General features: G+C 41.9%; 45 protein-coding genes, 1 tRNA gene and 3 pseudogenes. 40 read left to right on the forward strand and 9 right to left on the reverse strand.

Annotation, left to right across the window (positions count from 1 at the left end; all coding sequences use genetic code 11):
• The 3 genes and pseudogenes from ACFIJJ_RS06770 to ACFIJJ_RS06780 all read right to left on the reverse strand — a co-directional run.
• Positions 1-134: pseudogene (locus ACFIJJ_RS06770) on the reverse strand (DUF3792 domain-containing protein); the annotation flags it as partial.
• 874 nt (positions 135-1,008) lie between these two features.
• Positions 1,009-1,194 (reverse strand): hypothetical protein, encoded by a 186-nt coding sequence (locus tag ACFIJJ_RS06775; RefSeq protein WP_375646405.1) that lies wholly within the window; start codon positions 1,192-1,194, stop codon positions 1,009-1,011.
• Between the two features lie 18 nt (positions 1,195-1,212).
• Positions 1,213-1,464: a phage tail assembly protein gene (locus ACFIJJ_RS06780; RefSeq protein ID WP_375646406.1), complete on the reverse strand. Its 252-nt coding sequence runs from the start codon at positions 1,462-1,464 to the stop codon at positions 1,213-1,215.
• 827 nt (positions 1,465-2,291) lie between these two features.
• Here ACFIJJ_RS06780 and ACFIJJ_RS06785 point away from each other — a divergent pair.
• From ACFIJJ_RS06785 to ACFIJJ_RS06800, 4 genes are all read left to right on the forward strand, one after another.
• Positions 2,292-3,488, forward strand: a complete 1,197-nt coding sequence (locus tag ACFIJJ_RS06785; RefSeq protein ID WP_273791533.1) for a multidrug effflux MFS transporter — start codon at positions 2,292-2,294, stop codon at positions 3,486-3,488.
• Positions 3,489-3,750: 262 nt separating this feature from the next.
• A complete protein-coding gene (locus tag ACFIJJ_RS06790) occupies positions 3,751-4,482 on the forward strand; it encodes an alpha/beta fold hydrolase (RefSeq protein WP_375646407.1) in 732 nt (243 codons plus the stop codon).
• Complete coding sequence (locus ACFIJJ_RS06795) at positions 4,479-6,653, forward strand: isocitrate/isopropylmalate family dehydrogenase (RefSeq protein WP_375646408.1); 2,175 nt, start codon at positions 4,479-4,481, stop codon at positions 6,651-6,653. Before ACFIJJ_RS06790 ends, ACFIJJ_RS06795 begins: the two co-directional genes overlap by 4 nt.
• 869 nt (positions 6,654-7,522) lie before the next feature.
• A complete protein-coding gene (locus ACFIJJ_RS06800; RefSeq protein WP_375646409.1) occupies positions 7,523-8,329 on the forward strand; it encodes an N-acetylmuramoyl-L-alanine amidase in 807 nt (268 codons plus the stop codon).
• Between the two features lie 1,249 nt (positions 8,330-9,578).
• Here ACFIJJ_RS06800 and ACFIJJ_RS06805 read toward each other — a convergent pair.
• On the reverse strand, positions 9,579-10,775 hold the full coding sequence (locus tag ACFIJJ_RS06805) for a porin (RefSeq protein ID WP_375646411.1): 1,197 nt from the start codon (positions 10,773-10,775) through the stop codon (positions 9,579-9,581).
• A 313-nt stretch (positions 10,776-11,088) separates the two neighbouring features.
• On the opposite strand from ACFIJJ_RS06805, the gene ACFIJJ_RS06810 reads away from it, so the two are divergent.
• A tRNA-Ser gene (locus ACFIJJ_RS06810) sits at positions 11,089-11,179 on the forward strand.
• 84 nt (positions 11,180-11,263) lie between these two features.
• Here ACFIJJ_RS06810 and ACFIJJ_RS06815 read toward each other — a convergent pair.
• The 3 genes and pseudogenes from ACFIJJ_RS06815 to ACFIJJ_RS06825 all read right to left on the reverse strand — a co-directional run.
• Positions 11,264-11,472: pseudogene (locus ACFIJJ_RS06815) on the reverse strand (integrase); the annotation flags it as partial.
• Positions 11,473-12,729: 1,257 nt separating this feature from the next.
• The gene (locus ACFIJJ_RS06820; protein ID WP_375646412.1) at positions 12,730-13,950 is read right to left on the reverse strand and encodes an MFS transporter; all 1,221 of its coding nucleotides are present in this window, start codon (positions 13,948-13,950) and stop codon (positions 12,730-12,732) included.
• Positions 13,947-14,420: a hypothetical protein gene (locus tag ACFIJJ_RS06825; protein WP_375646414.1), complete on the reverse strand. Its 474-nt coding sequence runs from the start codon at positions 14,418-14,420 to the stop codon at positions 13,947-13,949. The genes ACFIJJ_RS06820 and ACFIJJ_RS06825 overlap by 4 nt, the downstream gene beginning before the upstream one ends.
• A gap of 2,233 nt (positions 14,421-16,653) precedes the next feature.
• On the opposite strand from ACFIJJ_RS06825, the pseudogene ACFIJJ_RS06830 reads away from it, so the two are divergent.
• Positions 16,654-17,553, forward strand: a pseudogene (locus ACFIJJ_RS06830) (phage late control D family protein); the annotation flags it as partial.
• A gap of 1,004 nt (positions 17,554-18,557) precedes the next feature.
• Here the strand turns inward: ACFIJJ_RS06830 and ACFIJJ_RS06835 are convergent.
• Positions 18,558-19,076 carry a helix-turn-helix domain-containing protein gene (locus tag ACFIJJ_RS06835; protein WP_375646415.1) on the reverse strand — a complete coding sequence of 173 codons (519 nt, stop codon included), beginning with the start codon at positions 19,074-19,076 and terminating at the stop codon, positions 18,558-18,560.
• Between the two features lie 81 nt (positions 19,077-19,157).
• Entirely contained in the window at positions 19,158-19,688 is a 531-nt protein-coding gene (locus ACFIJJ_RS06840) for a helix-turn-helix transcriptional regulator (RefSeq protein WP_375631535.1), read from the reverse strand.
• A gap of 151 nt (positions 19,689-19,839) precedes the next feature.
• Between ACFIJJ_RS06840 and ACFIJJ_RS06845 the strand changes: the two genes are divergently transcribed.
• The 34 genes from ACFIJJ_RS06845 to ACFIJJ_RS07010 form a co-directional block, all read left to right on the forward strand.
• Positions 19,840-20,145: a helix-turn-helix transcriptional regulator gene (locus ACFIJJ_RS06845; protein WP_005864619.1), complete on the forward strand. Its 306-nt coding sequence runs from the start codon at positions 19,840-19,842 to the stop codon at positions 20,143-20,145.
• Positions 20,146-20,218: 73 nt separating this feature from the next.
• Positions 20,219-20,359 (forward strand): hypothetical protein, encoded by a 141-nt coding sequence (locus ACFIJJ_RS06850; protein ID WP_273755279.1) that lies wholly within the window; start codon positions 20,219-20,221, stop codon positions 20,357-20,359.
• Positions 20,343-20,741, forward strand: a complete 399-nt coding sequence (locus ACFIJJ_RS06855) for a hypothetical protein (RefSeq protein WP_375612308.1) — start codon at positions 20,343-20,345, stop codon at positions 20,739-20,741. Before ACFIJJ_RS06850 ends, ACFIJJ_RS06855 begins: the two co-directional genes overlap by 17 nt.
• Complete coding sequence (locus ACFIJJ_RS06860; RefSeq protein ID WP_375646417.1) at positions 20,741-21,748, forward strand: ParB/RepB/Spo0J family partition protein; 1,008 nt, start codon at positions 20,741-20,743, stop codon at positions 21,746-21,748. The genes ACFIJJ_RS06855 and ACFIJJ_RS06860 overlap by 1 nt, the downstream gene beginning before the upstream one ends.
• A complete protein-coding gene (locus ACFIJJ_RS06865; protein WP_012232200.1) occupies positions 21,745-22,203 on the forward strand; it encodes a hypothetical protein in 459 nt (152 codons plus the stop codon). Before ACFIJJ_RS06860 ends, ACFIJJ_RS06865 begins: the two co-directional genes overlap by 4 nt.
• On the forward strand, positions 22,200-24,179 hold the full coding sequence (locus ACFIJJ_RS06870) for a transposase domain-containing protein (protein ID WP_375646419.1): 1,980 nt from the start codon (positions 22,200-22,202) through the stop codon (positions 24,177-24,179). Before ACFIJJ_RS06865 ends, ACFIJJ_RS06870 begins: the two co-directional genes overlap by 4 nt.
• Before the next feature lie 337 nt (positions 24,180-24,516).
• Positions 24,517-25,548, forward strand: a complete 1,032-nt coding sequence (locus ACFIJJ_RS06875) for an AAA family ATPase (RefSeq protein WP_375624046.1) — start codon at positions 24,517-24,519, stop codon at positions 25,546-25,548.
• Positions 25,545-25,808 carry a hypothetical protein gene (locus ACFIJJ_RS06880; RefSeq protein ID WP_375621662.1) on the forward strand — a complete coding sequence of 88 codons (264 nt, stop codon included), beginning with the start codon at positions 25,545-25,547 and terminating at the stop codon, positions 25,806-25,808. Before ACFIJJ_RS06875 ends, ACFIJJ_RS06880 begins: the two co-directional genes overlap by 4 nt.
• Positions 25,805-26,056, forward strand: coding sequence for a hypothetical protein (locus ACFIJJ_RS06885; protein WP_375627417.1), 252 nt, complete (start codon positions 25,805-25,807; stop codon positions 26,054-26,056). The genes ACFIJJ_RS06880 and ACFIJJ_RS06885 overlap by 4 nt, the downstream gene beginning before the upstream one ends.
• A 14-nt stretch (positions 26,057-26,070) precedes the next feature.
• Positions 26,071-26,694, forward strand: a complete 624-nt coding sequence (locus tag ACFIJJ_RS06890) for a DUF3164 family protein (RefSeq protein WP_375646421.1) — start codon at positions 26,071-26,073, stop codon at positions 26,692-26,694.
• A 10-nt stretch (positions 26,695-26,704) separates the two neighbouring features.
• Positions 26,705-27,322: a regulatory protein GemA gene (locus ACFIJJ_RS06895; protein ID WP_375646423.1), complete on the forward strand. Its 618-nt coding sequence runs from the start codon at positions 26,705-26,707 to the stop codon at positions 27,320-27,322.
• Between the two features lie 6 nt (positions 27,323-27,328).
• Entirely contained in the window at positions 27,329-27,736 is a 408-nt protein-coding gene (locus tag ACFIJJ_RS06900; protein WP_375612315.1) for a helix-turn-helix domain-containing protein, read from the forward strand.
• Positions 27,737-27,823: 87 nt separating this feature from the next.
• Positions 27,824-28,405 (forward strand): glycoside hydrolase family 19 protein, encoded by a 582-nt coding sequence (locus tag ACFIJJ_RS06905; RefSeq protein ID WP_375646424.1) that lies wholly within the window; start codon positions 27,824-27,826, stop codon positions 28,403-28,405.
• Positions 28,402-28,689 (forward strand): hypothetical protein, encoded by a 288-nt coding sequence (locus ACFIJJ_RS06910; RefSeq protein ID WP_375612317.1) that lies wholly within the window; start codon positions 28,402-28,404, stop codon positions 28,687-28,689. Before ACFIJJ_RS06905 ends, ACFIJJ_RS06910 begins: the two co-directional genes overlap by 4 nt.
• Positions 28,682-29,020, forward strand: coding sequence for a hypothetical protein (locus ACFIJJ_RS06915; RefSeq protein ID WP_375646425.1), 339 nt, complete (start codon positions 28,682-28,684; stop codon positions 29,018-29,020). Before ACFIJJ_RS06910 ends, ACFIJJ_RS06915 begins: the two co-directional genes overlap by 8 nt.
• Positions 28,986-29,228: a hypothetical protein gene (locus ACFIJJ_RS06920; protein ID WP_375646427.1), complete on the forward strand. Its 243-nt coding sequence runs from the start codon at positions 28,986-28,988 to the stop codon at positions 29,226-29,228. The genes ACFIJJ_RS06915 and ACFIJJ_RS06920 overlap by 35 nt, the downstream gene beginning before the upstream one ends.
• Positions 29,225-29,539: a DUF2730 family protein gene (locus ACFIJJ_RS06925; protein WP_375646428.1), complete on the forward strand. Its 315-nt coding sequence runs from the start codon at positions 29,225-29,227 to the stop codon at positions 29,537-29,539. Before ACFIJJ_RS06920 ends, ACFIJJ_RS06925 begins: the two co-directional genes overlap by 4 nt.
• Positions 29,536-29,892, forward strand: coding sequence for a hypothetical protein (locus ACFIJJ_RS06930; RefSeq protein WP_375612320.1), 357 nt, complete (start codon positions 29,536-29,538; stop codon positions 29,890-29,892). The genes ACFIJJ_RS06925 and ACFIJJ_RS06930 overlap by 4 nt, the downstream gene beginning before the upstream one ends.
• Positions 29,855-30,436: a phage protein Gp27 family protein gene (locus ACFIJJ_RS06935; RefSeq protein WP_375646429.1), complete on the forward strand. Its 582-nt coding sequence runs from the start codon at positions 29,855-29,857 to the stop codon at positions 30,434-30,436. Before ACFIJJ_RS06930 ends, ACFIJJ_RS06935 begins: the two co-directional genes overlap by 38 nt.
• A complete protein-coding gene (locus ACFIJJ_RS06940; protein ID WP_375646431.1) occupies positions 30,429-32,051 on the forward strand; it encodes a hypothetical protein in 1,623 nt (540 codons plus the stop codon). Before ACFIJJ_RS06935 ends, ACFIJJ_RS06940 begins: the two co-directional genes overlap by 8 nt.
• Before the next feature lie 12 nt (positions 32,052-32,063).
• Positions 32,064-33,644 (forward strand): DUF935 domain-containing protein, encoded by a 1,581-nt coding sequence (locus ACFIJJ_RS06945; protein ID WP_375646433.1) that lies wholly within the window; start codon positions 32,064-32,066, stop codon positions 33,642-33,644.
• Entirely contained in the window at positions 33,637-34,842 is a 1,206-nt protein-coding gene (locus tag ACFIJJ_RS06950) for a phage minor head protein (RefSeq protein WP_375646434.1), read from the forward strand. Before ACFIJJ_RS06945 ends, ACFIJJ_RS06950 begins: the two co-directional genes overlap by 8 nt.
• A 416-nt stretch (positions 34,843-35,258) precedes the next feature.
• Positions 35,259-36,272 carry a phage protease gene (locus ACFIJJ_RS06955; RefSeq protein ID WP_375646436.1) on the forward strand — a complete coding sequence of 338 codons (1,014 nt, stop codon included), beginning with the start codon at positions 35,259-35,261 and terminating at the stop codon, positions 36,270-36,272.
• On the forward strand, positions 36,269-36,610 hold the full coding sequence (locus ACFIJJ_RS06960; RefSeq protein WP_375613753.1) for a hypothetical protein: 342 nt from the start codon (positions 36,269-36,271) through the stop codon (positions 36,608-36,610). Before ACFIJJ_RS06955 ends, ACFIJJ_RS06960 begins: the two co-directional genes overlap by 4 nt.
• Positions 36,611-36,622: 12 nt before the next feature.
• Positions 36,623-37,588, forward strand: coding sequence for a capsid protein (locus ACFIJJ_RS06965; protein WP_375646437.1), 966 nt, complete (start codon positions 36,623-36,625; stop codon positions 37,586-37,588).
• A gap of 15 nt (positions 37,589-37,603) precedes the next feature.
• The gene (locus ACFIJJ_RS06970) at positions 37,604-38,026 is read left to right on the forward strand and encodes a gp436 family protein (RefSeq protein ID WP_375612327.1); all 423 of its coding nucleotides are present in this window, start codon (positions 37,604-37,606) and stop codon (positions 38,024-38,026) included.
• A gap of 1 nt (position 38,027) precedes the next feature.
• The gene (locus ACFIJJ_RS06975; protein ID WP_375646438.1) at positions 38,028-38,522 is read left to right on the forward strand and encodes a phage virion morphogenesis protein; all 495 of its coding nucleotides are present in this window, start codon (positions 38,028-38,030) and stop codon (positions 38,520-38,522) included.
• Positions 38,519-39,040, forward strand: coding sequence for a hypothetical protein (locus ACFIJJ_RS06980; RefSeq protein WP_375646440.1), 522 nt, complete (start codon positions 38,519-38,521; stop codon positions 39,038-39,040). Before ACFIJJ_RS06975 ends, ACFIJJ_RS06980 begins: the two co-directional genes overlap by 4 nt.
• Positions 39,037-39,630, forward strand: coding sequence for a baseplate assembly protein (locus ACFIJJ_RS06985; protein ID WP_375646441.1), 594 nt, complete (start codon positions 39,037-39,039; stop codon positions 39,628-39,630). The genes ACFIJJ_RS06980 and ACFIJJ_RS06985 overlap by 4 nt, the downstream gene beginning before the upstream one ends.
• Positions 39,631-39,642: 12 nt before the next feature.
• Positions 39,643-39,843, forward strand: coding sequence for a hypothetical protein (locus ACFIJJ_RS06990; protein WP_375646446.1), 201 nt, complete (start codon positions 39,643-39,645; stop codon positions 39,841-39,843).
• A gap of 3 nt (positions 39,844-39,846) precedes the next feature.
• A complete protein-coding gene (locus tag ACFIJJ_RS06995) occupies positions 39,847-40,227 on the forward strand; it encodes a GPW/gp25 family protein (RefSeq protein WP_375613760.1) in 381 nt (126 codons plus the stop codon).
• The gene (locus tag ACFIJJ_RS07000) at positions 40,220-41,086 is read left to right on the forward strand and encodes a baseplate J/gp47 family protein (protein ID WP_375646442.1); all 867 of its coding nucleotides are present in this window, start codon (positions 40,220-40,222) and stop codon (positions 41,084-41,086) included. Before ACFIJJ_RS06995 ends, ACFIJJ_RS07000 begins: the two co-directional genes overlap by 8 nt.
• The gene (locus tag ACFIJJ_RS07005) at positions 41,086-42,192 is read left to right on the forward strand and encodes a phage tail protein (RefSeq protein ID WP_375646444.1); all 1,107 of its coding nucleotides are present in this window, start codon (positions 41,086-41,088) and stop codon (positions 42,190-42,192) included. The genes ACFIJJ_RS07000 and ACFIJJ_RS07005 overlap by 1 nt, the downstream gene beginning before the upstream one ends.
• Position 42,193: 1 nt before the next feature.
• Positions 42,194-44,148, forward strand: a 1,955-nt coding sequence (locus ACFIJJ_RS07010) for a DUF4815 domain-containing protein (protein WP_375646445.1), incomplete at its 3' end; no start/stop codon positions are given.

Consider the following 44,148-nt stretch of genomic DNA (forward strand, 5'->3'; position numbering starts at 1 on the left):
AGAGCTGTCACCAGTCCCGCAAAGATTGCGGACCATGAAATGGGTGTGTGAAAGAGTGAATATTTTTCTTCTAGAGACGTTTCTCCTAGAAAATTCGTCTCGAATGGTGTGTTTTCAGGAATGCGAGTTTCCATGTTTTATCTCCTTGAATATGCTGGAGATACAATGCCTTTTTGTAAATTATGTTCCAAAAGTGAATAGATATGCGCCAAAAAGGACAGAAAACATCGAAAACAAGACGGTGATCATTACTTAAAATTCTTCTTATATGACTCCAGTCTAGAACTGATAATACCAGTTTATCGAGAATTTTAGTTGATGGGGGGGATAAACGGTCTATGGGGGTATGGCTCTCTTTTCCCGTTCTGTACTGCAATGTTTAAAAGATTGAATGTCGTTGTGAAGTTTAATCTTTCCCCCTTAGCTTAAAAGTAAGCTCTCTTAATGCTTTTCTTTCAAGTAATGTCCCAGATACTGCTTGAGGAAAACTTTGTAAACGCTTTTCCATCATTGATTATGTTTGAAGGTAAAAAGTAAAATTCTGGAGTCTTTATTTTATTATTCATTTTTTTGTAAAAACAGCGCGTCTTCTAAAATTTTAGTTTTTTATATTGTACTTATAATTAAAAGAATGCTTCAATTATTCAAAATAAATATCAAAAGTATTCAATTCAAAAAGCTATGAGAGATAAAAGAGAAGGAAGAAACATTAGTGTTCTAAGCTGTTTTTCCTTCTCTTTTAGCTCTATATCAGAACAATGCTAGAAAAATTTTCTAAGTTCTTTGAGTAAAAACTCCCAAAACCAGAGAGGAAAGTTGAAAAGTTTTGAGACAATGTCCAAAAGTTTCGAGATTCTCTCCAAAGGTTGTTTTTTAGTTTCGCACGCAGTTTTTTTATACGATGTAAGAGCACTTTGATTTGAGAGATAAATTTGGTTCGATGAACCATCTTGTACTAAGAAAGTGCATTTTGTAAAGGTCATGTGTTCCACCTTTATGACGTAGGGATTATGGATTATGAACTGTAATCGGTTCATAGGTGCTACAGGTTTTCACTTTTGCATTTGCAGTTGTCATGGGTTCTGTTTCAAATGTATGTGTGTAAAGGTTACTTGTGCATTTTTCGGGTTTACTGTCGATTAAAATACATTCATCCATTATGCTTTTTATGGCTGCATTTACTTTGTTTAGCATTTTATCAAACTCTTTTAGTCATTCTTTTATTAAAGTCCCGTAAATGTCTTTAATGTTTAAAAAATCACGAACACCAAGTTTACTGATGGCATTATAGGACCACCCTGAAAGACATGCGATCATTTCAATTGATTGCTCGTCACCTTCTTTGCTCTGTATTGCTTTTAAGTCTTTAAATTTCGGGCGGCGTAAGGTGATTTCTGTGTATGTCTTTCCTTCCACTTTAATAGGTCCAAGTAATTGGTACGTGGCTCGTTCTGTTATATTCATTAATAGCTTCTCCTTGCTTTCTACATTAGATGCAGAATGATTCGTCAAATTTTTATTATATCATGTTTGTCAATAGCTTAGGCAATAAACTTTGTGATGGTTATGTAGAATGAAATTCTAACAAAATGGACAAGATGAATTTAGATTTTAAGGGGAGATAGAAGCGCAATTTGCTTTATGATATTAGTGGATGATATTAGTGGGCTATTAAGTTTATTTGCTCAATTATTTGTATTGATAAAGTCTTCTCCATGAGCCATTATTATATGCTGTATTGTTACAATAATATTTGCGTGGGGAGTTTTGAGGAAAGGGAGTTTGTGGCTTCTTTTTTCTTTGAGCGTTGTAAACCACTTCTGATAAAAGATGTTGTCGGGAAAGTGATGTTGTTATCATGGAGAGGGATAGAGTTTGGGAGCGTTTTTGTTGATGATATCAATGAAAAAAGCTGATGAAGATAGGGCAACATGAATACAACAAAATGCGCTATTTCGGATTGGGAAATATATCTCTGAAGGAGAGGTTTGATCTTTTAGCTTCTTTTGCGTATAGTTTTAAAATTGCGATTTGCTATGCTTTAAAATTAATTATAAAGTGAAGCACTAAGTGTTTATTTACGTGTTGAGTGTGTGCGTGCGGATCATACACTGGATTTATGTATCAACAAGATGAATTATTCTCGAATAAAGTAAAAGAATAAAGAAAATTGATTATTTTATTCCCTGTGGATAAAGTTAAAATAGCTTTATATTTATAAATATAAATTATTATTTTTCTATAAACGTAAAATTTAAATATTTTTAAATTTAAGAAATGTGACTTTCCTGATGAAACATAAATATACATTACCATTCATTATACTTATCGTATGTTTATCAACAGGAGGTTTGATTTCTACCGATATTTTTTTACCAGCACTGGGCGATATGCGTCAATATTATCAAGTGACACAATCTCAAATTCAAAGTGCAGTGGCGGTTTTTTTGTTGGCATTGGCACTTGGACAGCTCATTTATGGGCCGCTGAGTGATAATTTTGGGCGTAAAAAAACACTTCTATTGGGCTTATTCTTGTGGTTATTTACGACACTTGGTGTGATTTATACGGTTCATATTCACGCTTTTCTTGTGTTACGTTTTTTGCAAGGTCTTGGTGCTTGTGCGGGACTTGTCTTAAGTCGTGCAATTATCAATGATTTGTTGGATAAAAAAGCGGCTGGAAAACTTTATTTGATTGTTTTCCCTTTTATTGGAATGTCACCAGCACTTGCACCTTTCATTGGTGGACTTTTGATACAGGCTTTTCATTGGCAGGCAACTTTTATCTTTTTAAGCTTTTTTATATTTTTGACCATTTTGCTATGTTGTTTTGTGCTAAGCGAAACTCTACCCCCTCAAAAACGGCAGCATTTTTCTCCGGTAGGATTGATGAAGGCATATTTAGGTGTTTTCAGAAATAAACAATTTATTTTTTATGCACTTATTCCGTGTTTTTCTTACGCTGCCTATTTTGCTTATATTGTGGAGTCGCCTTTTTTACTCACGACTTTGGGGTTATCACCGATACACATTAGTTATAGCTATATTGGTGTTTCGTTTCCCTATATTTTGGGAAATCTTTTGGCGCGATGGTTTTTTGAACGTGAGTCTATGGAAAAAACTGTGGGCAGAGGGTACATTATTTTTGTGATAGGTGGTGTGCTGTTTGCTTTGCAAATGTATCTAAGCCCATGGCCCCTTGTGACAAGTTTTATGGCTATTGCTGTTCTTACTTTTGGCAATGGTTTTTTATTGCCGTTAGGAACAGCGTTGGCTATTTCATCGCATCCGAAAGCTGCTGGAGCGGCTTCTGGTGTTATGGGATCTTTGCAATTAGGAAGTGCGGCACTCAGTGCAGCGGTTATCGGAAAAATCTCTGGTCATAGCCCACGGGCTATGGCAACTTTGTTAGCTGTGTGTTGTATGATTGGTTTTATCATTTATATTCAAAAAGCGCGTCATTTTATGACTTCAGAAATAAGCTGAGTGAAATGATAAAAAGAAAGCATTATGCGGAAATGCTTTTGATGTTTTACACAAATGGGGCACCTGTACATTAGATGAATTTTTTTTATTAAGTTGCTGGATTGAGTGGGTTTAAAATTTGTTGCAAGCTTAGTTTGAGTTTAACAAATCGATTATTATGAGGGGAGAATATGAGCATAGAATTTCAACATATTTTCATTATATTGGGTAGGAAAAGTTCTGGCTCTAATGCATGTTTAAAAATAAGGGGAGGAATTGATCAATGAGCCTTCCTATTATTATTCTTTCTCCTGTAATGCCAATTTGGGATGGTGGTGTTTTTTGTTCTCCATTGACAAAGCTATGTTCAACAAAAGGATTCCCTGTCACTCTGCTGGATACGCTTTCTCTTTTTCCTAAGAGTTCTCATGTTCTCAATTATTCTGCTGTAGACATTTTATCTTTTATGGCAGAAAAACTTAAAAGCTATTTTAAAGAGCCCGCAGTGCTTGTGGGATTTTCTATGGCTGGAACATTGGTACAAATATTGGCAGCCCAGCTTCCCAATGTTCAAGCTGTGCTTGCTGTGAATGCACCTGGCTATCCAGATAAGGTTTTGCAACGGCGCCTTGGAGATATTCTTGCCTCCTTAGAAAATAATGATTTATCGGGGGCTTTGGAAATACTCAATGGTTTTATGCATCCTTCTGGCATTATGAAAAAAAGAGTTTTATTGGAGATTCCCGATAAACAAAAAAGCTTGGCAATTGAACGCATGACAAGAGGGTTTAAACTCTTATTGATGATGGATGCTAGAGATGAGATAGTTAAGTATAAGGGGAAGTTTTTAGCTTTAGTGGGAGAAAAGTCGCAACTTGCAACGGTAAATAATCAGACGAAAAGTCATAATCTGAATCATGAATATAAGATTATCTCTAGTGCTGGTACGCGTTTGTGGGAGGATAATCCTACTATGACGGATGCAGTCATTGATGAGTGGATGGAGGGACTATGAAAAAGAAAGTTCTTGTATTACCTGGTGATGGGATAGGACCAGAGGTTTGTGATGCTGCGCTGATGGTTTTAGAGCAATTCCAATTGCCGATTGAATTAACTTATGGTGATATTGGTGTTGAATGTTGGAAACGGGAAGAAGATCCTATCCCTCAAGCGACTTGGCAAAAAATTACTCAGAGTGATGCTATTTTACTTGGTGCTGTGACCCGTAAAGGAAAAGAGGCGGCTTTAAAAGAACTTGCTCCGCATTTAAAAGAGAAAAACCTTGCCTATGTTGCTCCCGCACTTCAACTTCGCCAAAAGTTAGGTTTGTTTGCAAATATACGTCCTGTAAGATACATCTCTGGTCCGAGAAAACCTTTTCATTTTTGTGTTATCAGAGAAAATAGTGAAGGCTTTTATGCTGGATTGGATTTTCGGGGTATTTCTCCTGAAACAGCCGTTTGGCTAAAACATCCAAATTTGACAAAATATGGGCTTGAGGAAGCTGCGTGGACAGTCCGTTTGCAGACACGCTTTGGTTTAGAGCGGTTATTTGAATATGCTTTTTCTTATGCGAGGAAATATGGCTTTAAGCGCGTTACTTTTGCTGATAAGCCCAATGTTATGCCGGAAAGTAGTCAGTTTGCTCAGGAAATTTTTGAGAAAATTGCGCAAAACTATCCGGAAATTGAAGCAGATATTCATAATGTTGATGCGGTTGCTTTGTGGATTGCAACCAAGCCAGAGCGGTTTGGTGTGATTGTTGCTGAAAATATGTTTGGCAATATTCTCTCTGATCTTGGCTCTGGGATAATGGGGGGATTGGGGCTTGCTCCTCATGCAAATGTGGGGAGCGAGATTGCTTGTTTTGAACCTGTTCATGGAAGCGCACCACGTATTGCTGGACAAAATAAAGCCAATCCTTCTGCGATGCTTTATACCACGGCTTTACTCTTAGAGCATTTAGGTTTTAAAGATGCAGCAAAACAATTATCTGAGAGTGTTGATCAGGTTATTCGTGCTGGAAAAACCGTTACCTATGATCTTGGAGGTGTCGCCTCTACCCGTCAAATGGCTGAAGCTGTTCGCAATTCTCTTGTGAAGCCTGTCTTTGTTTGTCGTGCGGCGATTATCACTGTTGGTGATGAACTCCTTTCAGGACAATATTTGAATACGAATTTACAAGATTTAAGTCAAAGCTTAAACAAGAGAAATATTCAAGTCACACGTCATTTTGTTTGTGCTGATCAATTACAGCAAATCAGTGAGACTGTTGTTGCTTGTCTTGGACAAGAAGATCTTATCATTATCAGTGGGGGATTGGGACCAACATCAGATGACATAACACGTGATGCGGTTTCTCAAGCTGTAAAGCAGCCTTTACTACATCATGAAGATGTTTGGCAAACAATACAAGGTCAATTACAACGATTAGGGATTTTGGTGGATAAGAGTAATGCACGTCAAGCATTGTTTCCTGAGACAGCAACCGTGCTTGATAATCCTACAGGCACAGCACCAGGCTTTTATCTCTCTTGCGATGGAAGTACGCTTGTTGTTTTGCCTGGTCCACCATCACAGGCTCTTGCGCTTTTAGAGAATTATTTAGAACACAATGAGAAGAAATATTCTTCTGTATCGCGTGCGGGGTATGCATGGACTTTGATTGGAATTGATGAAAGTAGCATTGCACAGTGGGTGGATGATCATTTTGAAAATGAACCCTTTGAACGGCATTTTTTATGGAAAAGCCCTTATGTTTTGGTGCAACTGGTTGCTCAATCAGAAGCGCCCTTGGAACAACAGTTCGTGGAAGAATTTGAAAGTCATTTTCACCCCTATTTGGTTGGTGCAGAAGTTACTACTGCTTGTAAACAATTAGCAATGCACGTTGAGGTTCATTGGTCTGCCAATGATCCGCGGCTTTTAGAATATTTTCAGCCCATAGAAAAAGGTAAACAAGATATTCCACTGCTTGAGGTTGAAGTGAGCCTAGAACCTTCTTTGGAGACATTAGAAAATCAAGAAGAAAGCCTTGGACATGCTACCATGACTATACGGATGAAAGGTTATGGTGATGATCGTGTAACTTTTCCCTATACGCGACCGCTTTTAGGTGTCGTCTTGCAAGAATATGCCGCTTGGGCTGTCTTAAAAAGAGTTTTGCAAACTGAGAAAAGAAAATGAAACTCTATGGAGATGTAACAATATTTCTCAAATTATTGAACGTTCTATTATAAGAAGTATTTTGATCATTTTCTTAAGTGGTTTTTATCTATAGGGTATTTTTTCTTTTAATGTGTCATTAAATGACTTTGACTTGATTCAAGATTAAGAAAAACTTTACGATATTAGGTTCGCTATATTCAATATTTATAATGATTAATTATGATTATAAATCAACATGTTATCTTCAATGGAGCCTATGACAAGGTCTCCAGAGACGTCATGTGCCTCAAGCATTGTAAATAATTAAGATTCTTCTGAAAATCAAACAGCGATGGTGTGAAAAGACAAGAAGTCGTGTCATTTACAGGAAAGCTTTGCAAATTTTATTGAACAATATGTCCGTGAAGAGTTTTATTGTGAACATGTGCCGTTCCGTTATCTGATAATAAATTGCTGTAAAGAGCTCATAAAATTTTTCCTTTAAGTTTTTGTGTGATTGCATGATCATTGGGTATTCGCTTCCGAGGGGCGATATTTTTCAATGTGATAACAGGAAGAACTATTTTTTCTGTAAGACGTGAAGATTTAATGAGTGATCATTTTACGCTTTTGTTTTCTTTTCGATTGGTAATTTGTAGGAATTTGTTTGGGGAAAAGATTTAATGCGGTGTGTTTGTGAATGTGGTTAAAAACATTTTACGCGTGTGTGGGAGAGAAATAAAAATGTGTCTTAATTGTTGATAAGAGTGTCAATGTTTTTGATGAACAAATTTTAGGCGTAATTCTTAGTATCTAGATGGGAAGTTCATTGCGAAATTTTTTAACAGTTCGTGTCCTATCTGTTGTGATGCGCAGTGGTCTTTTTAAGCAACAAAGAAAGGGCTTTTATGTATCAGATTGATTACAACAGTTATCGTTCTGTCAAGAGTTTTAATCGTCGCGTTCGTTTTCTCGTTATGCATTATACGTCTCTTGATTTTAAAGCCTCGATTATGGCGCTTACAGGAGAAAAGGTTAGTGCACACTATCTTGTTCCTGATCCTTCAGAGCAGACATATCGTGAGGCAGGCTTTAAGGACATGCGTATTTTTAATCTGGTCGATGAAAATGAGCGTGCATGGCATGCGGGTGTGAGTTCATGGGCTGGGCATAGTCATCTCAATGATGCATCTATCGGGATTGAAATCGTTAATTTAGCCACGGGTCATTCTGAGTCTCCAGAAGAGACAGTTGATTTTATGGCTTATCATGATGAGGGAGGGATATTTCCTCCTTATAATCCAATACAAATTGATGCCGTTAAGGAACTTGCCTTAAATATTCTTCAACGGTATCCCGATATTATGCCAACTGATGTGGTGGGACATAGTGATATTGCCATTGGAAGAAAAAGTGATCCAGGAGCAGCTTTTCCATGGAAAGAACTTTATAAGGCAGGTATAGGAGCATGGTATGATGATGAACTAAAAAGTCATTATCAAGAGCAATTCTCTAAGAATTTTCCACCCAAAGAAGATGTTTTGGCGAAGCTAAAATGTTATGGATATGACATTTCTGCTGCGTGTCCCCAAACAGGATACAAAGATTTGATCCGAGCATTTCAACTTCATTTTCGTCAAGAAAATTATGATGGGATTCTAGATGTTGAAACAGCAGCAATTCTTTATGCATTGGTTGATAAGTATTTTCCGTGAATTCAATGCGTTTTAATTGAAAATATGGCTTATGATTACGTGTAAGCCTTTTTATTATCAAGAGAGGCTGCTTTTTGCCAATTGGCTTTATGTAAAAAAGGCATTAATCGTGTAAAAAATCCCCTGTACGGTATAAGGCGTTTTATGGAAACATAACTCTGAAAGCTCTATGATTTGCAGAGATTAAATTTACTGTTTCTTTGTCTTATATTTTTCGTCCTTTAAAAACGCGTAAAGTCAAGATGTTGCGTATATGATGGCATGCTCCTTACGCAGGATAAAACGCTTCAAATAAAATGGACTTGTGTTGTATATTTCCATGCTTGTTTTAAAGCAATGTCTTTTAATGCGTATTACAACACATATTTTACAGCGACGTTTATAGAGAATATAATCTAAAATCCTCTATGAAGTGTATCCTCATTTTTATGCTTAATAAAAGTGCCTAGCACTATCGTACATTTTGTCAGATCTCAATGTTACTATAGCCCTTGGAGTTTAAAACGATTCATAAAAGGGTTTTCTTTACTCATTTTTATTCACACGGCTCTCTCCGCTTGTTGTACAAGTGAAAGGTTTTGGTTGATTGAAACATGAAAAATAATAAATTATGATTATAAATCAATGTGATGTAGGTTCAGGAAAAATAGGGGTATTTACAGATTGCTCCTGATAGGAGGCTCTATTCTTTAGAAGGGGAAGAGGTCAATTCATTTTTTGAAGATATATCGCTTTTCTCTTTTATTGCTTTAGGGAATATTTGCATCGTTTTGACAGCATGTTTCTTGATGATTAAGTTTTTTAATGAAGCCGTGTTATAAAACATTGTGTTTTAGAGTGTTGATAGAAGACACATTCAGGCATATCAAAAACACAATGATGTCTTGTTTTTTTCAATATTTTATCTGTTCAGTACAGAATTGACCAGAGAAGTTCATGACCTAAATTAACAAAGGTTAGAAGTAAATTGCTAAGAAAGACCAATTTGGTCATAAAGCAAAAGGGTTTGCTCATGCTTTAAAGGGCAAGGAAGAGATTATGTTTGAAGTGATGTATAAACGCCCGTGTAAAGTGCTCTTATCAAGCATATCAGGGTTAATCTTCTGAGAGTAGTTTTGTGAAACTAAGTCGTTTTTTTCCGAGAGACAAGACAATACGTATCAGGAAAAGATATTCATGATATTTGATTCCAAAAATAAAAACTGGCAAACCATGTTGCCAGTTTTTAAAAGCTGTAGCTTAAATAGGATTAGAATGAACGCTGTAAACGGATCATACCTTGAAAAGCACTTTTCTTATTGAATAAATGTTTTTCATTATTATTTTGATCCTTCACAATGCGATCATCATTCCAATTAACATAGGTCAATTCAGGTGTAATCACAAATCCTGGAACCAGCGTGTATGCAATATTTACAGAAGTTGCAAAGGTTTTTACAGCACTATAAGAAACTTGTGCATTCAAATTTGCTTTTGGCGTAAGCTTGTAAGTGGCACCCGCCCAAGCTGCCCATTTACCACCCCAGTTTGCATAAATCGTTGTGCTTTTTCGTGATAATTCATCATTTCCATTTACTGTGTAGTAATCAAGGCCATTTTTATAGCCAGCCATTACCCATAGATTGAAACGATCGTTGACATTGAAATCTGCACGTACTTTTCCAGCCCACTTTTTGTAGTAAGCATCATATGCTGCAACTGCTGAAAAACCACCCCATTTTTGCATGAACTTTATACCCAAAACCACATTCGGGGTGTAATTTTTAATTGCTTTACTTGGAAGAGTACCCTCAGTGATAGAAACAAGCTTATCATCTTTATCAATGTAGTATCCTGTTATTCCTGGAAGAGAATCTGCATTATTGCCTAATTCAGCGCCGATAATAGCAGAAAAGCCGGAATCACCACTAAAGGTGTAGGAAATAAAATTGGTGCGTGTTGTGCCGGCGGGCGCTATGCTGTCATCATTGAGAACATTTCCATAATCACCAGTCCAGCTGTTGAAAATTGTGTCATCAAGACCTACGCGAAAACCACCCAGTTCAATGTAAGCCGCGGCAAGCTTTGCAGCAGCGTTGTCTCTACCATCACCCCAGTTTGAATAAATTCTTGCATATGAACGAAGTGTTCCCATTTCTGTTTCAGAAGCTGCTTGAAAAACAAGGGTGAGCCGTGATGCTGCGCCATAGGTTTTTCTTTTGTCTCTTAGTTCAGTTTCGGTTGTTGCATCGATATTATCACCGCCTATAAAATCAGTACGAACATTTCCTGATAAACGCATGCAGGTTTCTGTTCCAGGGATATAAAAATATCCTTTTCCGTAGGCATCACAAACGCGAACATATTCTACAGGTTCGGGTTCGGCGATAACTGTTGAAGCAGCATGTGCTCCAGAAATTGCTAAAAAAGCTGCTGTAGAGCTTAAAAAGAGGGATTTAATATTCATATAGGATCTCCGCGGTCCGGTTAAATTTCTTCTAAAGAGTACCATTTGCCTAACGCATTAAGGACAAAGACATAAGCAAAATACGCAGCACTTATTATCTTAGCTATACTAATCTTTTTAGAGTTTCAAATATGAAATTACCTTTTTGTAATGTATACATATACTATTCGAGATAATGTGGTAAAAAAGACACAATTTTTGTTTTATTAACTTTTGGTCCTATGGGATCAATAGGAGAAAAATTTTCAGATATTTGGGAAAAAAATCGAAAAAGTCTTGAACTTTCTGTTGATACCATTTATGCCTCTCTGTTGGAGAGGTGGCCGAGTGGTCGAAGGCGCTCCCCTGCTAAGGGAGTAGGGCTCAAAAGGCTCTCGAGAGTTCGAATCTCTTCCTCTCCGCCATCTATTATTATAAAAGCAGTCGATTGTGTGTAGAAATTTTGTTTTCAGTAATTTGTGCCCATTTGCTTTTCTACCAATCTCAATTTTGTGAAGTTTTTTGATTGCTTTTCTTGCTAAACATTTTCTATCGGCTGTTTTGGTATAGAGTGGTGTTATTTTATCCTCCTTCCATCTAAATTTATGTGCGAAATTGTAATACCTGCGTTAGCTGCACGTGTGGTTGCTCATTTTCTTAATTCCTGTGTTGATTTTTTATTTTATGTTTCATGAAACAAGTTACAAAAACTTTTTTTCTAATGGCGTAAACTAAAGCAAAACCAATGGGGGATATTTTAAGCGCAATACGTTTTATGTAAATCGCTATGCTAATTTATATTAAAGAAAATATGATCAGTTGTGAAAAAAATTATCACGAGAAAGATGAGTTTGTTTCAAAATTTCTCATGCTTTTGTTGATAAAGGAAAGCGAAGCTCTGTTGTCGCATTACATTGACGTTGCATATTTTTTAGCTAAGGATTGCTTATTTATTTTTATGGATATAGGGAGCAGCATGAACGTTTGTAAGAATAAGCGGCCGTAAAGCTAGATATGTTACGGATTTGGTTCTACAAAGTGTTTTTGACCTCCCTATGTCGTTTCAATCGTTTGGTGGCATATTTATTATTTTATGACGTTGTTTTGCTAAGCTTTTGCTTTTGCATGTCAATCAACACCTATTCCTTATACAACGGCATATTTGAGATCAATATTTAAGATGCTTTACTGCTTTATCGGTTATGTCAACTTTTATATATCAAATAGGGGAGAAAATATTGTATATATTTGCTAGCGCGTTATTTCTAAAAACGGAAGGATCTTTTAATGTTGAAAAAAAGATGAAAGCGGAAAAGGTGGAAATAAGCTCCCATTTTTATCATCATCTTATTAATTCAGTTTTACAACTTTCATGAATCTCTATGGTCGTGTCTTTTAAATAATGAAGATTACGTATCTTGCGCTTTTGTTTATCCCGTTGGGATTATGCCTCTCATATAAAAAGCATGTTCTAAACACAAATATACTTGTGTTGCCAATTTATGCACTTGTTTTAAAGAGATATCTTTGCAATGTGTATAAGCCCATTTTGCGACGCCACCTCGCAAATGGTATAAAACACAAAAGTTTCTGTGAGACATATAAAGCCTTATAAAGCCACACCATTTGTATACTTATGAAGATGCAAAGAGGTATATTATATATCTGCCTTCCAGTTGTGATAGATTTTGACTATGAGAGTTCATCAGAGGCATTTTTCTTTTCTAAATCGTTTTTATTTATACGGCTTTCTCCACTTATTGATGTGCAAGCAAATGATTTTGGTTGTTTCAACCATAAAAATAGATTTGAAAAGAAAGAATCTTACAATATTCAAGTTTGGTATATTATTATAAATCAATGTGTTGCTTTATATTTGCATTGTATATTGAAAGTTGGATGTGGCAATGCTCTCAAAAAAGTATCGATTTCTTTTAGAAGAAAACATTGTGGGTGAAATGTTATGGTTTTCCTCTCATAGAGACTTTTGAGAGTGTTTCATCCATCTCATGACAACCAAACCACACATGAAAAAAGTAATGGTCGGTAATATTAGGTAGTAAGATGGAGAAACTTTTGCAGGAAGAAAAGAAATAATACTTAATACTGTAATTGAAAATACTCTTCCGCTAAAAGAGACAGCACCAACAATACCAGAAATATGTTGCGTTTGTTTTTGGTTAAGTTCTGAGAAAAATAAGCTTTTTGCCCCGATCGGTACAGTGCAAATAAATCCATGGATTAAAGAGAAGGCGATGACTGATGCAGCGGTTTGATGGCTATGAACTAAAAAATAGAGCGCTATGCACATCAGAGCAGAAAAGAAGGAAAAATATTTTATAGAATTCTTATATTTTTTATCAAGAACATGATACTTAGACATCAGTAAATTTGAAAAATATTGTGCTGAAAAGGCTCCAATATGGCAGCACATCAAGACGAGCATTTGCGAACCGTTGAGGTGATGAATTTTTCCCCCTGAAAGTATTATCGGTTGCCAGAAATGATAAATAATCTGAATACCAGCGCTAAAAAGGCACATGAGGAAAATAAACCATGCTCCTCCTACTGTGTTTTGAAATATCCAGAGCGTTTCCTTGGCATTGTGCAAGATTGTTTTTGTTTTGGACGTTTCAATTGTTGTTTTCTTTTCTTCAGGAACAATAAGGAATATCAAAAAAATAAATCCCATCATGAGGCATGAGATGATATATCCCATAAAATATTGTCCAGAGTAATAGATCGTTCCAATGCCTATAATCCCACTGAAAATACTTCCGAAAGAGTTAACCTGGTGGTAGAGATGAGCATAATGCGAAAAGTGATCCTGTTTATCGCCTAGAGAATGGTAAATCCATCCGTCAATGGCGCTGACAATGATGCAAATGCCCGCTGCATAGAGAATTTGCGCAATAATAAGTGCCGTCATATTGGGAGCTTGAAGGCATAAAAGATAAAATACTCCTGTCATAAAGACCCCAGCCATAACGGAATATTTACGCCGATATCTGTCAGATAAAACAGCGCAGGGAAAATCAAGCAGCAGAATAGTGGTGGAAAAGACAACCTGAAGCAGAGCTAATTGCGCCAGACTCACTCCCATGGACATTAAAAAAATAGCATGGTAAACGCCGATCAGCATGCGGACAGCATTATAGGATCCATAGGTGAGAGCAAGGGTGCGTGATCTGTTCATTGTGTTGTTCCATAGATCGTACAATAAGAATTTCCACTGAACAGAATATTTTTCTGGGAAAAGGGAGCGGTTTCATATCCCCATTCAGGGATCAGTGGAAAGCTGTTTTCCATAACCACCCCAAAATTAAAAAGGTCCCTTAGTCTATATGAGACTTCAAAGCGTATTAATGAGAGCAAATGATGCAACTTTAAAGTGATTATGAGAAACAACATAAGCCTCATAAATGAGATTGTCATCTTTTGAGGGGAGCTGCTTGTGGGGCTGTTGCTTTCATAGCAATCATTTTGTCTAGATCTGTAAAATGATCCTAGGACGGCAAGATCATTGACATAATTAGAACTTATAGAGGCTTGTTTATTTTTTATATACCATTTACTGATCCATTCTCTTTGCTGATTAGGTGAAATAGCACAAATGATCCATAAATCGGTTTTTGGTAATTTTTGGATATCTTTTTTTATAGTCATCAACATTTGTAATCCCCCCCTTTCTTTCTGACTGTTTCTTCGTATCACTTTACGTCTAAAAAAGTTTTTCCAGAATTCATCTTTACTTTATTTATTAAAAATTTATTAAAAAGATTGTCTCGCAAGGTGCGTTGTGATCACATCATTACGATTAAGAATTAAATTTCTGATATAAGAGGAAGGGTGCTTGATACATTGTGACTAAATACATAAATCTCTCCATATCCTGAAATGATGATTTCCTTTTGCAAAACAGTATCCTGAATGGAAGCTCAATAACCATTACTTTGATCATGGAAATGATAACCTAAAAGAGTGCTTATGAGTGCTTGAAGATATTCTTTAGATATTACAGACAGAACAAGAAAATAGTTTTAAAAGAAATCAAACGTGGGATGAAAGCTTTCATCTTATGATGGATGATGGTGAATTTTAAACTTCATCTACTGTTTTTTTGAGCTACTGTGCTGTAAGAAAGATCAAACTCCCCCAATTCATGTCTCTAATTTAGATCATTGATCATAAACATTATATACTGTCTTTTCAAATTATAACTTTGCTCATTGTTTGTCTTCACTGATTAAATCAACATTTCTCTAAAAATGCTGCTTGAGAAAAATGCATCCTATCAGTTTAATACTCGATGATCTTTTAATTAATAAGCAAGATAACATAAAATATACGATAAAAAATGGATAAATTTCAATTTTTATAAAAAACACGAACTTTTTTACTGCTGCTGATAAAAAACAAAGCTATATTAAAAGTAGCCTATATACCCTTCAATATTATTGGTTGTGTTTATCTGTTTTGTCTACTCATTATCTCACCATTGTTAATCAAAATATCATTTTTGAATTATTTATAGCATCGTATTAAACTCTTTTAAAGTCATGGATAAAAGATTAAATTACTCCTCTAGAGATATAAAACTAGATAGAAAATTCCATGACTACTCTGTTGAATAAATTAGTTTTTATAGCTTTACTCTATATGTGGCGTATTTAATTGTTGTACAACTTATCATTTTTTATTTTTATTATAGATTATTAAAAATAGATTTAATAAATTTCATTATGAATATTTTAATATGAATTGTGTATCTATTTAAATTGTTGTGTTCAGAGAAAAAATAAAAAATGTTTACAAAAAAAGTTCTGTTTAGAGAAGGCTTATTGCTTATCATATTTTTGCTACCATATTTTTTGTCTACCTCGCATGGCTATACGGGTATAGATAAATTATTTTGTTCCCAAGTCGTTCAAGGAACGCAATGATGCGGTTTTTGAGTGGCTCGAGAAGGCTTTTACTATATTTGAGCATGTTGAGAAAAGGACAGAAGCCTTTCGAGGGCTAGGTGAAGCAAATAAGCATAAAGATCAGTCTCAAATGTTACATTACTTAGAAGTGATTTCTGAACATCATGGACATGTTGATGGACTCAATAAAGAACTTGAAAGGCTCAATCACGAAATTGATAGTTTAAACAATAGGCTTCAAAATTTGAAGAAAATATCTCGATAAGAAAACAGAAAGTTGTTCATTGATGCAAATGAGGAAGAATGCATGAGATGATAAACAACGATTTCATTGAAAAAGGAATGAACGGTGGGATTTGCAATAGTACTCATCATATCCGTTACGGTTATTATAGGGACTCTTTGTTTTTTGTGTAACAGAAACTGTGAAAGAGCGGAAAGAGATAGATGGAAAAGATATGGAGAAGCACCAGAAACACGCTCCGAAAATGAAAGAAAAAAATGAGACCAGTATGACAATACAAGAAACATAACCATTTCATGAGACACTTTAAAATCCAGATAATAAGGTTTTGGGAGTCTCTTCAGCATTTGATAAAGAATCTGAAGTTTTAGCGTTTAAAGAAGTTATGGTCCTTTCATCGAAGGACTATAAAATAGTCCTCTGCATATTTGTTATCATTTTGGCAGTGGACTTTGTTATCCAGATGTTGGATAAGGTCATTATCCAAGTATTGGATGGGGGCAGAGAGTTTGATATTTTTACTTTTATATGTATTTTTAGCTTATTTATTTTGATCTGTTGTTTTATGGCTATCCCGATTATTTTAATTTTACACAATACGATTGAGGAAAAAATTGAAAACAATACTTCAGCAATATAAACAGATTTGAAATGAGAGAATCTTACAATATTCGGGTCTCTCATCAATATACAAAACAGTAAATTATCATTATAAATCAATTTGTTGTGTAATAAAGCCGATACATTTGAAGCAGAGTTTGATGATAGTGGTAATGATTTAGAGGTTCCCTCCAGTAACAGTGCGCTACAGGTGATCTTTGGTTATGAGAACAGCATCAGTGCCTTTATGGGGTGTTTTGTTGTCGAATCGGTTGTAAGTTGTGGTGGCAGTGATGGAGAGATCTTGCGCCTTTGTGGCAAAAGTGCCTCGATGCGTAAAGAGCTCAAAGAACAGGTGAGTGAACATTTTGACCACAAAACTGTTGGTGAGATTGTTGAGACACTTGCCAAACGCCATGGCTATCAAGCAAAGGTCAGTCCCCAATTTACCAAACAAACTTTGCCTTATGTGATTCGTACAGATCAATCGGCGGTTGATTTTTTAACCCGCCTTGCCGATCGCATGCGGGCGCGTTTTTTAATCAAAGACAATAAGTTTTTATTTTTAAGCGGGGATAATTTACCAGCACTCGAACTTTATAAAAATGACTGTTCCAACTGGGAATTCACATTAGAGCCACGTACGCAATATGGCACTATTGAAGCTTCTTATTTTGATCGCTCAAAAGGGCAGCAATGCCAAGTCAAACATCAGACAGGGTTTAGCGGTCCCGTGCGGCGTTTACGGACTTGTTACACTTGTGAGGAGGAAGCACGAGCTGCTGCTGCATCAGAATCGGATAGGCTGTGCCGTGCTGTGGGCAGTGGTTCTTTGTCTCTTGCGGGGCGACCAGAAATCATGGCCGACCAACCTCTCATCCTTCAAGGGTTTCGTGGGCAAATCAATGGACCATGGAAAGCTGCAACCGTCACCCACCGCTATGAAAAACAAAGCGGATACACAACAGAAATCACACTCGAGGCACCAAACAAGGGAAAAGAGGCAGGAGAAAAGGAAACCTCTGAGTGACAGAAAATCAAAGGGTAATGTTTACCCTTTGATTGGTGATGAAGGGCATTTAGAGGAATAAGGACAACTTGTTCCAATTGCTAAAACGAGAAATAGGATCAAGTTGATCCAATTGCATGAGTACAGCAATAAGGTATTGTTTACCTAATTCCTCAAAGGAGCAATGGTGCAAACATTGCACAATTGCATACTGAAGAGCAATTTGGTCAAGTTGACTGAATTCCTTAAACGCTTCTCTTATTTAATAATGTCCTGAATAATGTGCTTAGGATACAGAAAAATCATCAGTCAATTTATGCTAAAAGAAGTCATACCATCTTATATACGCTGCTTCTCAAATAATACGATTCCAACTCAATGATTGATCATCAAAAATTGCGATTTTGAGCAGAAAAGAAAAAGAGGCTTTAAATGATCTTTGAAAGGTCTTTGAAGACCCTTTGAGAACCCCTTAAAAACTCTTTGAAAAAAAATAAATTGGTACAAAACCTAGTGGCAAATTATACAAAACCTGCTGGCAATGTAGTTTGACACTAGGTTTTATACTAAGTGGGAAAAGGTGGGATTAGGTAGGAATACGTGGTAATTTGTTGTTTTTGTGTATAAAATTTAGCATTAAATGCGCGTTTTGTCAAAATAGATTTTGACACCTAAAATTGTAAAAAAGAGCGAAAAATAGTAAAAATTAGAAAAAAGAGCGTTTCAAAGGTAAAAATGAGAGAGGGCTTTGAAAGGTCTGTGAAAACCCTGTGAAAAATTTTGAAAAGTCTGTGAAAGCCCAGAAAACCGCCTTTGAAGACCCTGTGAAAAAAATCACTCCAAAAGTTCAATTGACGTCAAAATCAGCCCAAAATGACCAAAAAAGCAAAAAAGATTTCCATATATAAGTGGAAATCTCTAAAAATTGAGTAAAAAGTATTTTTTATCAATAATTTATATAAATTTTTTAATGTAAAAAGATTTCCACTTTCATTTTTCATTTTAGAGAGGCATTAAGCTGTATCTTATGTAGTTTCTGGATGTGCATTTTCAGCCTCTATTTGACGCTTTAAATGCAATTTTAGAAGAGGTAAAATAAGCTCGACTTCTTCCGTGTCGTTGATATCTTGAACAAGCTCTTGCAGTTTTCCATAAAGTTCTGCCGCGAGTTCCGCTATATCTTCAGGAGGGATCTTTATATTTGCATCGCGATAGGTTGTATAAGCTATGCGACCGAGCTTTTTCATGAGACCAGCAGGGATGGTAGGTGCTTTAAAACCAGCTGCTTTCGCTTTTGCCATGTTACTAAACATTTCACCTTCACCCGTAACGAGCCAATCTAAGGATATTCCACAGCGATCTTTATATATTCGCAGTATAGATGCAGGAGGCTCTCGTAAACCCGTTTCATAATTGCGCATAGTCGTTTCGGGAATTTCAAAATGTCTAGCAAATTGCTTACGCTCTGTGAAACCAAGGGCGCGTCGCACTTCACATAGCCGCTTTGCTAGTTCTGTTTTAGGTTCTTTTTTAGGGCGTGCCAAAAATGCTCCTTATTCATATTTAGGTTCGTTTTAAATTACAGGATTTTAAAAAGAGATTTCCCCATTTATCTTAGAGAGGCATTAAGCCGTATTTTGTGTAGTTTCTAGATGTACTCTTTCAGCTTCTATTTGACGCTTTAAATGAATTTTAAGAAGAGGGAAAGTCGCTTCTACTTCTTCCATGTCGTTGATGTCTTGAACAAGCTCTTGTAACTTTTTATAAAGCTCTGCCGCTAATTCCGCTATATCTTCAGGGGGGAGTTTTATTTTAGCATCGCGATAAGTTGTATAAGCTATGCGACCAAGCTTTTTCATGAGACCAGCAGGAATGGTGGGTGCTTTAAAACCTGCTGCTTTCGCTTTTGCCATGTCACTAAACATTTCGCCTTCACCAGTGAGAAGCCAATGAAAGTCTACGCCATAAATTTTGTGATAGGCAATTACGATAGATGCTGGTGGCTCATTTACACCGAGCTCATAATTTGCGAGCGTACCTTTCGCTAAATCAAGAGTTTTTGCAAAAGCACCGCGTTCTTCATTTCCAAGCATTTTTCTTATGTCACGTAGGCGTTTTGCCAATGGTGTTTTGGGTTCTGAATCGGGACGTGCCAAAAAAATACCTCATAAATTCATTTTTTATGTTTACAAAACATATAAAATGAATTAACTACATATTACCGCCCGATATAGAGGGCAGATATTTTACAATTAACCCCACAAAAAACGGATGTGGGAGCATCCGTTTGAAGCAGGAGCGAAGTTTATGACAACCACCCAAACATGCATTCAAGTATGGGATCGCCATAGTATTTTAGCCGAGCTACGCCGCCGTAATATGACCTTGGCGGAGCTCGCGAAAGCTTATCAACTCTCGTCATCCAGTGTTCAACATATCTGGACACGGTCTAACGAGAAAGCCGAACGTGCTATTGCCGATTTTATCGGTTTGCCCGTCGAGCAGGTTTTTAGCGACCGCTACCCCAAAAGTCGCCGTCGCATTTTTAAAGCAGCAAAACATGCCAATACAGATTCGCGTGCGCATTCTGCTTTGCGTGGGAATGCTGCTTGAATTTCGTTACACGGCTTTGCGCTTTTGCGCATTTGCCATGAATTTAAATACCATAAGATAAAAAGGTTTATCAATGTCTAAAGATCAGTACGAAATAGGCAAGATAAATTGCATAGAGTTGCATCATAGAACAGCCGTTTGCATGGGTTGGTTCTGGCGATTAGATGGTGGTCATATTGTTTTTATAGGGGGTGGTTATGGTTGCTGCTTGTAATTTATGGACCCCAGAAGCCAGAAGCGATATCGTTAATCCTTATTCGGAGGTTGAACGTTTGGAAGCTATGCTTGCCTGTTCTTTTAAGGCGGTGAGTAGTGGATTTAAACATTTGCCAATCCGGTATATTATTGACCCTCCGCACTGCTTATTTGATGCGGCGTTAGCACGACAGATTGTTATTCATATTTTGCATTATCAGTTTGAGGTGCCGCGGCGGCGTCTTGTTGCCATGCAAGAGCGTGAACGCACTGCTGTTGCTCGTTCTTTGCGTACCATTAACCGGCGTTTGGAAGAACCCGTTTTTGCGAAAGCTTATCGAAGATGGGCGGGGCGTGCGATGGATTTATTCTTTAAAGAGATCAGAAAGGCGGGGGCGTGATGGCACAGTTTCAAAAGCTTGCTCTTGATGTGATTGTGGTACCGGAGCGTATACGCCCTGTGGATGATGAGCATGCCAAGGCACTTGCACAATCAATGGCGCGGGAGGGATTGATGAATCCGATTACGGTGCGCCATACCCCCAATGCTAAGGAAGGTAATTACACGCTTATTGCTGGTGCGCATCGGCTTCGTGCTGCTGAGCTTTTGGGCTATAGTGACATTGATGCCGTTGTGGTGCAGGCTGATAAGGACAATGCCGCGCTTTTAGAGGTTGCTGAAAACCTCTTTCGCAATGAATTGTCAGTGATTGATCGTGCGCTTTTTGTCCAGACTTACCGCGAATTGTGGGAAAAGAAGTATGGGGAAATTAAGGTTGGTGGCGACAGAAAATCAAAGGGTAAACATTACCCTTTGATCGGTGGTAATCAATATACAAAGGACAAAGTGGCAAAGGTGCAACTTGCACCTTTGCCAAATGATGGTTCTTCAGAGCACCATGAAACTGGGTGTGAAGGGGATGAAAAATCAAAGGATCAAGTTGATCCTTTGATCGGTGATGAGAAATTGGGACAAGTTGTCCCTATTTCTTATACAGATGAAGAAAATGGTAAAGGGACAGTTTTATCTTTTTCTAAACATGTGGCGGATCGTATTGGTTTGTCTCAAGTTTCAGTAAAACGTCTTAACAGCATTGCTCAGCATTTACAGCCGGAGTTGCGGGCGGTTTTGCGGGGGACGGCATTGGCGGATAATCAAGCGCAGTTGTTAAAATTAGCCAAGATGGAGCCGGTTGCGCAACGGCGGGTGGCAATTGCTTTGCAACAGGTTGATGGGGATTTACGGCGGGCTGTTGATTTGGTCAATGGGATTAATACGCCGCCGCAAATTAATGAACAAGAGCGGGTTTTTGCTCAGTTATTGGGTGTTTGGCAGAGGGCGGATGCGCAGACACGGGCGCGGTTTTATGATTATTTGAACAAGCAATCGGGGGAGGTGCTGTCATGAAGAGGCATGGTTGTGGGCAGCTTGATTTTTTCCAAAAGCCGGTTTTTCCCTGCCGCGAACCCGTTGCGCAGATTGATTTAGGGCGGTTTCGCTCACGCATTAAGCGTGCGATGGCGCGGGCTTTGAGAGAATGCCGGCATGAGCGCAGTGTGATTGCGGAGCGTATGGCGCATTATTTAGGGATTGGGTGTTTAAGTAAGGCCAGTTTGGATGCTTATGTGGCAGAAAGTAAGCAGGTGGATATTTCCCTGCCGCGTTTTAAAGCCTTTGTGCGGGCGACAGAGGCATTTTGGCTTTGGGATGAGGTGGTGAGTGAAGATGGATTGTTGCTGTTGCAAGGGGATGAGGCACGTTTAGCAGAGATTGCGCGGTTGCAGCAGGAACAGCGGGAGATTGCAGCGCAATTGAAAGCCATGCGCGCAACGCCGGTTCGCATTAAAAGGGGGCAGCCATGAAGGAATGGTTTAGTATTGCCGAATTGGCTGAGGCAGCTTTGCCAGGGTTGCCGAAAACATATAAAAGTCTTGAAAACCACGGACGGGCATATTGGAGAAAAAACTCTGAACTTTCGAGGAAAGTGGGAGGCAAAACCAAGCCGGTTTGGGAGTATCACATCTCTTTATTGCCGGAGGGGGCGCGGGCGGCATTGTTGGTGCGGTTTGGTGGGGCTGTTGATGTGAAACAAACGCAAGGGGAGCAAAAGGCAAGTATTTGGGTGCGTTATGAGGGGCTTTCAAAGGCGCATAAAAGGCGCTGTGAAGAGCGTTTGAAGGCACTTTGCTTTTGGGAAGATTTGCTCCATGCCGGTATGGGTGTGCATGATGCGGCAAGTTTGAGTGCGGTGCAATTTGGTGTGAGCCGGATGTCGCTTTTTAATTGGCGGCAGATGGTGGAGGGGTATGAGCGCCCTGATTGGTTGGCAGCTTTAGCGCCTTGTTATGGTGAGGAGAATGTTTCGCAATTTGCGCCGTGTCATGAGGGGGCGTGGGAGGTTTTTTGTTCGGATTATTTGCGCCCGTCTCGCCCTGCTTTTTCGGCATGTTATCGGCGCATGGTTTCGGTGGCGCAGGAGCGGGGTTTTGAGCCCATTCCTTCTGAGCGGGCTTTGCGGCGTCGTTTTAAGGCGCAAATTTCCAAAGCGGTTGTGGTTTTAGCGCGTGAGGGAGAAGAAAAGGCAAAAAAGCTTTATCCAGCTCAACGGCGTGATCGCTCGAGCCTGCATGCACTGCAAGCTGTGAATATGGACGGGCATAAGCTGGATGTTTTTGTGAGCGTTCCTTGGACAGAAAAGCCTGTGCGGCTTTATCTGATTGCCATTCAAGATCTTTATTCGGGCAAGATTTTATCGTGGCGCTTATCGGATGCTGAGACTTGGGAAATTGTTCGTTTGGTGATTGGGGACATGGTGGAAGCTTATGGCATACCAGAGCGTATGACCTTGGATAATGGGCGCGCTTTTACCAGCAAGTGGATTTCTGGAGGTGTGCAAAACCGTTTTCGTTTTAAGATTAAGCCGGATGATCCGCAAGGGCTTTTGACGAGTTTGGGGGTGCAATTGCAATGGACGACACCTTATAGCGGACAGTCTAAACCGATTGAGCGGGCATGGCGTGATCTGGCAGAAGCGATTTCGAAACATCCCTTTTGTGCGGGGGCTTATACGGGCAATAAACCGGATGCCAAGCCTGAAGATTATGGCAAGCGCGCGATAGGATTTGAAGCGTTTAAAGCCCATGTTGGTGCGCAAATTTGTGCACACAATGCGCAAGCAGGGCGTAAGGCGGTTAATTGTGCGGGGCGCAGTTTTGATGAGACCTTTACTGAGAGCTTGCAAGCAGAGGGGACGATTATTCGGCAAGCAACGGCAGCACAACGGGCTTTATGGCTTTTAACCTCTGAGGCATTGCGTGCGCAAAAGGGTACGGGCGAGATCCATTTTTATGGCAATCGTTATTGGGCGCGGGCGTTGAATGAGCATGCGGGGAAAAAAGTGATTGTACGCTTTGATCCGGATAATTTGCATCAAGATTTACGGGTTTATGATTTGAATAATCGGTTGCTTTGTCTGGCACCATGCCTTTGTGATGTAGGTTTTTATGACCAGCAGGCGGCGCGCTTGAATGGGCGTTTGCGTAAAGAATATGTGAAGGCTGTTAAAGCAGAAAAACAGCTAGCGGCAAAGCTTGCGCCTGATCACTTGGCCGATGTTTATGGGCGCCTTGAGAAAAAGGATGAAGCGTTCAAATCTAAGCTTCCGATAAAGCCAAAGGTGAGCCGCTTGATGCCAAACAATGTGGGGAATTTAGCTTTGAAAGCAGACGATGATGAGGCTTTGGGGGAGGAAGAATTCAGTCAACACTTGCATAAAGCTTTGAGAAAGTTTTCCGCCTCTGATGAGGGGCGTGAGGTGATCAAGTTTCCTAAACGATAGGAAAGGAAAGAGGGGGGATTTGTAAGAATTCTCAAAAGGAAGCTGGTTTTGTATCGCGTATCAGCTTGAAGCGTTAACAAAGAAAGGGGGGGAGGAATCTTATCCATTTCATAGTCTAATCAATACATGAAGTTTCTAGGTGTCTTTGCCTGATCGGGTGAGATGCGTGGAGTTAGCAAGTTCCCCGATGTGTGAGAAAGAGAGGGGATTTGCAAGGTTAGCCGTTTTAGTATCGCGTACGGCTTTTAAATGTTCATTCTAAAGACAAAAGATAAGGGGCGGGTGGGAGCCCTTCCCCTTATCAACAGTCTAAAATCAATACGAGAGGGGAATATACATGAAAAACGCGATAAATGCAACGGTCGATAAAAATCCTTGGGCGCGACCTAAAATCCAGCCTAATGGAACAGCACAAAACCGCAACAGTGATGACATTGCTTTATGGAATGAGCTTGTGGATGCAGTGAGAGCTTTGGGGCAAATGAATGATTGGTCGAAAGCAGAGGTGGCACGGCGCATAGGGATGCCGGATGGGACGTTTTCGCAATGGTATGCGGGCAGTTATGCGGGACAGTTGGGGAAGCAAAATGCGAAGGTTCACCAATGGGTTGAGACTTTAAAGGAAACAGCGGGGTTTTTGGAGCGCATTCCTGAAAAACCAGCCTTTCAGAGGAATCGAATTGCCAGTGAGATTATTGATACTTTAACACTGGCACAAAGTACGGGGGATATGGTGATGATTACGCTTGATGCGGGCAGTGGTAAGACCGAAACTTGCCGCCATTATCGCTCTACCCGCCCGCATGTTTATCTGGTGACAGCAAGCCCGCATACGCGCAGTGTTCACGGTATTTTGAATGATATGGCAGCAGAATTGGAAGTGGTGGAATATAATCCCACCCGCTTAACGCGTGCGATTGGCAAAAAGTTAGAGCGTGTTGGTGGCGGAACATTGTTGATTGTTGATGAGGCGCAAAATTTAACGGATGAAGCGATTAATCAGTTGCGCCACTTTGTTGATATCAACGGTACGGGGTTGGCTTTGGTTGGCAATGATGAGATCTCGGGGCGGTTGGTTCATCGTCAAAATGGTCCCTCTTATGCGCAAATTAAAAGCCGATTGGCGATGCATTTGAAACGGCGCAAGCCCTATAGTGAGGATATTGCGGCGCGCATTCATGATTGGGGGATTGAAGATGTTGGTGCGATAAAGTTTTTGACAGGGATAGGCTTAAAGGCTGGAGCTTTGCGGCAAATTGACAAAACCATGATGTTGGCACGCATGGCAGCGCTTGGAGATGGGTGTGAGGTGACTTTGAAACATGTCAAAGCGGCATGGAAAAACCGTGACGTGGAGGAATTGGCATGATCTCTTTATGCGACAAAGAATTATCCGATACGCTTGTTGGTCTTTATGACGATTATCAATGCGGTTTTGATATTGGAGAAAAGCTTAAATTGTGTGTTGATTTGGCGTTATTGCTTGAATTGGAGTTGAGTGTTCATCGTTTGGGGGAAGCGGATGCGGTTTTGGAAGCTGAAGTTGCAGAAGTTTTGGCTGAGTGTGAAGGCTCTGATGCGGATGAGAGCAATCGTGTGATTTATATGGATTTTGGAGGAAGCAAATGATGGAACGTAACCCCTATATGGTGAGAGAGTGCTTGATTGCTTTGCGCTCTGCCTTTTTACAGTATGAGGTGAATGGCATTTTTATGCATGGACAAGATGTTCGAGAATTGAATGAGTATTTGCGTCGTTTGGCAGGCTATAACCACGTTTTAGGTCATGAGCTTATGCGGTGTCGTTGGCAATTGAAAGCGGGATGTGCGCCTTCTTCAGGGGATGTTGTGCCATTTCGTCGGTTTCAAAAAACATAAGGAGGAAGTTGGTGATGAATCCACAAATTGAACTTGAAGGTACGCGTTATATGAAGGATGCAAAAGGGGCTTTGGTGCCGGTAAGCTTGATCCGCCCTGCGGATTTGTTAGAGGATGAAACGGTGCGCAAAATTATGGGTTTTGCGAAAGAATTATCGGCAAGGATTGCACGTTTTAACAACCATACGATTGCGGATTTGAGTGATTTTGATAGCTTGCTTGCGCAAGAATATGGTGTGGAGCGGCGTGGCAAAAAGGGCAATTGTACTTACACAAGCTTTGATGGTTTGCAACGCATTAAGGTGCAGGTACAGGAAAGTGTTGATTTTGGACCGCAATTGCAAATTGCCAAAAGCCTTCTTGATGAGTGTTTGAATGAATGGTCTGCGGATGCACGTCCTGAAATCCGTGCGATTATTACGCGTGCTTTTAATACGGATAAAGAAGGCAAGGTGAATCGGGGCGAGATCTTTATGCTGTTGCGTTTGGATATTGATGATCCACGCTGGAAAGAGGCGATGCGTGCTATTCGCGAGTCATTGCGTGTGACGACATCTAAGGAATATGTGCGTTTTTATGAGCGCGATAGCCTAGAAAGCGCTTGGCGTGCTGTGACCATTGATCTGGCGAAGACATGAGGGGGGTGAGATGTCTTTAGCTGTCCTTCATATGGGAAAACGCGCGTTAGGTCTTGATGATGAGACCTATCGCGCACTGCTCTATCGCTTGACGGGCAAGCAATCGGCGAAAGATTTGAATTTTTCAGAAAAGCACTTGGTTATCGCTGAAATGAAAGCGTGTGGTTTTAAGCCGAATGGGAAGCGTTTAGAGGGTAAATATGCCAAGAAGCTCCAGGCGCTCTGGATTGCTGGGTGGAATCTTGGCATTATTCGTGATCGTTCAGACAAAGCGTTGCTTGCCTTTGTGAAAAGACAGACAGGGATTGATCATATTCGCTTTTTACGCGATAGCGATGATGCATGCAGAGCTATTGAGGCGTTGAAAGGTTGGTTGCAGCGTGAGGGTGGGGTTGACTGGAAAGGGAAAAAGATTCAAGATTCTTGGCAGAAAATGCCAGGATATTTGATTTTGTGTGCCCAATGGAAGTGTTTGAATCCCGATGCTGTGTTTGATGTGGAATCTTTTCATCAAAGTGTTATGGCGTTAAGTGGTAAAGCTTTGGGTGAGATGAGTGGGGGCGATTTTAGAGAAGTGATGAATGTTTGGGGGCGGAAAATCCGTAAAGGTGTTAAAAGCGAGGGGTAAGCATGTATGCAAGAGGAAATCTATAGCGATTTTCCTGCCTTATTGCGTGAAATAGCTGATGTTGCGGGCAGTGAAGCAGCATGGAATATGATGCGGGCTTTTGGTGGACGAGAAGTTTATATACCCGGGCGTCTTGAGAGTGCGGATTGGTTGATTGAAATTGTTGGGTTTGAAGAGGCGCAACAATTGATCAACCATTTTTGTTTTAATGGTTCGGGTGTGCGCCTTCTTATCCCCCTTGGCAGAGATGCTGAACGGCGGCAAAAAATGGTGCAAGCGTTGCAAAAAGGCTGGTCGGTTGATACTGCAGCTGCTGTTTCTGGTATGCATGTGCGCACAGCCTATCGCTTGAAAAAGAAAATTTCTTCAAAAGAACCACAAGGTTTATTATTTCCAGAGTTTTATGAGTATTGAGAGTTTTGACTGACAGTGTCAGGCTTATATTGGGGGGGTGAAATCCGATAAACTGCGCATGGATTTTTATGCATTGAGTGGTTTGTTATGGTTTCAATAGATGCTTCTTTTCTTCATCGCCTTGCGCCTAAATTGGCGCATCATGCGCGCCAAGATTTTATTATTGTTGAAATGGCACGCGTGTTGCCTAAAGCTTTATCTTATGGGGCACTCACAACACCGTTGCGTATTGCACATTTTTTAAGCCAATGTGCCCATGAGAGCGATGGCTTTTTTACCGTTTGTGAATATGCCTCAGGGCGCGCTTATGAGGGGCGGCGTGATTTAGGCAATGTCAACCCTGGGGATGGGGTGCGCTTTAAGGGGCGTGGGTTGATCCAATTGACGGGGCGCAATAATTATCGCCGTTTTACGAGGTTTTGGCGCTTAGTCGATGAACAAGCTGTTGATTGTGAGGCATTTCCGCAAGAGCTGGAAAAGTTTCCAGCAGCGCTTTGGTCTGCTGTTTGGTTTTGGCAAATGAAAGGCTTGAATAGGCTTGCTGATCAAGATGATTTACTCAGAATTACTAGAGCAATTAATGGGGGCAAGAATGGACTTGTGCAACGTTTGATTTATTTGAACCGCGCCAAAAAGCTTTTGGGGCTTGGAGGCGAGGTGAAGGCATGAAACCTTCTTATCGTGGCTCTAGGCTCTATTTATGGTGGTCTTTTTGGTTTGCTTGGGGGGTTATTTTTTTGCTCGTTTCTGGTGGTTTGTGGGGGGCTCCGCATATTGTTGATATGGCGAGCATTTCTATTCCTTCGATGGTGGCGATTATTGTTGGCAATCTGGGGGTGCATCGTGGCTTTGGCTCGTTGGATTTTTCTAATAGGAAACATTCCCATAAGCGGCATAGCAGCTCCTATGATGGGGTGGAGATAACGAGGTGGGGAGATAAAAGCAATGTTTAGCCCTGTTTCAAAACTGTCTTTTGGTTTGTTGTTTTTGGTCAGTGTGATGTTGGCGGCTTTTGGCTTTATGAAAGCGCAAGTTTTAAAGGCGGAAAAGGCGCGTGATTTGTATTGGCAGTTGGAGATTGCCAAGGCTTCTGCACGCGCACAGCTTGAGATGGAGCGACAAAGGCAAGCAGCGTTGGAAGCTGAGCATCGAGCGCAAGGGGTAATTTCGGCTTTGGAACAAAAGCTTACAAAAATGGAGGAAGTCAATGCAGTATTGCCAACTACTGGCGGTGGCATTGGGCTTGAGCGTGTGCGCTTGCTCAACACACAAGCCGGTGGGTAGCCTTTCTTATCATTTTTTATCGGTTGAGTTGCCGCCTGTTGTTCGCATGGCGTGTGCCCGCCCAGCTTTATTGCCAGAGCGTGCTTTGAATGCGCGCGAAGTGGTGCACTATTGGGGGCGTGATCGTGCTGCTTTATTGATTTGTGAACAGCGTAGAAAAGCTGCGGAGCGGGCGATTTTAGGCAAAAGAGAGGGGACTTTTAAGTGAATTTGGATATCAGTGTTGCCAATGGCTGGTTGTCTTTATTGTTATCGGTTATTGCGATTTGTGGGGTTTTGAGAGCCTATTTTTCTTCAGGTGCGCGGGAAATGCTGAAAGATATCACGACGCTTAAAGAGCGTGTGCAAAAGTTAGAAACAGAGATGGACTTTTTGCCTGATCGTGATGCGCTGCAAAGATTGGAAGTGAATATGGAGAAATTGAATGGTCGTCTCAACACGCTTTCTGCACAATTACAACCGGTGGCAGCCATTGGTGAGCGCTTGCAAGAGTTTTTGTTGGAGAATGCCAAGAAATGAAAGCAGATATGGATAAAATCATCCGTGAAGAAGCGCGGTTGATTATTTTAAAAGGGCTTGCTTGTGAGCGCAGTGAAACTTTATCGAGTGCGATGATTGAGCGGCTTTTATACAGTTATGGCATCAGACGCGATCGCGATTTTGTGCATAATGAACTGGCATGGATGGAAGATCAAGGTGCTGTTACTTTAAAATGTGTGGGTTCAGTTTTTCTTGCGGCATTAACAGAACGGGGAGCGCGTCATTTAGACCGGAGCTTTTCCATTGAGGGGATTAAGCGGCCTAAACGTTCATCAATAAAAGACGAGGTGAAGGATGCGCAAGGTCGGGCGTGGACGTTTAACGGCGATTGATTTATTGCCGCAAGCTTGTGATCAAATTATTGCTGCTGCTGCTGAGGCTTTAAATGGGCGTGAGAAGACACAAATGGCTATTTATGGTGAGTTTAAAGCGGCTTTGAAGGCTTTACGAAAGGAAACGGGTCTCAGCTTTTCTATTCCCTCTTTTTCTAGTTTTAATCGTTATTCTTTGCGGCTAGCCGTGATGTCACGGCGCCTAGAACAGACAAGAGAAATTGCCGCAAGCCTCTCGCAGCGCTTTGATGCTAAAGCTTCTGATAATATCACTCTTTTGACGGCGGCAGCGATTAAAGAACTTATTTTTTCCACGTTAAGCAGCGGGAAAAACCTTTCGCCAAAAGCGGCACAAGAATTGGCCAATGCGCTTAAAGGCGTGTTGGCGGCTGAACATTTGTCGACCACCAGACGGCAAAGATTAGAGAAGGATTTTACCAGCAAAGCAAGCAAAGCGGTTGACGCTGCAGCAGCAGCGGCGGGGCTCTCAGAAGAAACAGCGCGAGCTATTCGTGCGCAGGTGTTGGGGGTAAAACATGGCTGAACAGCCCTTTTCAAAAAGTCATGTCTTTGATCATCAAGGTGGTTTTGATATTTGGCGGAAAAGTACTTTTCCCAAAGAGAGTGATCCCTTAGCGGAAGGCGTTTTGATGGCACATCAACGGGCATGGATTGAAGATAAGTCCCCATTAAAATTGGTGGAAAAGGGGCGGCGGACCGGCATTACTTTTGCAGAAGCTTTGGATGATACACTGATTGCAGCGGCGGCACGTGAAGCGAGGGGCGATAATGTTTTTTATATTGGTGACACCAAAGACAAGGGGCGGGAATTTATTGGCTATGTGAGCAATTTTGCTTCGGCAATTACGAGCCATAGTGGGGATGTTGAGGAATTTTTATTCTCTGATCAAAGGGCGGATGGTTCAACAAAATATATCTCTGCTTATCGGGTGCGTTTTGCTTCGGGGTTTCGGGTTGAGGCGCTTTCTAGCCGCCCTGAAAATATTCGCGGACTACAGGGCATTGTGGTGATTGACGAGGCGGCGTTTCATCAAGATGTGCGCGCTGTTTTGGATGCTGTCAATGCTTTGCTCATTTGGGGAGGAAAAATCCGTGTGATCTCCACCCATAATGGTGTGCTCAATCCTTTCAATGAATTGATCCGTGAAGCGCGAGCAGGTAAGGTTCCTTTTTCGGTGCATTGTTACCCCTTTGGTGTCGCTGTTAAAAATGGCTTGTTTAAACGGGTTTGTGCCATGAAGGGGGAGGTGTGGAGTTTAGCATCTGAGCAACAATGGGAGCAGCAAATTCGTGCGTCTTATGGGGTGCGTTTGGCTGCTATGCGCCAAGAATTAGATGCCATACCAGCCGATCAAGAAGGGGCGGCTTTAACACGCTTACAGATTGAAAATTGTTGTGCGCCTGACATTGCAGTGTTGCGTTTTGCTTGTGTGGATGATTTTAAAAATCAATCGGAACATCAACGAAGTGTTGCTGCTTTTGCTTGGTGTGAGAAGCATATAAAACCTCTTCATGCTGGGCTTGACCGGCGGCGCCAACATGTTTTTGGTGTTGATTTTGCCAGATCGGGCGATGCGACATCGATTGTGGTGATGGAGGTGGGACAAGATTTGGTGCGCCGTGTCCGGTTTATGGTGGAATTGCGCAATACGCCGTTTGATCAACAAAGAGAGATTTTATTTTATGGGGTGAATGGTTTGCCGCGTTTGATGGGCGGCGCGTTAGATGCGCGGGGCAATGGGGCTTATTTAGCCGAAAAAGCGGCGCAACGTTATGGTGCTTGTGTGAAGGAAGTGCAATTGTCGCAAAGTTGGTATGGCAAGGAAATGCCGGCTTATTTGGAAGCTTTTGGGGATGGGACGATTGTTTTGCCGCGCGATAGTGACATTGTTGCCGATCATCAAGCGCTTGCTTATGTCAATGGCATTGTGAAAATTCCAGACAATCATCGTTTTAAAGGCAGTGACGGTTTTATGCGCCATGGTGATAGCGCGATTGCTTGCGCTTTGGCTTATTTTGCCAGCCGCCAAACTCCTGAAATTTATGATTATACCCCTGTGAGAGAGGCTTATCGTTTTGATGAAAGCTCGCTCTTTTCAACGCCTTTTTTTTCAACAATGCGATCAAAGATTTATTGATGGGATGATGAGATGGTAAAACTTTTAGATCAGTGGGGTAGGGCGCTTAATATCAAAGGGTTGGAGAGGGAAGTCGCAAGCCCTACCGTTAATGGTATTCGTGATGTGTGGTCACAAACCATTGTCAGTGGTCTCACCCCTGCGCAACTTGCTGATATTTTGCAACAGGCAGCACAGGGGCATCCAGAGCAGTTTTTTCAACTTGCCGATGATATGGAAGAGCGTGATTTGCATTATCGTGCTGTGCTTGGCATGCGTAAAAATGCTCTCACAGGGGTGGAGCCTGGAGTGATTGCCGCAAGCAACAGTGCACAGGACAAAAAGATAGCAGATGCGGTGCGGGAAGTGATTAGTGCGCCTACCTTTGTTGATGATTATGTCACGGATTTGTTAGATGCTTTGGGAAAAGGCTATGCGGTTGTTGAAACTTTGTGGGACAAGAGTGCCAAGGAATGGTGGCCGGTTGCTTGGAAATGGCGGGACCAGCGGTTTTTTCAATTGGACCGGCTGGATGGTTTTCATTTACGTTTAAAAGAAGAGGGCTCTCACTATGGTATTGAATTGCCTGCTTATAAATTTTCCATTCATCGCCCAAAGTTAAAAAGCGGTTTGCCTATCCGCACGGGACTTGCCAGACTTGCGGCTTGGGCTTTTTTGTTTAAGTCTTATACCTTAAAAGATTGGATGGCTTTCTTAGAAGTTTATGGCATGCCTTTGCGTGTGGGTAAATATGGGGCAAGTTCTTCTCATGAGGAACGGCGGGTTCTCATTCAAGCGGTGCGTGATTTATCCAGTGATGCGGCAGCGATTATTCCCAAAGAAATGGAGATTGAATTTATTGAAGCGGCAGGGGGCAGTGGCAATGCGGTTTTTGCCTCTAAGGCGGAATATTTAGATCGGCAGATTTCTAAAGGGGTATTGGGACAAACCATGACGACGGATGATGGTTCGTCCTTTTCGCAAGCACGCATTCATGAAAATGTGCGTCATGATATTGCCAGAGCTGATGCACGCCAATTAGCTTTAACGGCTAATCGTGATTTAATTGTGCCCTTTGTTGAGATTAATTTTGGGCGCCAAGAGCGCACCCCCCTTGTCTATTGGCCGATTTCGGAAAATGAAGATATTAAAGCGATTAGTGATGCGCTGGAAAAACTTGTGCCCTTAGGTTTGCGTGTTGGGGCGCAAGAAGTGCGCAATAAGATTGGTTTTTCGCAACCAAAAAAGGAAGAGGATGTTTTAAAGGCTCCTGATAATGCGCTTGATGATGAGAGGGGAGAAAAGGCTCATGTTTGTGCTGATTGTGGAGGTGTTTTTGATGTTTCTGTGACAAGAGAGAGCAAGGGTGCAAAAGAGAAGGGTGGGAAACATCACGACGAATTGGACCGACTTTCACAAGAAGCTTTAAGCGACTGGGAAGAGGACTTAGAACCCCTTTTAGAGCCTTTTAAAAAGCTTGTGAGAGAAGCAAAAAGTTATGAGGATATCCTAAAAGGCTTAGATGAATTGCTAGGTGAGATGGATCATCACGCATTAGCAGCGCGCTTGGCAAAAGTACAAATGATTGCACGTGGGCTTGGGTATCATGGATGAGGAACTTTTTAAAACCGCCCCTAAAGAGGTTATCCGTTATTTTGAAGCCAAGGCACTTGTTCCAAGCTTTGATTGGCGTGATATAGCACCAGAAGAACATGCCTTTTCCTTTACGGTGGCAAAATCGCTAGGCTATGATATTTTGGAGGATTTTAAGCGAGCGGTTGGAGAAGCCATAAAGCATCAAGTTCCTTTTCAAGAGTTTCAAAAAAATCTGATGCCGATTTTACAAGAAAAGGGTTGGTGGGGTAAAAAGACCAGCATTGACCCCAAAACTGGTGAAAAGAGCGTGGTGCAATTGGGCAGCCCACGGCGTTTAGAAACGGTCTATTGGGCCAATACCATGAGTGCGCATGCAGCAGGCGAGTGGGAGCGCACACAAAATAATAAAGAATTTTTGCCCTATCTCACCTATGCTTTGTCGAGTTCAGAACATAAGCGTTTAGAACATGAAAGTTGGGTGGGGTTTACGGCACCTGTTGATGATCCGGTTTGGGATTGGCTTTATCCACCCAATGGTTGGCGGTGTAAATGCAGTGTGCGACAGGTAAGCCGTTATGAAGCAGAAGATTTAGGCTATGAAGAGGGGGCAGAGCCACTTCATGTTGAAAAGCAGGTTTGGCACAATAAGCGAACGGGGAAAATTGAGAAGATACCAAAGGGGATTGATCCTGGTTGGCATTCTAATCCTGGGAAACATCGGGCGCAAAATTTAAGCCGTTTTTTGAGTGATAAAGTCTCTGTGATGGGGGACAATGACAAACGCATTGCCATTGAAGATATTGTGGGTTCACCACTTTTGGAAGCCATGTTTGAAGGACGGATGCCTCGCGGGTTTATACCCATTGCACCGATACCACAAAAGGTGGGTGATGTTTTTGCAGCGGAAAATTCTCTTATTCGCTTATCCGCAGACAGTGTGAAACATATTTTGTTAGAGCATCAAGCGCGTGATCTTCGCTTGGATGATTTTCGGGGCGCCATTCAAACGCTCATAAAACCCCATGGCATTATCAGGCGAAAAGGTGTACCGAGCGTTGTGTTTTTAGGTGAAAATGATGGGGTATGGTGGCGCTTAGCAGTTAAATTCGTGGCAAGCAAACAAGAATGGTGGTTGACCTCCATGCATAAAAAAAGCTCTAGAGAAATTGGACGCTTATTGGATGCGGCTGAAAAAAAGGGCGAGAGGTTGTTGTAAAGAGAACACCGGAAAGACCTGCTGGCTTTTGTGAAAAGAGAAGGCGTGGAGGGCGGTCAACTCCTCGCAGATCCGGTAAAACCGTCCTGGTATAACTGGCTCACGCCTCGCGGATAATGTAACAGTTTAAAAGTTTAAAAGCAATCTTTAAAAAAACGGCTTGAGAGAGGCTTTTTTTGTATAAGGCGATAAATTGTACCTCTAACTTCACAACGGCGCTCTATCGCCTTTGAAGTGCCTTTGAAAACGATTTTATGGGATGGTTTGGCACGGGGGTTTCTCTCACAAGGAGAAGAATAGGGAAAAGAGTGCTTTTTTGAGAAATGCTCTTTTGACTGACAGTGTCAGACTTATGGTGGGAGTAAGTTTCATGCATTGTATTGCCAATGACAATTGTAAAGCAATAGGCAATGTTTATGGAGCAAGAATTTCACGAAAATGGCGAAGATGGGCATGCTGAGATATGTCATGACGGGACATTTCATGCTGCGTTAATAGATCTTTGCCAAGACGCCACCGTTAGCCAAGCGCCTGAGTGGGTAGAGCTTTTGCCCAAAGCGCCCCATGTGAAGGCACGTGATGGACGACAATGGCATTATAACCCGCAAACTATTTTAAAAGCCTTTGCAGCCAATAAAGGACCGCTTGTGATTGATTATGAGCATGGGCAACATCACCGTGCGAGAAATGGTTTAGAAGCACCTGCCAGTGGCTGGATTGAAGAATTAGCAGAGCGGGATGGTGCGATTTGGGGGCGTGTTAAATGGACCGATATGGCCGCTAAAAAGATTGTTGCCCGAGAATATCGCTATCTTTCGCCTGAGTTTCGCCATTCTAAGAAAGGTGAAATTTTAAATTTAGCCGGTGCTGGTTTGGTGAACCGTCCAGCCCTTGTCATGACGGCTTTAAGCCGTGAACAGCCTTCCCCTATAACTTTGACGGAGAAAATGATGGATTTGACAGCCATTGCCAGTGCACTATCACTGGCAGAAGATGCTAAAGCGGATGAGATTTTAGCAACGCTTAAAGCGCGCGAAAAAGAACGCGCGGAATTAAATTCCCAATTAACAAAGATGCAAGAAGATTTAGCGCTTTTGCAAGAAGAGCAAAAAAATACTGCCATTGAGAGTCTTTTAGACAAGACCATTGAAGAGGGCAAGATTTTGCCGGCTGCTCGCGAGGAATATCGTGCGCTCTGTAGCCTTGAAGGGGGGATGGAACATTTTAAAAGTTTGGTCGAGAAGTTGCCGGCGCTTGCCTCAACAAGCCCTTTAGAAGTGTGTGCTTTAGCGCAAGAACCAAAGCTTGCTCCAGAAGAGGTTGCCCTTGCGGCACGCCATTATCAGGAAGAGCAGAAGCAAAAAGGCTTCGACATCACCATTAGCCAAGCAGTTGAGTATATTAGCGAGCAAAAGGAGCGCCCATTATGAGTACGATGATTTTGATTAAATCTTTTCGCGCTGGAGATGTGATTTCACCTTATTGCATTGTTGCAGCGCGCGGTGATGGAATGGTGGCAACGGCTTCTGGTAAGGGTGATAAATTATTAGGGACTGCAGGGTCATTGAGTGCAAAGGCTGGTGAGATGATTGATGTTGGCCAATGTGGTTGGGGCGAAGTGGTTTGTGGAGGCAATGTTTCCTTTGGTGATTTTTTGACCTCTGACCCCAAAGGACACGCCATTAAAGCGGAAGCCGCAGATCGCACCATTGGTATTGCCATGAGTGATGGTTCTGCTGGTGATGTTATTTCTTTTAAAATTAATTAATCGAGGCATAAAATGAACAGACCTTTTCCCATTGATCCAACACTCACCGCTATTGCTATTGGTTATCGCAATCCAGCAGGTTCTCTTATTGGCGATAAAGTTTTGCCACGCGTTTGTGTTTTAAGTGAGGTGTTTAAATATAGTGAATTTCCTTTAGCAGAAAATTTTACCGTGCCTGAACTTGAGGTTGGGCGAAAAGGGCGCCCGAATGTGGTGGAATTTTCTGCCTTTGAACGGGAAGCCAGTGTCAAAGATTACGGACTTGATGATCTTATCCCCAATTCAGATATTGAAGCAGCGGCACGGGCACGGGCGGAGCAACGCTCTCGTTATAACCCCGAAAAGACAGCTGTAGAGGGACTTGCCAATTTGCTAGAATTGGGGCGTGAAGTGCGTGTTGCAGCCCTTGTGCAAAGAAGTGAAAATTACGCACCAGAGCGGGTGATTACGCTTAAGGGTGAAAATAAATTTAGCGATTATGAGAAATCTGACCCTTATGCCACTTTAGATGAGGCGATGGATAAAAGTCTCGTCTATACGCCCAACACCATTGTGATGGGCAAAGTTGTTTGGTCAAAACTCAAACGTCATCCCAAAATCATTAAAGCCGTTAAAGGGGGTGGCACTGCTGATGGTTTTGTCACCAAGGCGCAATTTGCTGATCTGATGGAAATACACCCCGATCGTTTACTCATTGGTGAATCGCAAGTGAATTTGGCACGTAAAGGGCGTTCGGCACAATTGGCACGCGTGTGGGGCAATAAGATTGCACTGCTTTATATTGACCCTACCAAACAACAGGCAGATGGTTCGGTGATCAGTTGGGGCTTTAGCGCCCAGTTGGGCGAGCGTTTGTCTGGAGTGATCAATGATCCAGATATCGGCTTATCAGGCGGTAAACGGGTGCGTGTGGGGGAACGGGTGTGTGAATTGGTCGCTGCAAAAGATGCCGGCGTTTTGTTGCAAGAAGTTGTCTAAGGGAAACTTTTAAACATGGCTTATGCAAGCAAAACATTGATTGAAGAGCTCTGGGGTGATGACTTCTTGGATGACTTATGCGGGATGGATGAGAATTCTGATCCAGTTTTTTCAGAGCAAGCCATTGCCCGCGCGCTCGAACAGGCAAGTGGTGAGATTGATGTGCATTTGTCTCATCGCTACTCAATCCCCATTGCTGGACAGCCAGCGGCTCTGGGTATGATCTGTGTCAATATTGCTGTTTATAATTTAGCCATACGCCATACGGCACTGACCACGACTATTGAAGATCGTTACAAACAGGCGGTTGATTTGCTGAAACGTATTGCCGAAGGCAAAGCGGGTTTAGGCATAGATGAACCTAAAATTATGAGCGAAGATGGACCGGTTCGTGATGGGGCTTTTTTTCATGCCAAGCCGCGTTTGATGGGAAGATAACATGTCTGTTGCAACCCATATTGAGATTAAAGAGACAGGGCTTGAAGCGGCTTTATCCTTTTTGCAAAAGGGAGCTGATAGCTCGATGGGGACTTTGGCACAAGGGGTTGGGCGTCTCATCCAAGAAAGCACAAGGCGGCGGATTCAAAGTGAAAAAATGTCTGCTCAAGGAGAGAAGTGGAAAAACAATCATGCCCGCACCTCCATTCTTTATGCCAGTGGGGCGCTTTCACGCTCCATTGATATGAAAGCTTCACCAGAACAGGTGATTGTGGGCTCTGGGTTGGTTTATGCGCGGATTCATCAATTGGGTGGGGTTATTCGCCCGAAAAATGGCAAGACACTGCGCTTTTTTCTTAAAAGCGGCAATGCACACCGCTTTGTTTGTGTGCATCAAGTGACCATGCCCGCACGCCCTTATTTGGGGCTTTCAGAGCACAATAAAGTGGAAATTGTCAAAGCGACAGAAGACTGGCTGGAAAGGGTCTTTGCATGAGTCAAACGATTAAAAATGCTGGGCGCATTAATCAGTTTCGTGAAGCGGTGATAAGAAGCCTTAAAGGGGCTTTGCCGGATGTGCGTGATTGCGGCTGTCAATTTGGACGTTTTAACTTAGAAGAATTGGAAACACAGATGCTGGTGGCTCCAGCCGTGCGTGTTGCGGTGTTAGAAAGCCGTTTAATTTCTGTTGCTTCTGGACAGATGAGTGCGGATCTTCATTTAGGGGCTTTTATTATTACCACAGGTAAAGAGCGTGATGTTTCCAGTTGGCTTTTAGCAGAAGCCATTGCGGTGCTTTGTCATAGCGGGCAATTGTGGGGACTAACGCATTTGAGTGCCCCGCGTGAGGTGCAAATTGAACCGATTATCTCTGCGGCGATTAAGCAGCGTGGTGTATCGATAAGCGTGGTGGAATGGCACCAAGATTTGCATCAGTTGGGACATGATATTTTTTGTGATGAAGGACAACTCAAAAGTGGTTTGATTTCATGGGACAATGAGGTGGGGGCATGAATGACGCACATCTCTTAAGTGATACCTTTCGACAAATCATGAAGCGTCTTGATGCGCTTGAACGCTGTCTTGCCAACCAGCACATGATCGGGCGGGTTGTGCAAGTTGATGGCCATAGGGTGCGGGTGAAACTTTCCGAACAGGGTTCCAATGGACAAGCGGTTTTATCGCCTTGGCTACAAGCGCAAGAAGCTTCTGGCGCTCTCTCAAGCAATATGCCCCTCCATGTTGGTGATCCGGTGCGGTTGTTAAACCCCCATGGTGAGATTGGCTCTGCCTCTCTGGTGGTGCGCGATAGCTATAGTGAGGATGCGCCTAATCCCGCACGCTCTTGCCAAGAACTTGCTCTGTGTTATGCGGGTGGCGCTTTGCGGATGACAAAAGATGAGCTCATTCTCTCCCATGGGGAAAATCAAATTCATTTGAGTGCACAAGGTTTGGTGCTTTCTCATCAATCAACCCGTGTTGAATTAACGGGCAGTGTGCAGATTGAAGCAAAAGATTTACAGCATAATCAAAAATCTGTTGGCGCAAGCCACAAACACGGTGGGGTCAAAATGGGTCCCTCCACAACCTCTTCCCCTCTTTAAAGGAGTTTTATGATGCGTGAGAATACTTATGTTATTTTAACCAATGCCGATTTTGTTGCAGGTCAACGTTCACCGGGCAAGGGTGAGGAAATTTGTTTAAGTGAGGAAGCGGCTAAATATCCGTTGCTGCTTGGTCAGATCGCTGAAAAACCAGCACCTGTTGTTTCTGCGCCCCCAACTGTTTCTACCACAAAGACAACAAAGGGTGTTTAAAGCATGCGGTGCGGGATGAGCGAAAAGGATGGCTCTCTTTTATATGGCTTTGCACATTGCCAACAGTCACTTCGTAAATGTCTGACGACAAGAATTGGGACACGGGTTTTGCGTCGTCATTATGGATGTGATGTTGGAGCATTCCAAGATGCCAATGCTGATCCTGCGACGATGATGCAGCTTTATCAAGCAATTGTTGAAGCACTCGATGATCCAGAGTGTGGAGAGCCTGGGTTCTCGTTGCAGAGGATTGATCTGACAAAAGCAACGCGTGAAGGCACGTTCCATTTTGTTTTAACGGGTGTTTTTTATCCCAATGGGCATTTGGGAGATTGGTCACACCAAGAGCCAATGAGCATCAATTTAGAGGTTGGTGATGACTGAGTTTGAACCTTTATCCATTCTACAATTTCCTTGGCCACAAATTATTGAAGAGCTTTCTGTTGAAGCAATTTTAGAGCAAAAGATCACGCGTTTGACTGAGCTTTTTGCGGCGCATCATATTCCTTATAATGTGGAAAAGACGGCTTATGATCCCGTGGTCATTCAATTGCAAGCGGCGGCTTATGAAGAGTTGCTATTGCGCCAGCGAATTAATGAAGTGGCGCGGGATAATTTACTCACATTTGCCCGTGGAACAAGTTTAGATCATTTGGGGGATTTTCATGGGGTCACGCGCCTTTTGGATGAAGATGATGAGCGGTTTCGCCGCCGCATTCGCTTGAATAGACAAGGACATTCCACAGGGGGCACAGCGCCACGTTATCAATATTTTGCCCTCTCAAGCGATATCCATGTCAAAGATGCTTTTGTTTATCGTGAGGGTAAAAGTCCGCTTATTCATGTTGCGCTTTTTAGTGACACCCCTTCAGGGGTGGCTGATGAGGCTTTAATTGCAAAGGTGCAAGCAGCCCTTGATGCCCCCCATGTTAAAATGACCAATGACCACATCCTTGTGAAAAGCGCGGTACAGCGGATGATCAATGTTTCTGCTGATTTTTGGTTGTTACCGGATGAAGGCTCCTTTGTTTTGGAAAGAGCGGAGCAGAATTTAAGAGCAGAATGGGCGCGTGCATGGAGGCTTGGGCGTGATTTGTCTTTAAGTTGGATACTAAGCCGCTTGATGGTTGAGGGCGTTCACCATGTGAACATAACGCACCCTTGTGAGGATATTTTGGTCGCACCTGATGAAGCGGTCGCACTAGGGGATATTGTCTTGTCTGAACGGGGGCGTGCTTATTGATGCTTTCCTCACTTTTGCCCCCGAATTCTAGCTTGTTTGAACGTTGTTTTGCAGAAGCAATGGCTCTTGACCCTCACGTTAAAATGGCACTCGAAGAAATACCCCGCGCGAAATTTATTACGCGTCCGCCTTCTTGGTTGCCATTTTTAATAGACGAATATGGCTTACAAGAATTAAACCCTTATTTCTCTACCCTTTATGATTTAATTGATCAGGGTCTTGCATGGCAAAATATTCGCGGCTCCCTTGCGGCAATAGAGATAGGGCTTGAATGGCTAGGGATTTCGGCACGCTTTCAACCCGCCTGGACGGGGCGAGCATGGTGGAATTCCTTTCAACTTGATTTTGATCAGTTGCCTGAACGCAAAAGCCTTGAAGCCATTGAAGCGATTACCGACCTTTCCAAAAGTTTGCGCTCTGATTTTCGCCGTGGGACCTATGGTTATAATGTGCAAGCTGTTGAATGCAATATGTCACGCCTTGATGACAGCATGTTGGAGTATGAAAGCGGTGTTCGCTTAACAGCTGGGGGCACTTTGTTTTCCTTTGGACGCACAACAGAAATCAATCATACCCTCACAAAAGAAGAAGGCAGGCTTATTGGCAATTGGATAGATGATGGGGATGAAGAGTTAAGCTGGGAACAAATCGATTATCCTTGGGATTTGGCAAATTTTCCGTGGTGTTCGGTCAAAAAACATGAACGCGATATACTCATGACAGAGTGGTTTAGCAACCGTACGCTTTATCTCGTGTTAAGAGACAGCCAAAATAGCGTGATTGGGTATCGCCGATGCAACATTGTCCAGCCTGTAGAGCAGGTTTTAGAGGGTGTTTACAACCATTGTGGCAACAGATTTAACCCTTCTACAACAGGCACTCTGTTGTTTCTTGCAGCCCGCACAGATTTTGAAGATGTTGAGGACAAACAAGCCGCCGCTGTTTCCCTTCTCGTTCATGGCTGTCTTGCACAACAAACCCCTCTTGGCAAACTTTGGTTAGGGGCTGATGAGCTAAATGGCGGTGTAGAGATACTCAAAACGCCTATCAATATTCCTTTGCGTGCCGATGTTCGCGAACAATTCAAGATTTTATTGAGGTTTTAATATGAAGCATGAAAGTGGTTTACCCTTTGCAATTGACAGATCTCGCGGCAAAGAGGAACAACAAAGCGTTGTCTTTTATGGCACGCGTCCCTTTATTCAAAGTGGTGAATTGAATGAAGTTCAAACCATTATAAGGGGACGGCATGACCGATTGGGGCGCCTTGTGGCACAAGAAGGAGACCGCGTTGAACGGGCTGATGCTTTTGTCAACAAAGAGACAAGGACCGTCACTTTAACGGATGGCAAGATTTATATCGCAGGCGATATTTTCCCCGTTGCACCCGCTGTACTCAACAATGTTGCCATGATTGGGCGCTTGGAAATTGGTGTGAAGCTGCAAAAAAAATGGATAACACACGAAGATGATCCAGAGCTATTGGGACAAGTCTCTGGTACCTTAGCAGAAGGAGAGCCCGGAGCGGCACGCGAAACAGCAAAGCTTGTTTGGGCACTAAAAGAGGATGCGCAGAATGGCACTTTCTTTCCGGTTTATATCTTGCAAGATGGTGTTCTGATTGATCAAAAATCGCCCTCATTGCTTGAACCCGCCATGCAAGCTATTGCGACGTACGACCGCGCCCATGGACATTATATCGTGAGTGGCTGCCGTGTGAGCGCATTGGGAGCCAATAACGGTTGCCAAGTGTTTAGCATTCAAGAAGGAGAAGCCAATATCAATGGTTTCAAACGCAAACGCTTAGCGGCTTTGCGTCATGAAGAACTCGAGGACTTTTCGACAAGCGTTGTTCCAAGCGAAACGCATATTTTTGCGCCTTCAAAAGGGAAAACAAGTTTTACCTTTAAACCCTATTATTTTCCTATTGCTGATGTTCAGTCTCTTTTGTTGACAAAAGAAAAAACCGTTAACGTCACCCGTGGTGCTGTTGCCGCTGGGCGTGATGGGGTTCCTGATAAAAGCATCACCTCTTTTATCAAAATCGTTCAAGGAAGCAAGGAATTTAAAGAAGGCACAGATTTTAAAAAAACCGGAGACACCATTGATTGGGCACCGGTGGGAGACGAACCTTTAGCAGGGAGCAGCTATAAGGTGACTTACCGCTATCGCGCAAAAATCACCGCTGATAAAGTAACAGCGCAGGAAATCACTGTCTCAGGTGGGGCGCAAGGTGGTGATATTATCGTCAGTTACACTTACAAATTACCCCGCATTGACCGTATAGGTCTCAATACGGGGGGCAATGTGGTTTACATCAAAGGTATCTCAGTAGACCAACCCATGGCACCCAGTGTCCCTGATGATGTGTTGTCCCTTGCAACCATTACCAACAATTGGCTTGAAACGCCGGTTGTGGTCAATGATGGCACACGGGTTGCCCCCTATGATGAAATGTGGCGCTATTTTCAACGAGTGCTTTCGCTTGATCGATTGATGCAGTTAGAGCGCATTAAAAGCAATGTTGACTCTAAAGAACCTGTTGCCAAAAAGGGCATGTTTGCAGACCCTTTTCTTGATGATAGTTACAGAGATGAAGGCTTTCAACAAACAGGGGCTGTAGGCAACGGCATTTTACAGCTTGCCATTGACCCAACCTTTTACATCGCTAATCTTACAGCGCCTGTCACGCTTGACTGGACAAATGAAGTGATCATTGCGCAAGAGTTGACAACGGCTTGCGAAAAAATCAATCCTTATCAAAATTTTGCGACCTTACCTGGTACAGTAACCCTTGAACCCGCGACAGACTTCTGGCATGAACAACGCACAGATTGGCTTTCGGGTATCACCAATCAAATCATTATGGGAAAACATCGCGGCAGAACTATCCGTAACACAGAAGTGCGTGATGACTTGGTCAATGCACATCAAGAACAAACCGACTTTTTAAGACAAATTACCCTTCACTTTAAAATTGAAGGCTTTGGCAGTAGCGAAATCTTGGAAAGTCTTACCTTTGATGGTGTGAATGTTTTACCAAAGAGTCTCCTTATTGCCGA

The sequence above is a fragment of the Bartonella sp. TT29SHDZB genome, from assembly GCF_042193395.1.
Taxonomy (GTDB): Bacteria; Pseudomonadota; Alphaproteobacteria; order Rhizobiales; family Rhizobiaceae; genus Bartonella.

Excerpts from the sequence above, each read along its gene's own strand:
- ACFIJJ_RS06775 (WP_375646405.1), bottom strand. The coding sequence starts at position 1,194 with ATGCTAAACAAAGTAAATGCAGCCATAAAAAGCATAATGGATGAATGT.
- ACFIJJ_RS06780 (WP_375646406.1), bottom strand. The coding sequence starts at position 1,464 with ATGAATATAACAGAACGAGCCACGTACCAATTACTTGGACCTATTAAA.
- ACFIJJ_RS06785 (WP_273791533.1), top strand. The coding sequence starts at position 2,292 with ATGAAACATAAATATACATTACCATTCATTATACTTATCGTATGTTTA.
- ACFIJJ_RS06790 (WP_375646407.1), top strand. The coding sequence starts at position 3,751 with ATGAGCCTTCCTATTATTATTCTTTCTCCTGTAATGCCAATTTGGGAT.
- ACFIJJ_RS06795 (WP_375646408.1), top strand. The coding sequence starts at position 4,479 with ATGAAAAAGAAAGTTCTTGTATTACCTGGTGATGGGATAGGACCAGAG.
- ACFIJJ_RS06800 (WP_375646409.1), top strand. The coding sequence starts at position 7,523 with ATGTATCAGATTGATTACAACAGTTATCGTTCTGTCAAGAGTTTTAAT.
- ACFIJJ_RS06805 (WP_375646411.1), bottom strand. The coding sequence starts at position 10,775 with ATGAATATTAAATCCCTCTTTTTAAGCTCTACAGCAGCTTTTTTAGCA.
- ACFIJJ_RS06820 (WP_375646412.1), bottom strand. The coding sequence starts at position 13,950 with ATGAACAGATCACGCACCCTTGCTCTCACCTATGGATCCTATAATGCT.
- ACFIJJ_RS06825 (WP_375646414.1), bottom strand. The coding sequence starts at position 14,420 with ATGACTATAAAAAAAGATATCCAAAAATTACCAAAAACCGATTTATGG.
- ACFIJJ_RS06845 (WP_005864619.1), top strand. The coding sequence starts at position 19,840 with ATGACAACCACCCAAACATGCATTCAAGTATGGGATCGCCATAGTATT.
- ACFIJJ_RS06850 (WP_273755279.1), top strand. The coding sequence starts at position 20,219 with ATGTCTAAAGATCAGTACGAAATAGGCAAGATAAATTGCATAGAGTTG.
- ACFIJJ_RS06855 (WP_375612308.1), top strand. The coding sequence starts at position 20,343 with ATGGTTGCTGCTTGTAATTTATGGACCCCAGAAGCCAGAAGCGATATC.
- ACFIJJ_RS06860 (WP_375646417.1), top strand. The coding sequence starts at position 20,741 with ATGGCACAGTTTCAAAAGCTTGCTCTTGATGTGATTGTGGTACCGGAG.
- ACFIJJ_RS06865 (WP_012232200.1), top strand. The coding sequence starts at position 21,745 with ATGAAGAGGCATGGTTGTGGGCAGCTTGATTTTTTCCAAAAGCCGGTT.
- ACFIJJ_RS06870 (WP_375646419.1), top strand. The coding sequence starts at position 22,200 with ATGAAGGAATGGTTTAGTATTGCCGAATTGGCTGAGGCAGCTTTGCCA.
- ACFIJJ_RS06875 (WP_375624046.1), top strand. The coding sequence starts at position 24,517 with ATGAAAAACGCGATAAATGCAACGGTCGATAAAAATCCTTGGGCGCGA.
- ACFIJJ_RS06880 (WP_375621662.1), top strand. The coding sequence starts at position 25,545 with ATGATCTCTTTATGCGACAAAGAATTATCCGATACGCTTGTTGGTCTT.
- ACFIJJ_RS06885 (WP_375627417.1), top strand. The coding sequence starts at position 25,805 with ATGATGGAACGTAACCCCTATATGGTGAGAGAGTGCTTGATTGCTTTG.
- ACFIJJ_RS06890 (WP_375646421.1), top strand. The coding sequence starts at position 26,071 with ATGAATCCACAAATTGAACTTGAAGGTACGCGTTATATGAAGGATGCA.
- ACFIJJ_RS06895 (WP_375646423.1), top strand. The coding sequence starts at position 26,705 with ATGTCTTTAGCTGTCCTTCATATGGGAAAACGCGCGTTAGGTCTTGAT.
- ACFIJJ_RS06900 (WP_375612315.1), top strand. The coding sequence starts at position 27,329 with ATGCAAGAGGAAATCTATAGCGATTTTCCTGCCTTATTGCGTGAAATA.
- ACFIJJ_RS06905 (WP_375646424.1), top strand. The coding sequence starts at position 27,824 with ATGGTTTCAATAGATGCTTCTTTTCTTCATCGCCTTGCGCCTAAATTG.
- ACFIJJ_RS06910 (WP_375612317.1), top strand. The coding sequence starts at position 28,402 with ATGAAACCTTCTTATCGTGGCTCTAGGCTCTATTTATGGTGGTCTTTT.
- ACFIJJ_RS06915 (WP_375646425.1), top strand. The coding sequence starts at position 28,682 with ATGTTTAGCCCTGTTTCAAAACTGTCTTTTGGTTTGTTGTTTTTGGTC.
- ACFIJJ_RS06930 (WP_375612320.1), top strand. The coding sequence starts at position 29,536 with ATGAAAGCAGATATGGATAAAATCATCCGTGAAGAAGCGCGGTTGATT.
- ACFIJJ_RS06935 (WP_375646429.1), top strand. The coding sequence starts at position 29,855 with ATGCGCAAGGTCGGGCGTGGACGTTTAACGGCGATTGATTTATTGCCG.
- ACFIJJ_RS06940 (WP_375646431.1), top strand. The coding sequence starts at position 30,429 with ATGGCTGAACAGCCCTTTTCAAAAAGTCATGTCTTTGATCATCAAGGT.
- ACFIJJ_RS06945 (WP_375646433.1), top strand. The coding sequence starts at position 32,064 with ATGGTAAAACTTTTAGATCAGTGGGGTAGGGCGCTTAATATCAAAGGG.
- ACFIJJ_RS06950 (WP_375646434.1), top strand. The coding sequence starts at position 33,637 with ATGGATGAGGAACTTTTTAAAACCGCCCCTAAAGAGGTTATCCGTTAT.
- ACFIJJ_RS06955 (WP_375646436.1), top strand. The coding sequence starts at position 35,259 with ATGGAGCAAGAATTTCACGAAAATGGCGAAGATGGGCATGCTGAGATA.
- ACFIJJ_RS06960 (WP_375613753.1), top strand. The coding sequence starts at position 36,269 with ATGAGTACGATGATTTTGATTAAATCTTTTCGCGCTGGAGATGTGATT.
- ACFIJJ_RS06965 (WP_375646437.1), top strand. The coding sequence starts at position 36,623 with ATGAACAGACCTTTTCCCATTGATCCAACACTCACCGCTATTGCTATT.
- ACFIJJ_RS06970 (WP_375612327.1), top strand. The coding sequence starts at position 37,604 with ATGGCTTATGCAAGCAAAACATTGATTGAAGAGCTCTGGGGTGATGAC.
- ACFIJJ_RS06975 (WP_375646438.1), top strand. The coding sequence starts at position 38,028 with ATGTCTGTTGCAACCCATATTGAGATTAAAGAGACAGGGCTTGAAGCG.
- ACFIJJ_RS06980 (WP_375646440.1), top strand. The coding sequence starts at position 38,519 with ATGAGTCAAACGATTAAAAATGCTGGGCGCATTAATCAGTTTCGTGAA.
- ACFIJJ_RS06985 (WP_375646441.1), top strand. The coding sequence starts at position 39,037 with ATGAATGACGCACATCTCTTAAGTGATACCTTTCGACAAATCATGAAG.
- ACFIJJ_RS06990 (WP_375646446.1), top strand. The coding sequence starts at position 39,643 with ATGCGTGAGAATACTTATGTTATTTTAACCAATGCCGATTTTGTTGCA.
- ACFIJJ_RS06995 (WP_375613760.1), top strand. The coding sequence starts at position 39,847 with ATGCGGTGCGGGATGAGCGAAAAGGATGGCTCTCTTTTATATGGCTTT.
- ACFIJJ_RS07000 (WP_375646442.1), top strand. The coding sequence starts at position 40,220 with ATGACTGAGTTTGAACCTTTATCCATTCTACAATTTCCTTGGCCACAA.
- ACFIJJ_RS07005 (WP_375646444.1), top strand. The coding sequence starts at position 41,086 with ATGCTTTCCTCACTTTTGCCCCCGAATTCTAGCTTGTTTGAACGTTGT.